The 56,860-nt window shown below is 71.7% G+C and carries 48 protein-coding genes, 1 tRNA gene and 2 pseudogenes (1 of these 51 cut by a window edge); 26 read left to right on the top strand and 25 right to left on the bottom strand.

Features of this window, described 5'->3' with window-relative positions; genetic code table 11:
• A protein-coding gene (locus AC0IW9_RS21910) for a RidA family protein (RefSeq protein ID WP_471650429.1) crosses the window boundary here: on the top strand, window positions 1–393 show its 3' portion. It extends 30 nt beyond the left edge of the window; only the last 393 of its 423 coding nucleotides appear in the window; its start codon lies off the left edge, out of view; the stop codon is at window positions 391–393.
• Here AC0IW9_RS21910 and AC0IW9_RS21905 read toward each other — a convergent pair.
• The 6 genes from AC0IW9_RS21905 to gyrA form a co-directional block, all read right to left on the bottom strand.
• Window positions 390–1,193 (bottom strand): phosphate/phosphite/phosphonate ABC transporter substrate-binding protein, encoded by an 804-nt coding sequence (locus AC0IW9_RS21905; protein WP_471650428.1) that lies wholly within the window; start codon window positions 1,191–1,193, stop codon window positions 390–392. The two genes, AC0IW9_RS21910 and AC0IW9_RS21905, sit on opposite strands and share 4 nt — an antisense overlap.
• A gap of 115 nt (window positions 1,194–1,308) precedes the next feature.
• Window positions 1,309–1,384 (bottom strand) — tRNA-Lys (locus tag AC0IW9_RS21900).
• 83 nt (window positions 1,385–1,467) lie between these two features.
• Window positions 1,468–1,995 (bottom strand): peptidylprolyl isomerase, encoded by a 528-nt coding sequence (locus AC0IW9_RS21895; RefSeq protein WP_471650455.1) that lies wholly within the window; start codon window positions 1,993–1,995, stop codon window positions 1,468–1,470.
• Window positions 1,996–2,092: 97 nt separating this feature from the next.
• On the bottom strand, window positions 2,093–2,641 hold the full coding sequence (locus tag AC0IW9_RS21890; protein ID WP_471650427.1) for a peptidylprolyl isomerase: 549 nt from the start codon (window positions 2,639–2,641) through the stop codon (window positions 2,093–2,095).
• A 25-nt stretch (window positions 2,642–2,666) separates the two neighbouring features.
• Complete coding sequence (coaD, locus tag AC0IW9_RS21885; protein WP_471650426.1) at window positions 2,667–3,179, bottom strand: pantetheine-phosphate adenylyltransferase; 513 nt, start codon at window positions 3,177–3,179, stop codon at window positions 2,667–2,669.
• Window positions 3,176–5,932: a DNA gyrase subunit A gene (gene gyrA / locus AC0IW9_RS21880; protein ID WP_471650425.1), complete on the bottom strand. Its 2,757-nt coding sequence runs from the start codon at window positions 5,930–5,932 to the stop codon at window positions 3,176–3,178. Before gyrA ends, coaD begins: the two co-directional genes overlap by 4 nt.
• 213 nt (window positions 5,933–6,145) lie before the next feature.
• Between gyrA and AC0IW9_RS21875 the strand changes: the two genes are divergently transcribed.
• Window positions 6,146–8,383, top strand: coding sequence for a N,N-dimethylformamidase beta subunit family domain-containing protein (locus AC0IW9_RS21875; RefSeq protein ID WP_471650424.1), 2,238 nt, complete (start codon window positions 6,146–6,148; stop codon window positions 8,381–8,383).
• A gap of 43 nt (window positions 8,384–8,426) precedes the next feature.
• Here the strand turns inward: AC0IW9_RS21875 and AC0IW9_RS21870 are convergent, their stop codons facing one another.
• Both AC0IW9_RS21870 and AC0IW9_RS21865 read right to left on the bottom strand, forming a co-directional pair.
• Window positions 8,427–9,626, bottom strand: a complete 1,200-nt coding sequence (locus AC0IW9_RS21870) for a DUF1501 domain-containing protein (protein ID WP_471650423.1) — start codon at window positions 9,624–9,626, stop codon at window positions 8,427–8,429.
• A 2-nt stretch (window positions 9,627–9,628) separates the two neighbouring features.
• Complete coding sequence (locus tag AC0IW9_RS21865) at window positions 9,629–11,002, bottom strand: DUF1800 domain-containing protein (protein WP_471650422.1); 1,374 nt, start codon at window positions 11,000–11,002, stop codon at window positions 9,629–9,631.
• 125 nt (window positions 11,003–11,127) lie between these two features.
• Between AC0IW9_RS21865 and AC0IW9_RS21860 the strand changes: the two genes are divergently transcribed.
• Window positions 11,128–12,588, top strand: a complete 1,461-nt coding sequence (locus AC0IW9_RS21860) for a hypothetical protein (protein WP_471650421.1) — start codon at window positions 11,128–11,130, stop codon at window positions 12,586–12,588.
• Between the two features lie 81 nt (window positions 12,589–12,669).
• Here the strand turns inward: AC0IW9_RS21860 and ssb are convergent, their stop codons facing one another.
• Window positions 12,670–13,203: a single-stranded DNA-binding protein gene (gene ssb, locus AC0IW9_RS21855; protein ID WP_471650420.1), complete on the bottom strand. Its 534-nt coding sequence runs from the start codon at window positions 13,201–13,203 to the stop codon at window positions 12,670–12,672.
• Window positions 13,204–13,396: 193 nt separating this feature from the next.
• Between ssb and uvrA the strand changes: the two genes are divergently transcribed.
• A complete protein-coding gene (gene uvrA / locus AC0IW9_RS21850; RefSeq protein ID WP_471650454.1) occupies window positions 13,397–16,261 on the top strand; it encodes an excinuclease ABC subunit UvrA in 2,865 nt (954 codons plus the stop codon).
• A gap of 59 nt (window positions 16,262–16,320) precedes the next feature.
• Here the strand turns inward: uvrA and AC0IW9_RS21845 are convergent, their stop codons facing one another.
• The 7 genes from AC0IW9_RS21845 to AC0IW9_RS21815 form a co-directional block, all read right to left on the bottom strand.
• Window positions 16,321–17,280: a dihydrodipicolinate synthase family protein gene (locus tag AC0IW9_RS21845; RefSeq protein WP_471650419.1), complete on the bottom strand. Its 960-nt coding sequence runs from the start codon at window positions 17,278–17,280 to the stop codon at window positions 16,321–16,323.
• 10 nt (window positions 17,281–17,290) lie between these two features.
• Complete coding sequence (locus tag AC0IW9_RS21840; protein ID WP_471650418.1) at window positions 17,291–18,247, bottom strand: Bug family tripartite tricarboxylate transporter substrate binding protein; 957 nt, start codon at window positions 18,245–18,247, stop codon at window positions 17,291–17,293.
• 19 nt (window positions 18,248–18,266) lie between these two features.
• Window positions 18,267–18,887 (bottom strand): thiamine pyrophosphate-dependent enzyme, encoded by a 621-nt coding sequence (locus AC0IW9_RS21835; protein ID WP_471650417.1) that lies wholly within the window; start codon window positions 18,885–18,887, stop codon window positions 18,267–18,269.
• A complete protein-coding gene (locus tag AC0IW9_RS21830) occupies window positions 18,888–19,430 on the bottom strand; it encodes a thiamine pyrophosphate-binding protein (protein WP_471650416.1) in 543 nt (180 codons plus the stop codon). It abuts the gene before it with no gap.
• 10 nt (window positions 19,431–19,440) lie between these two features.
• Window positions 19,441–20,421: a Bug family tripartite tricarboxylate transporter substrate binding protein gene (locus AC0IW9_RS21825; protein ID WP_471650415.1), complete on the bottom strand. Its 981-nt coding sequence runs from the start codon at window positions 20,419–20,421 to the stop codon at window positions 19,441–19,443.
• A 183-nt stretch (window positions 20,422–20,604) separates the two neighbouring features.
• Window positions 20,605–21,006 carry a VOC family protein gene (locus AC0IW9_RS21820; protein ID WP_471650414.1) on the bottom strand — a complete coding sequence of 134 codons (402 nt, stop codon included), beginning with the start codon at window positions 21,004–21,006 and terminating at the stop codon, window positions 20,605–20,607.
• A gap of 26 nt (window positions 21,007–21,032) precedes the next feature.
• Window positions 21,033–22,235 carry an acyl-CoA dehydrogenase family protein gene (locus AC0IW9_RS21815; RefSeq protein WP_471650413.1) on the bottom strand — a complete coding sequence of 401 codons (1,203 nt, stop codon included), beginning with the start codon at window positions 22,233–22,235 and terminating at the stop codon, window positions 21,033–21,035.
• A 174-nt stretch (window positions 22,236–22,409) separates the two neighbouring features.
• Here AC0IW9_RS21815 and AC0IW9_RS21810 point away from each other — a divergent pair, with 174 nt between their 5' ends.
• Window positions 22,410–23,069, top strand: a complete 660-nt coding sequence (locus AC0IW9_RS21810; RefSeq protein ID WP_471650412.1) for a TetR/AcrR family transcriptional regulator — start codon at window positions 22,410–22,412, stop codon at window positions 23,067–23,069.
• A 116-nt stretch (window positions 23,070–23,185) separates the two neighbouring features.
• On the opposite strand, the pseudogene AC0IW9_RS21805 reads toward AC0IW9_RS21810, so the two are convergent.
• The 3 genes and pseudogenes from AC0IW9_RS21805 to AC0IW9_RS21795 all read right to left on the bottom strand — a co-directional run.
• Window positions 23,186–24,238, bottom strand: a pseudogene (locus AC0IW9_RS21805) (acyltransferase family protein); the annotation flags it as partial.
• 40 nt (window positions 24,239–24,278) lie between these two features.
• Window positions 24,279–27,776: a transcription-repair coupling factor gene (gene mfd, locus AC0IW9_RS21800; RefSeq protein WP_471650411.1), complete on the bottom strand. Its 3,498-nt coding sequence runs from the start codon at window positions 27,774–27,776 to the stop codon at window positions 24,279–24,281.
• Window positions 27,773–28,111 carry a succinate dehydrogenase assembly factor 2 gene (locus AC0IW9_RS21795; protein ID WP_471650410.1) on the bottom strand — a complete coding sequence of 113 codons (339 nt, stop codon included), beginning with the start codon at window positions 28,109–28,111 and terminating at the stop codon, window positions 27,773–27,775. The genes mfd and AC0IW9_RS21795 overlap by 4 nt, the downstream gene beginning before the upstream one ends.
• A gap of 84 nt (window positions 28,112–28,195) precedes the next feature.
• On the opposite strand from AC0IW9_RS21795, the gene AC0IW9_RS21790 reads away from it, so the two are divergent.
• The 7 genes from AC0IW9_RS21790 to AC0IW9_RS21760 all read left to right on the top strand — a co-directional run bounded on the left by AC0IW9_RS21790 (window position 28,196) and on the right by AC0IW9_RS21760 (window position 36,196).
• The gene (locus AC0IW9_RS21790; protein WP_471650409.1) at window positions 28,196–30,160 is read left to right on the top strand and encodes an ATP-dependent DNA helicase RecG; all 1,965 of its coding nucleotides are present in this window, start codon (window positions 28,196–28,198) and stop codon (window positions 30,158–30,160) included.
• A 74-nt stretch (window positions 30,161–30,234) separates the two neighbouring features.
• Window positions 30,235–30,972, top strand: a complete 738-nt coding sequence (locus tag AC0IW9_RS21785; RefSeq protein WP_471650408.1) for an ABC transporter ATP-binding protein — start codon at window positions 30,235–30,237, stop codon at window positions 30,970–30,972.
• On the top strand, window positions 30,972–31,703 hold the full coding sequence (locus AC0IW9_RS21780) for an ABC transporter permease (RefSeq protein WP_471650407.1): 732 nt from the start codon (window positions 30,972–30,974) through the stop codon (window positions 31,701–31,703). Before AC0IW9_RS21785 ends, AC0IW9_RS21780 begins: the two co-directional genes overlap by 1 nt.
• A gap of 4 nt (window positions 31,704–31,707) precedes the next feature.
• Window positions 31,708–33,681, top strand: a complete 1,974-nt coding sequence (locus tag AC0IW9_RS21775; RefSeq protein WP_471650406.1) for a GldG family protein — start codon at window positions 31,708–31,710, stop codon at window positions 33,679–33,681.
• A gap of 13 nt (window positions 33,682–33,694) precedes the next feature.
• Window positions 33,695–34,735, top strand: a complete 1,041-nt coding sequence (locus AC0IW9_RS21770; RefSeq protein WP_471650405.1) for a DUF4340 domain-containing protein — start codon at window positions 33,695–33,697, stop codon at window positions 34,733–34,735.
• On the top strand, window positions 34,732–35,169 hold the full coding sequence (locus AC0IW9_RS21765; protein WP_471650404.1) for an NUDIX hydrolase: 438 nt from the start codon (window positions 34,732–34,734) through the stop codon (window positions 35,167–35,169). Before AC0IW9_RS21770 ends, AC0IW9_RS21765 begins: the two co-directional genes overlap by 4 nt.
• A 25-nt stretch (window positions 35,170–35,194) precedes the next feature.
• Window positions 35,195–36,196: a Bug family tripartite tricarboxylate transporter substrate binding protein gene (locus tag AC0IW9_RS21760; protein WP_471650403.1), complete on the top strand. Its 1,002-nt coding sequence runs from the start codon at window positions 35,195–35,197 to the stop codon at window positions 36,194–36,196.
• Window positions 36,197–36,203: 7 nt separating this feature from the next.
• On the opposite strand, the gene AC0IW9_RS21755 is transcribed toward AC0IW9_RS21760, so the two are convergent.
• Window positions 36,204–37,781, bottom strand: a complete 1,578-nt coding sequence (locus tag AC0IW9_RS21755) for an AMP-binding protein (RefSeq protein ID WP_471650402.1) — start codon at window positions 37,779–37,781, stop codon at window positions 36,204–36,206.
• A 65-nt stretch (window positions 37,782–37,846) separates the two neighbouring features.
• Window positions 37,847–38,812, bottom strand: coding sequence for a protein-methionine-sulfoxide reductase catalytic subunit MsrP (gene msrP / locus AC0IW9_RS21750; RefSeq protein ID WP_471650401.1), 966 nt, complete (start codon window positions 38,810–38,812; stop codon window positions 37,847–37,849).
• Between the two features lie 326 nt (window positions 38,813–39,138).
• On the opposite strand from msrP, the gene AC0IW9_RS21745 reads away from it, so the two are divergent.
• A complete protein-coding gene (locus tag AC0IW9_RS21745) occupies window positions 39,139–39,918 on the top strand; it encodes a response regulator transcription factor (protein ID WP_471650400.1) in 780 nt (259 codons plus the stop codon).
• 94 nt (window positions 39,919–40,012) lie between these two features.
• Window positions 40,013–40,756, top strand: a complete 744-nt coding sequence (locus AC0IW9_RS21740; RefSeq protein WP_471650399.1) for a lytic transglycosylase domain-containing protein — start codon at window positions 40,013–40,015, stop codon at window positions 40,754–40,756.
• A 48-nt stretch (window positions 40,757–40,804) separates the two neighbouring features.
• Here the strand turns inward: AC0IW9_RS21740 and AC0IW9_RS21735 are convergent, their stop codons facing one another.
• The gene (locus tag AC0IW9_RS21735) at window positions 40,805–41,290 is read right to left on the bottom strand and encodes a DUF192 domain-containing protein (RefSeq protein ID WP_471650398.1); all 486 of its coding nucleotides are present in this window, start codon (window positions 41,288–41,290) and stop codon (window positions 40,805–40,807) included.
• Window positions 41,291–41,299: 9 nt separating this feature from the next.
• Between AC0IW9_RS21735 and AC0IW9_RS21730 the strand changes: the two genes are divergently transcribed.
• Window positions 41,300–42,223, top strand: coding sequence for an alpha/beta fold hydrolase (locus tag AC0IW9_RS21730; RefSeq protein ID WP_471650397.1), 924 nt, complete (start codon window positions 41,300–41,302; stop codon window positions 42,221–42,223).
• A gap of 65 nt (window positions 42,224–42,288) precedes the next feature.
• Window positions 42,289–43,257: a Bug family tripartite tricarboxylate transporter substrate binding protein gene (locus AC0IW9_RS21725; protein WP_471650396.1), complete on the top strand. Its 969-nt coding sequence runs from the start codon at window positions 42,289–42,291 to the stop codon at window positions 43,255–43,257.
• A gap of 135 nt (window positions 43,258–43,392) precedes the next feature.
• Here the strand turns inward: AC0IW9_RS21725 and AC0IW9_RS21720 are convergent, their stop codons facing one another.
• Both AC0IW9_RS21720 and tpiA read right to left on the bottom strand, forming a co-directional pair.
• Window positions 43,393–44,490 carry an acetoin utilization protein AcuC gene (locus AC0IW9_RS21720; protein ID WP_471650395.1) on the bottom strand — a complete coding sequence of 366 codons (1,098 nt, stop codon included), beginning with the start codon at window positions 44,488–44,490 and terminating at the stop codon, window positions 43,393–43,395.
• Complete coding sequence (gene tpiA, locus AC0IW9_RS21715; RefSeq protein ID WP_471650453.1) at window positions 44,487–45,236, bottom strand: triose-phosphate isomerase; 750 nt, start codon at window positions 45,234–45,236, stop codon at window positions 44,487–44,489. Before tpiA ends, AC0IW9_RS21720 begins: the two co-directional genes overlap by 4 nt.
• Before the next feature lie 115 nt (window positions 45,237–45,351).
• Between tpiA and AC0IW9_RS21710 the strand changes: the two genes are divergently transcribed.
• The 10 genes from AC0IW9_RS21710 (at window position 45,352) to lexA (ending at window position 56,201) form a co-directional block, all read left to right on the top strand.
• Complete coding sequence (locus tag AC0IW9_RS21710) at window positions 45,352–47,244, top strand: SurA N-terminal domain-containing protein (protein ID WP_471650394.1); 1,893 nt, start codon at window positions 45,352–45,354, stop codon at window positions 47,242–47,244.
• Between the two features lie 23 nt (window positions 47,245–47,267).
• Window positions 47,268–48,770, top strand: a complete 1,503-nt coding sequence (trpE, locus tag AC0IW9_RS21705; RefSeq protein WP_471650393.1) for an anthranilate synthase component I — start codon at window positions 47,268–47,270, stop codon at window positions 48,768–48,770.
• 51 nt (window positions 48,771–48,821) lie between these two features.
• Window positions 48,822–49,796 (top strand): DUF6925 family protein, encoded by a 975-nt coding sequence (locus AC0IW9_RS21700; RefSeq protein WP_471650392.1) that lies wholly within the window; start codon window positions 48,822–48,824, stop codon window positions 49,794–49,796.
• Window positions 49,797–49,844: 48 nt separating this feature from the next.
• Window positions 49,845–50,708, top strand: coding sequence for an amidohydrolase family protein (locus AC0IW9_RS21695; RefSeq protein ID WP_471650391.1), 864 nt, complete (start codon window positions 49,845–49,847; stop codon window positions 50,706–50,708).
• Between the two features lie 365 nt (window positions 50,709–51,073).
• The gene (locus tag AC0IW9_RS21690) at window positions 51,074–51,661 is read left to right on the top strand and encodes an anthranilate synthase component II (protein ID WP_471650390.1); all 588 of its coding nucleotides are present in this window, start codon (window positions 51,074–51,076) and stop codon (window positions 51,659–51,661) included.
• Window positions 51,662–51,674: 13 nt separating this feature from the next.
• Window positions 51,675–52,685 (top strand): anthranilate phosphoribosyltransferase, encoded by a 1,011-nt coding sequence (gene trpD / locus AC0IW9_RS21685; protein WP_471650389.1) that lies wholly within the window; start codon window positions 51,675–51,677, stop codon window positions 52,683–52,685.
• A gap of 55 nt (window positions 52,686–52,740) precedes the next feature.
• Window positions 52,741–53,571, top strand: coding sequence for an indole-3-glycerol phosphate synthase TrpC (gene trpC, locus AC0IW9_RS21680; RefSeq protein WP_471650388.1), 831 nt, complete (start codon window positions 52,741–52,743; stop codon window positions 53,569–53,571).
• 40 nt (window positions 53,572–53,611) lie between these two features.
• The gene (gene moaC / locus AC0IW9_RS21675) at window positions 53,612–54,088 is read left to right on the top strand and encodes a cyclic pyranopterin monophosphate synthase MoaC (protein WP_471650387.1); all 477 of its coding nucleotides are present in this window, start codon (window positions 53,612–53,614) and stop codon (window positions 54,086–54,088) included.
• Window positions 54,088–55,308, top strand: coding sequence for a molybdopterin molybdotransferase MoeA (locus tag AC0IW9_RS21670; protein ID WP_471650386.1), 1,221 nt, complete (start codon window positions 54,088–54,090; stop codon window positions 55,306–55,308). The genes moaC and AC0IW9_RS21670 overlap by 1 nt, the downstream gene beginning before the upstream one ends.
• 158 nt (window positions 55,309–55,466) lie before the next feature.
• Window positions 55,467–56,201: a transcriptional repressor LexA gene (lexA, locus tag AC0IW9_RS21665; RefSeq protein ID WP_471650385.1), complete on the top strand. Its 735-nt coding sequence runs from the start codon at window positions 55,467–55,469 to the stop codon at window positions 56,199–56,201.
• Between the two features lie 6 nt (window positions 56,202–56,207).
• On the opposite strand, the pseudogene AC0IW9_RS21660 reads toward lexA, so the two are convergent.
• A pseudogene (locus tag AC0IW9_RS21660) lies at window positions 56,208–56,860 on the bottom strand (ComEC/Rec2 family competence protein); the annotation flags it as partial.

The raw sequence follows: 56,860 nt of genomic DNA, 5'->3' as shown, positions 1-56,860 counted from the left end.
ACCCTCGACCGGGGCCCGGACCGGGTCGCACCCTTCAGCCACGCGGTCTCGGTCGGTCCCTGGGGCTTCATCACCGGCCAGATGCCGACCGACCCGCAGGACAACGCGCGGCCGCTGCCCGAGGGCATCGAGGCGCAGACCCGGGCGGTGATGGAGAACCTGACGCTGGTCCTGGCGGGCATCGGCTGCGACCTCTCGATGGTCGCCATGGCCCGGGTCTACCTGACCGAATTCCAGCGCGACTATGCCGCGATGAATGCCACCTACGCGGCCTATTGGCCGCCCGGCCGGCTGCCGGCCCGCACCTGCATTGGCACCACCGGCCTCGCCCGGGATGCGCTGGTCGAGATCGACCTGCTGGTCTACCGGCCGGAGGGCATCGCCGCGACCTAGGCCAGCACCGGGTAGCCCAGCGCCACCGCCTCGGCGACATAGGCCTGCTGCACCGCATAGCGGGCCGGCTCCGGCGGCAGGATATCCGCCAGCAGCAGCCCGGCCCGCGCCGCGGCCCATTCCGGCGCCCGTGCCACCGCGAACAATGCCTCCTGCAACAGCGCCACCAGCGGCTCCGGCGTCGCCGCGGCGGTGACGAAGGGAATGGCCGGACTTGCGGGCGTCAGCGCCAGCACCCGGGTCAGCGCGCCGAGCCGTGGCCGGTGGCGGCGGAAGAAGGCATAGGTCACGCAATCGACGCAGGTCGCATCCACCTCGCCCCTGGCCACCCGCTCGATATTGCCCGGCTGGCCATGCGTCTCGGCGACCGAGCCGAAGAAGGGCCTCCCGCCCCCCAGCTCCGCCAGGGCACGGCGCGGCAGGTTCATCCCCGAATTCGAATGGAGACTGTTGAAGGCGAAATCGGAGCCCCGCAGATCCTCCAGGCGCCGGAAGCCCGAATCGCGGTGGACGACGAAGACCCCCGCATGGCTTGGCCCGTCGCAACCGGGCACCGCATAGGCCGGCACCCCCAGCAGCCGCGCCTGCCCGGCATAGATCGTCTGCAGGGGCCAGCCGCAGACCTGGGTGAAGAGCGTATCCGGCTCGATCGCCCCGGGCACCGGCGGCCGGGTGAAATCCGGCGTATCCGGCAGGCCGGTGATCCCGCGCCGCGCCAGTTCCTCCCGCAGCGCCCGCCAGAAGACGGCATTCTCCGCCCGCATCTCGGGCAGGTTGTACATCGGCAGGCTGACGCGCATCAGCGCCGCACCTGAAAGGGCTGGGTCATGCTCATCGCCTCCGCACAGGGCTTCGGCCGGATATCATCATGGGATTGCAATGGCGACCAGCGCCTGCGGACCCGTCGGGCCAGGCTGGTGAGCCGGGTGGGACTCGAACCCACGGCCACGAGATTAAAAGTCCCGTGCTCTACCGGCTGAGCTACCGGCTCACTGTGCCCCGGAGGACAAACCGACGCGGGCGCCCCAAAAGCCTGGGACGCCCGCCCGTGTCAAGCCTTGGCGGTCACAAGCCTCAGGCCGCAGCGGCATCCGCCGCGATGGTCGCCTTGATCAGCTTGTCGGGGCCCTGGACCATGCCGTTGCCGCCGCCGCCGCGCTTGATCTTGTCCACGGCTTCCATGCCGGAGGTGACCTTGCCCCAGATGGTGTACTGGCCATCCAGGCTGCTGGCCGGCGCGAACATGATGAAGAACTGGCTATTGCCGCTGTTCGGGTTGCCCGACCGCGCCATGCCGCAGGTCCCGCGCACGAAGCGGGCCTTGTTCGGCGGCGAGAATTCGGCCGGCAGGTCGGCATGGCCGATGTCGCGGGCGCCGCCCATGCCGGTGCCGGTCGGGTCGCCGCCCTGGGCCATGAAGCCCTCGATCACGCGGTGGAAGACCGTGCCGTCGTAGAAGCCGGCGCGGACCAGGGTCTTGATCCGCTCGACATGCAGCGGCGCCAGCTCCGGCTGGAGCTGGATGGTGACCTTGCCGTCCTTCAGCTCCAGGATCAGCGTATTCTCCGCCGCCGGATCGGCTGCCTTGGCCTCATTGGCCATTGCCGCGGGGGCATCGGCCGGGGGAATCTCGGTCGGGATCTCGGTCGGCGGGGTGCCGGCTTCGTCGCTCATGGCGATCTCCTGTTGGTTGGTATGGTCAGGCGTTGACGATGCGGGCGCGGATCAGCTTGTCCGGACCGCTCACGGTGCCGCTGCCGGGCACGCCGCGCTTGATCTTGTCCACGGCATCCATGCCGGCGATGACCTTGCCCCAGATGGTGTACTGGTTGTCGAGGCTCGGCGCCGGCGCGAACATGATGAAGAACTGGCTATTCGCGCTGTTCGGATTCTGGCTGCGGGCCATGCCGCAAGTGCCGCGGATGAAGCGGTACTTGTTGGTGAACTCGGCAGGCAGGTCGGGCAGGTCGCGGGCGCCGCCGGTGCCGGTGCCGGTCGGGTCGCCGCCCTGGGCCATGAAGCCCTCCATCACCCGGTGGAAGGGCGTCCCGTCGTAGAAGCCGCGGCGGACCAGCAGCTTGATCCGCTCGACATGCTTCGGCGCCACGTCGGGCAGGAACTGGATGGTGACGTTGCCGTCCTTCAATTCCAGCACCAGCCGCTCCTCGGCACCCTGGGCCAGGGCGGGCGTGGCAAGGCTGCTGGTCGCCGCCAGGGCGGCAAGCCCGGCAAGGTCGCGTCGGCGCATCAGATCTCTCCCGAGAATTCGTGGCTTAATCCGTTGCCGGGTTGCGCACCCGGGCCAGGGTCCGCTCCAGCGTCAATTTCGGCACGAAGGTGCTCACGTCACCCCCGAGCCGGGCGATTTCCTTCACGAAGCGCGAGGAGATGAACTGGTTCGTCTCGCTCGCCATCAGGAAGACGGTTTCAATCGCCTGGTCCAGCCGGCGGTTCATGCCGGCCATCTGGAATTCGTAGTCGAAGTCGGACACGGCGCGCAGGCCGCGCACGATCATCCCGGCTCCGACCTGCTGGGCGAAGCCGATCAGCAGTCCCTCGAATGGCACCACCTCGATGATCGCCCCGGTCCGTTCCGCGACCGGGCCGCATTCGGCCCGCACCAGCTCGACGCGCTCCTCCAGCGGGAACAGCGGCCCCTTGCCGGTATTGATGGCGACGCCGATCACCAGGCGGTCCAGCAACCGGGCAGCCCGGCCGATGACATCCATATGGCCATTGGTCACCGGGTCGAAGGTGCCGGGGTAGAGGCCCACGCGCTCCGTCATGATGCGTCCCCGGCCTCGGCGGCGCCCTGGTCATCCGGCTGATCATCCACGACCGGGAAGCAACTGGTCACGGTTTCCCCCTCATCCAACCGCAGCAGGGTCACCCCCATGGCCTGCCGCCCGGTGACCCGCACCTGGTCGGCCGGCAGCCGGATCAGGCGCCCGTTGTCGGTGATGAGCATCACACCATCCCCGGGCCGCACGGGGAAGGTGGCGACCACCGCGCGGCCCGTCCGCTTCGTCAGGGTGATGCCGGTGATCCCCTGCCCGCCCCGGCCGGTGACCCGGTATTCATAGGCCGAGGTCCGCTTGCCGAAGCCGCCATCGGTGGCGACCAGCAGGTATTCCTCCGCCTGCTCCATCGCCTCGAATTTCTCGGGCGGCAGGGCGATCTCGGCAACCTCCTCGCCCTCCTCGGCCACCGCTTCGGGCATCGGCGCATCGACATCCTCGCCGGTCGCCCGGCGCTTCTGGGCGGAGGCCTTGAGATAGGCCTGCCGCTCATCCGGCGTCGCATCGACATGCCGCAGCACCGCCAGGCCGATCACCCGGTCGCCCTTGCCGAGCCGGATGCCGCGAACGCCGGAGCTGTCGCGGCTGGCAAACACCCGCAGCGTATCGTCGGTGACCTGGAAGCGGATGGCCCGGCCCAGATGCGTCGCCAGCAGTACGTCGTCGCCATCGCGGCAGGTCTGCACCCCGATCAGGCTGTCGCCGTCATCCAGCTTCATCGCGATCAGCCCGGAGGCGCGGACATTGCGGAAGTCGGAAAGCCGGTTGCGCCGGACATTGCCCTGCAGCGTGCCGAAGACCAGGTGCAGCCCTTCCCACAGGGTCTCGTCCTGCGGCAGCGGCAGCACCGCGGTCACCTGCTCGGCTTCCTGCAGCTGCAGCACCTGGCGCAGGCTGCGGCCCTTGCCGGTGGCGCCGCCCTCGGGCAGCTGCCAGATCTTCTCGCGGAAGGCGATGCCGCGGCTGGTGAAGAACATCACCCACTGATGCGTATGGGCGATGAAGCTGCGCACCACCACGTCGTCCTGCCGGGTGCCGGCGGCGCTGCGGCCACGGCCGCCGCGATGCTGGGCGCGGAAGGTCTCGAGCGGGGTGCGCTTCACGTAGCCGTCGCGCGTCAGGGTGACGACCATCATCCCCGGCTCGATCAAGCTCTCGTCGTCCAGGTCGCCGGCATAGTCGACGATCTGCGTCAGCCGCGGCGCGGCGATCTGCGTGCGCACGGCGCGCAGCTCCTCGGCCATCACCTCCATGCGCCGCGGATAGCTGCCGAGGATCTCGAGCAGCTCGCGGATGCGGCCGCCCACCTCCTCCAGCTCGGCGGTCACCTTGTCCCGCTCGAGCCCGGTCAGCCGGTTCAGCGTCAGCGCCAGGATGCCGCGGGCCTGCGCCTCGGTCAGCCGGACGGTATTCTCCGGCGTCACGATATTGCCGGCATCGTCGATCAGCGACAGCAGCACGCCGACATCGCCCGCCGGCCATTCCCGCGCCATCAGGCCGGCGCGCGCCTCGGCCGGGTCCCGGCTGGCGCGGATCAGCTTGATGATCTCGTCGATATTGGCGACCGCGATAGCGAGGCCGATCAGCAGGTGCCCCCGCTCCCGCGCCTTGGCCAGGCGGAAGCGGCTGCGCCGGAGGATGACCTCCTCGCGGAAGGCGATGAAGGCGCGCAGCGCGTCCAGCAGCCCCATCTGCTGCGGCCGGCCGTTGTTCAGCGCGAGGAAGTTGACCGGGAAGGAGGTCTGCAGCTGCGTCATGCGGTAGAGCTGGTTCAGCACCACCTCCGCCGTCGCATCTCGCTTCAGCTCGATCACCATCCGCATGCCGTCGCGGTCGCTCTCGTCGCGCAGGTCGGAGATGCCCTCGATCTGCTTGGCCCGGACCAGCTCGGCGATCCGCTCCATCAGGGTCGACTTGTTGACCTGATAGGGGATCTCGGTGGCGACGATGGCCTGGCGGCCGCCGCGCATCTCCTCGATCTCGCATTTGGCGCGCAGCGGAATGGAGCCCCGCCCGGTCTCGAAGGCGCTGCGGATGCCGGCCCGCCCTAGGATGATGCCGCCGGTCGGGAAATCCGGCCCGGGCACGATCTCCATGAGCTGCGCCAGCGTCGTCTCCGGGTCGGCGATCAGCGCCAGCGCGGCATCGATCACCTCGGTCGGATTGTGCGGCGGAATATTGGTCGCCATGCCGACGGCGATGCCGTTGGCGCCGTTCACCAGCAGGTTGGGGAAGGCGGCCGGCAGCGCCTTGGGCTCGCTCTCCGACTCGTCGTAGTTCGGCTGGAACTCGACGGTGTCTTCCTCGATGCCTTCCAGCAGCGCGGTCGCGGATTTGGCGAGGCGCACCTCGGTGTAGCGCATCTGCGCCGGCGGATCGCCGTCGACGCTGCCGAAATTGCCCTGGCCGTCGATCAACGGCACCCGCATGGAGAAGGACTGCGCCATCCGCACCATGGCATCGTAGATGCTGGCATCACCATGCGGATGGTACTTGCCCATCACGTCGCCGACCACGCGAGCCGACTTGCGGTGCGGCTTGTCCGCGGTATAGCCGCTTTCCTGCATCGCATAGAGAATCCGGCGATGCACCGGCTTCAGCCCGTCCCGCGCATCGGGCAGTGCCCGGGCCACGATCACGCTCATCGCGTAATCGAGGTAGGACCGGCGCATCTCCTCCTCGAGGCCTACCGGGGCGGTATCACCCGTCCCCCCGCCAGCGCCGTTTTCGGTCTCGCTCACGCCTATCGGCTTCCTTGTCTGGGGCGATGCGCCCCGCGCTTTGGTCGCGCCGGCGGCCGGGCCATGCAGGATGGCCCCGGCGCGCGGGCGACCGTGGATTCAGACCGTATATATAGGCGTTCGGCCCTCATCCGCCAAATCGCCAGGCGTCGATTGACACCCTGCCGACCGGGCGAAACACTTTCCCCTCCGGTCGAGAGGATGCCGCCGTCCATGCTTCCCATCACGGGCTATGCCGACCGCTGGAGCGTGAAGCCCGGCGAGACCATCCGCTTCATGGTCAGCGTCGCCGGCGCCGCCAGCTATGCCGCCCGAATCGCCCGCATCCACTGCGGCGACCCCAACCCGGCCGGCCCCGGCTACCGGGAGGTGCCGATGCCCTCCGCCATCGACGGCAGCCACCCCGGCCAGGAGCAGCCGATCCGCCGCGGCAGCTGGGTCGAGGTGCCGGCGGTCGACCTCGGCCCCAACCACCCCCCTGGCGGCCGTCCCATCGGCCTCGTCGCCACCATCTGGCCAACCCTGGTGGAGACCCCTCGGGTTGTCCTGGCCTGGCAGGGCAACGGCGTCTCGGTCGCCCTAGGCCTCGGCCCGGACGGCGCCTTCTGCCGCGTCAACGGCCAGCTCGTCTCGGCCGGGGTACCGCTGACCGACCGCGCCTGGCACGACATCGCCCTGGTGCTGGACCCGGCCGCCGGCACGCTGACCCTGGCCCAGCGCCCCCGCCGTCCCCGGCTGGACCGCGCCGAGGCCGCCTCCGTCACCGCGCCCTTGCCGGCCATGCCAAGCGGGCTGGGCGCCGCCAGCATTGCCGCCGCCCGGCTGCCCGAGCCCAGCGCCCATTTCAACGGCAAGATCGAATCGCCCCGCATCGCCGCCGGCCTGGATGCCGCCGCGCTGCTGGAGGCCCAGGCCAGCGGCACCGCCCTGCCCGCCGGCTGCACCCTCGCCGCCTGGGACTTCGCCCTCGGCATCACCGGCGACCGCGTCGTCGATACCGGCCCCGGCGGCTGGCACGGCCGCTGCGTCAACCTGCCGACCCGGGCCATGACTGGCTCCCGCTGGACCGGCGCCGTCCAGCGCTGGACCGAGGCGCCGGCGCAATGGGGCGCCATTCATTTCCACGACGACGACATGGGCGATGCGGCCTGGGCACCCTCGCTCAGCCTGACCATCCCGGCGGATTGGCCAAGCGGCGTCTATGCGCTCCACCTCGAGGGCGCCGGCTGGAAGGACAACATCCCCTTCTACATCCGCGCCACCAGGCCCGGCGCCCGCGCCCGCGTCGCCTTCCTGGCACCGACCTTCAGCTACACCATCTACGGCAATTTCGCCCGCCCCGGCCGCCAGGCCGCACTGGCCGAGCGCGCCGAGGCCTGGGGCGCCCTGCGGCAATCGCCGGACGCCCATCCCGAATACGGCCATTCCACCTACAACTGGCACAGCGACGGCAGCGGCATCGCCTATGCTTCCATGCGCCGGCCGATGATCGACAAGCGGACGAACCACATCCAGATGATGGATCCCTCGCCCGAGGGCTCCGGCACCTACTGGATCACCGCCGACAGCTACATCACGGATATGCTGGACCGCTCCGGCATCGACTACGAGGTGGTCACCGACCACGACCTCCACGCCGAGGGTGCCGCGGCCCTGGCGCCCTATGCCGTGGTCCTCACCGGCCAGCACCCCGAATACCACTCGGTGCAGACCCTGGACGCCGTCGCCAACTACATTGAGGGCGGCGGCCGCTTCGTCTACCTCGGCGGCAACGGCTTCTACTGGAAGGTCGTCCCGCATGGGGAAGGCCCCTGGGCGCTCGAGATCCGCCGCGCCGAGGGCGGCATCCGGCTCTGGGCGGCCGAGCCCGGCGAATCCTACCATGCCTTCGACGGCACCTATGGTGGGCTGTGGCGCCGCCTCGGCCGGCCGCCGCAAAGCATCGTCGGGATCGGCTTCAGCACCCAGGGCGACTATACCGGCCATCCCTATACCTTCGCCCCCGGCATCCTCGACCCGCGCGTCGCCTTCCTCCGGGAGGGGATCGACGCCACCCCCGGCCGCGAATTCGGCGAGCGCGGCTTCATGGGCGGCGGCGCCGCGGGGCATGAGCTGGACCGTGCCGATGTCCGCCTCGGCACCCCGCGCCACGCACTGGTGGTCGCCACCGCCATCGTCCATGAGCCGAGCTATGCCCCGGTGAACGAGGAGCGCTACGACCATACCCTCTGGCCCCGCCAGCACGACGACGTCATGCGCGCCGACGTCACCTTCTTCGAGGCGCCGAAGGGCGGGGCGGTGCTGTCCTTCGGTTCCATGAATTACATCGGCGCCCTGCCGGTGGACGGCTACACCAACGCGGCCGCCCGGCTGGTGCTGAACGCCATCCGCCGCTTCGTCGACCCGGCGCCGTTTCCCGGATTCCCCGCGGATGCCGGCTCCCGGAAATAGCTGAGGGGCCTGGGGAGAATACCTTCTCCCCCGCCTTTCCGTCCTACCCGATCAACCCCCGTACCCGCGCCACACCCGCCGACTGCGGGAAGATCCGCTCGCCAAGCACCCGGTCCTCCAGCCCCAGATGCTCGGCCAGCAGGCCTTTCATCACCGCCCGCAGGTCGGTGGTCGGAGCCAGGTCGCGCCCTTCGCGCAGCTGGTGCTCCGCCAGGCCCGGCCAATCCGCCAGCACCCGGCCGCCCTTCACCGCGCCGCCGATAAGGAAAGCGACCGTTGCGGTGCCATGGTCGGTGCCGCGGCTGCCGTTCAGCCGCACCGTGCGGCCGAACTCGGTCACCACCACCACCACCGTGTCCGCCCAGACCGGCCCCAGTCCGGTGCGGAAGGCGGCGATCGCATCGTCCAGCGAAGCCAGCCGCTTCGCCAGCCCGCCCTGGATCGAGCCCTGGCCCGAATGGGTATCCCAGCCGGTGAAGGACATGCTGGCGATCCGCGGCCCATCCGGCCGCGCCATGATCCGCGCCGCGGCGATGGCATCGGTCGAGAAATCCGGCCGCCCCGCCGCCGCCCGCGGCGCCGCGCCATCCGCCATGGTCAGCGTATCGAGCTGCACCCCATCCCGCAGCGAGGCCGCCAGCCTGCCGTCCCGCGCCTCATAGAGGTCGAGCAGCCGCGCCACCGTATCGTCGTCGGCATAGCGGAAGGCCTGGCGCTGCCAAGTCTCCACCGGCGCCGCGCCGAGCATGATGACCGGGATGGTGGGCGCGATCGCAAGGCCCTTCGGCGGCGGCAGCCGCTCGCCGCGCGGCATCGCCTCCAGCGCCCGGTTCAGCCAGCCGCTGCGGCTGCCGGCCAGCAGATCCGGCATGCCGTTCTCCAGCATGTCCTGCGCATCGAAATGCGAGCGCTGCCGATAGGGCGTCGCCACCGCATGGACGATCAGCGCCTCCCGGTCCCGGTAGAGCTGCGCCAGCGCCGGCATGTTGCGGTTCAGCGCGAACAGCCCGTCGAGCGGCACCGTCGCCCCGGCCTCGCGCTGCTCAGGCGCCAGCCGGGCGCTGTCGAAGGCCGGGTCGCCCAGCGCCGGCACCGCCGCCAGCCCATCGAGGCCGCCGCGCAGCAGCACCACCAGCAGCCGCGGGTCGCGCCGCGCCGCACTCGCCAGCATCGGCCGGTAGCTCCAGGCGAACAGCGTGCCGGCGCCCTGCAGCAAGGCCCGGCGGGAGGCGAAACCGGTCATGCCTATCTCCTCTGGTATTCCGGGCTCATCAGCAGCAGCACCAGCGCTTGGCGCGGATCGGCGGCCCGCGCCACCGTCCGCCGGGTCTCGGCCGAGGCCGCGGCGCCGAAGGCCTGGTCCAGCAGCGCCCGGGCATCCAGCCCGGCCGGCTGCCGCGCCGCCAGCTCCAGCGCCCAGTCCAGCCGGGTCTTCACCGCATCCGGGGCGCCCCAGGCTTCATCCGCCTCCGGCCAGCCGGCCGGTGCCGCAGCGCCGCGATAGGGCTGGCCCATGGCCCGCAATGCCGCCATCGGCTGCGGCGGCGCCGGTGCCCGGCCGAGCAGCCGCGCCGTCGCCAGCATCAGCTCGATCGGCGGCCGCAGCTTGGCCAGCGGCAGGTCGCCGGCGGCCGGCGCCTGTACCAGCGCCCGGGTCACCGCCCGCAGGTCGCCGCCGCTGTCCTGGAAAACCTTGGCCAGCCCCGCCGCCACCGCCGGCGGCGCCGCATCGCCGAGGAAATGCCGCACCGTCCGCCGGGTGACGTGCCGCGCCGTGCTCGGGTGATGCGCCAGGTCGCGCAGCACCGCCTTGAGCTGGTCCGGCCCGGTATCCGGATAGCGGCGCCCGAGCACCATCTGCGGCCCCGGCTCGTGCATCGCCGGGTCGAAGCGCAGCCGCTCGGCATCGGGGGTGTCGTTGATCCCGACGTCGATGGTCCAGCCGGTCAGGATGCGGGCCAGGCCGATGACGTCCTCCTGGGCATAGCCGCCATCCACCCCGAGGGTATGCAGCTCCAGGATCTCGCGCCCCAGGTTCTCGTTCAGCCCGACCTTGCGACGCAGCCCGCGTGGCGAATTCGGCCCGGTCGAGACCCGGTTGTCGAGGTAGCAGAGCATCGCCGGATGGGTCGCCGTGGCGAGGAGCATATCCTCGAAGCGCCCGAGCAGATGCGGCCGCACCGCCTCCTGCTCGAAGGAGGCGCCGAAATAGCCGACGTACAGCGGCACGGCCGTCGCCGAGACGGTGAAATGATTCAGCCAATGCAGCGCCAGCCGCTCGATCAGCGGCGCCGGCGTTCCGATGGCAGTCTCGATCCGGTGGCCGAGATCGGCCTGCAGCACCTGGCCGGGCGAGGGGAAATCCGCCTCCGGCATCGCCGGCGGCGCCATGCCGGCGCCCGGCTCGGCCGACTGGACTCGGCGCTGCTGCACCAGACGCCGCTGCCGCATCACCAGGCCGACCGTGGTCGCGGTATCCGGCAGGCCGGCATCCCGGGCCTGGGCCGGGGGCCGATCAAGCTGCGCCAGCAGCGCGGCGCGTGGGTCGCTGCCGAGCCGGGCCAGCTCCCCGCCGGCGGCACCCAGACCGAAACGTTGCACGGCGATGATGGGCTGCATGCCGCATGCTTACACCTGAAGCTGCTTGTCCGGCACGTTTCAAACCGTCTCCGCGAAGGTGCAGGCGCCGTGGGAACCCGAGGCAGCGAGGGCGGCTAACGCCTCGCTGATCCGGGAGCCCTTGTTTGTCCTCGTCCCTCCATGCCCATCCCACCCCGACCCGGGCGGGCCTTCCGCCGCTCGTCTGGTTCCTCCTCATGGCCCTGCTGACCGCGGCCTGCCTGACGCCGGCGCTGCTGAACGGCACGCCGCCGGTCTTCACCGATACCCAGAGCTACCTCGACAACATGAACCGCTTCCGGCCGAGCCATATGCGCGCCTTCGGCTATGGCGCCTTCCTGCGGCTGTCCGGCGGCCTGGTCAGCCTGTGGCTGCCGGTCTTCGCGCAGGCGGTGCTCTCCGCCTGGCTGGTGCTGCGGTTCCTGGCGCTGGAGCAGGCGCGCTGGCCACGGCGCTGGCAGGGGCCCCTGGTCCTGGCCGCGGTGGCGCTGCTGCTGGTGGGGCCGCTGCCCTGGCTGACCAGCTGGCTGATGCCCGATCTCTTCGCCGGCCTGATCGTGCTGGCGCTGGCCTTGCTCGGGCTGCACTGGCGCCGGCTCGGCTGGCTGGAACGGGTGGCGCTGATCGTCTTCCTCTGCGGTGCGGCCAGCATCCACCTGACGCATCCGCCCCTGCTGCTCGGCCTGGCGCTGGTGCTGGGGGTGCTGGCGCTGGCGTCGCGCCCGGTCCGGGCGGCGGCCGGGCGGCTGGCGGCGGTGGCGCTGCTGGCCGCGGCCATCGGGGCGGGGTCGCTTGTGGCCTCCAACCTCCTCGCCTACAGGACGCCGACGATCTCGCTGGGCTCGCCGGTCTTCCTCTTCGCCCGGCTGCTGGAGGACAGCGACGTGCCGGCGGCGCTGGCGCCCTATTGCGCCAAGGGCGCGCCCTGGGTGAGCTGCCACTACCTCGACCGGCTGCATGTCGGCGCCGATGAATTCCTCTGGCTCGCCAGCTCGCCGCTGCGCCAGATGGGCGAGGTGAAGGATTTCTACCCGGAGGCGGCGCAGCTCAACCCGCTGATCCTGCGGCAGGTCTGGCCGCAATGGCTGCTGGCGACCGCGAAGCGCACGCTGGCGCAGATGGTCACCTTCAACCTGGGCGACGGATTCGACGCCGAGGGGCCGACCATGCTGGCCGAGGATATGCCGCGCTTCGGGCTGCCCTGGGTCGTGCCACTGATGACGGGCAGCAAGCAGTTCGACAACCGGCTGTTGCCCTATGCCCCGGTCGCCCTGGCCGATGCGCTGGGGGCCGCGGGACTGCTCGGCGTGCTGGGGTTCGGGATCTGGGGCGTCGCAAGGCGGCGGCCGGCGGTATGGTGGCCGGCGGCCCTGTTCCTGTTCCTGTGGCTCGGCAATGCCGCCGTGATCTCCCTGGCCGCGCCGGTGCATGACCGCTACGGCACCCGCATGGTCTGGGTGGCGCCGCTGCTGGCGCTCAGCATCGCCTTGCGGGCGGGCCGGGGAAGGCCGGCCGGGGATACGGGGGATACGGTGGGACCCGACGCGCGGGACACGGCGGTCCTTGCAGGACATGCCGCCGACTGAACCGGCAGCTCCGCAGGACGCAGCCGCAAGGCCTGCCCCCGGTCTTCCGGAGGCAGGCCGGTTGTATGCGGAAACGAGGCTTCAGAACGGGATATCGTCGTCCAGGTCGCTGCCGCCGCCGCCGCCCTTCGGCTTGTCCCAGCCGCCGCCACCACCGCTGCCGCCGCTCCGGCTCGGGGCCCGGTCGCCGCCGCCGCCGCCGCCGTAGCCACCGGAGGCCCGGCCGCCGCCGCCATAGCCGCCACCCTCACCGCCCTCGCCGCCACCGCGGCTATCCAGCAGGGTAAGCTCGCCTTTGAAGCGGCCGAGCACGATCTCCGTCGTCTCGCGCTCCTGGCCGTCCTTGTCGGTGTACTTCCGGGTCTCGATCGCCCCCTCGAGGTACACCTTGCTGCCCTTCTTCAGGTACTTCTCGGCGATCTCGCCGAGCTTCTCGTTGAAGATGGCGATGCGGTGCCACTGGGTCTTCTCCTTCCGCTCGCCGGACGCCTTGTCATTCCAAGTGTCCGAGGTCGCGATGGAGAACGACACCACCTTGCCGCCGTTCTGCATGTTGCGGGCTTCCGGGTCGCGACCCAGATTGCCTACGAGGATCACCTTATTTACGCCGGCCATGCCGCCAAAACCCCTGGAACCGAGTTGGATGACCTAGCGCGGCCCGGTCCCGAGGACCAGGGCCGCGTCCTATTAAGACCCTTTCCGTGGCCCTGTTATAGTGGCATCACCCCAAGAACACAAGGCGAACGCGGGCCCAGCGCCCCGTGGAGCATGATCTCTTATGGCCAGCCCGACCCCTCCCCCCGTCCCCATGTCCGGTGCCGGCTTCCTCCGCATCCGCGGCGCCCGTACGCATAACCTGAAGAATCTCGACCTCGACATCCCCCGCGGCACGCTGACCGTCATCACCGGCCTCTCGGGCTCCGGCAAATCCTCGCTCGCCTTCGATACGATCTATGCCGAGGGCCAGCGCCGCTATGTCGAATCGCTGAGCGCCTATGCCCGGCAGTTCCTCCAGCTCATGCAGAAGCCGGACGTCGACAGCATCGAGGGGCTGAGCCCGGCCATCTCGATCGAGCAGAAGACCACCAGCCACAACCCCCGCTCCACCGTCGGCACCGTCACCGAGATCCACGATTACATGCGGCTGCTCTGGGCCCGGGTCGGCGTGCCCTATAGCCCGGCGACCGGCCTGCCGATCGAGGCGCAGACCGTCTCCCAGATGGTCGACCGGGTCATGGCCCTGCCGGAGGGCACCCGCCTGCTGCTGCTCGCCCCCGCCGTCCGCGGCAAGAAGGGCGAGTACAAGAAGGAGCTGGCCGAATACCAGCGCCGCGGCTTCGAGCGGGTGAAGGTCAACGGCACCCTGTATCAGATCGCCGAGGTCCCGGCGCTCAGCAAGAAGCTGAAGCACGACATCGAGGTGGTGGTGGACCGCATCGTGGTCCGCGACGGCATCGCCCCCCGCCTGGCCGACAGCTTCGAGACCGCGCTGGGTCTCGCCGACGGCATCGCCTATGCCGAGAATGCCGACACCGGCGAGCGCACCGTCTTCAGCGCCAAATTCGCCTGCCCGGTCAGCGGCTTCACCATCGAGGAGATCGAGCCGCGGCTCTTCTCCTTCAATAGCCCGCAGGGCGCCTGCCCGAGTTGCGACGGCCTCGGCACCCAGACCTTCTTCGACCCGATGCTGGTGGTCCCCGACGACCTCCGCACCCTGGCCGAGGGTGCCGTCGCCCCCTGGTCCGGCGCGCAGTCGCCCTACTACGACCAGACGCTGGAAAGCCTGGCGCGCCACTACAAGGTCGCCACCACCAGCCAGTGGGGCGACCTGCCGGCCAAGGTCCGCCACGCCATCCTCCACGGCAGCGGGGAGGAGATCGTCACCCTCCGCTACAAGGATGGCCTCCGCAGCTACGACGTGAAGAAGCCCTTCGAGGGCGTGCTGCCCAACCTCGAGCGCCGCTACCGCGAGACCGACAACCCTTGGGTGCGGGAGGACCTCTCGCGCTATCAGGCGGCCAAGCCCTGCCCGGCCTGCGACGGCCACCGGCTGAAGCCCGAGGCACTCTCGGTCAAGATCGCCGGCCGCCACATCGGCGACGCCGCCCGCCTGTCCATCCGCGACTGCGAACGCTGGTTCGGCACCGTCTTCGAGACGCTGACGCCGCAGCGCCAGGAGATCGCGCGGCGCATCCTGAAGGAGATCGCCGAGCGGCTGAAATTCCTGGTCGACGTCGGGCTCGACTACCTCTCGCTCGGCCGCTCCTCGGCCACGCTCTCGGGCGGCGAATCCCAGCGCATCCGGCTGGCCTCGCAGATCGGCAGCGGCCTCACCGGCGTGCTCTACGTGCTGGACGAGCCCAGCATCGGCCTGCACCAGCGGGACAACGAGCGGCTGCTTGGCACGCTGCGGCGGCTGCGCGACATCGGCAATACCGTGCTGGTGGTGGAGCACGACGAGGATGCGATCCGCGCCGCCGACTACTTGGTCGATATCGGCCCGGCGGCCGGCGCTGGCGGCGGCCGCGTGGTGGCCCAGGGCACGCCCGCCGAGGTCACCGCCAATCCGGCCAGCCTGACGGGCGACTACCTTTCCGGCCGCAAGCGCATCCCGGTGCCGGAGGTCCGGCGCAAGGCGGACCGCAAGCGCGTGGTGAAGGTCATCGGCGCCAGCGGCAACAACCTGAAGGACGTCAGCGCCGAATTCCCGCTCGGCACCTTCACCTGCATCACCGGCGTCTCCGGCGGCGGCAAGTCCACGCTGGTGATCGAGACGCTGTACAAGGCCGCCGCCCGCCGGCTGATGGGCGCCGGCACCGTCCCCGGCCCGCACGAGAAGATCGAGGGCCTCGACCAGCTCGACAAGATCATCGACATCGACCAGTCGCCGATCGGCCGTACCCCGCGCTCCAACCCGGCCACCTATACCGGCCTCTTCGCGCCGATCCGCGACTGGTTCAGCGAGCTGCCGGAAAGCCGCGCCCGCGGCTACAAGCCCGGCCGCTTTTCGTTCAACGTCAAGGGCGGCCGCTGCGAGGCCTGCCAGGGCGATGGTCTCGTCAAGATCGAGATGCACTTCCTGCCCGACGTCTACGTCACCTGCGATTCGTGCAAGGGCAAGCGCTACAACCGCGAGACACTGGAGGTGAAGTTCCGCTCCAAGTCCATCGCCGACGTGCTGGAGATGACGGTGGACGAGGGCGTCGAGTTCTTCTCCGCCGTCCCCTCCATCGCCGAGAAGCTGCGGGTGCTGCGGGAAGTCGGCCTCGGCTATATCCACCTCGGCCAGCAGGCGACGACGCTGTCGGGCGGCGAGGCGCAGCGCATCAAGCTCTCGAAGGAGCTGGCCCGCCGCGCCACCGGCCGCACCCTGTACATCCTCGACGAGCCGACCACCGGCCTGCATTTCGAGGATGTGCGGAAGCTGCTGGAGCTCCTCCACCAGCTCGTCGATACCGGCAATACGGTGGTGGTGATCGAGCACAACCTCGAGGTCATCAAGACCGCCGACTGGATCCTCGACCTCGGCCCCGAGGGTGGCGACGGCGGCGGGATCATCGTCGCCCAGGGCACGCCGGAAGACGTGGCGGCCACCCCCGGCAGCCACACCGGCCGCTTCCTGGCGCCGTTGCTGGATACGCCGCTACCGGCAAAGAAGCGCAAACGCGCTTAACTTACAAAAATAGAAGGGCGGGGTCCGGGGAGGGAATACCTTCCCTCCCTGGCCTTACCTTACTCCGCCGCCAACCGCTGCGCCGGCAGCAACCCCGCCGCCGCCAAAGCCTCTCCGATCCGCCCAATCTCGGCGGCGCTGATCTTCTTCAACGGCGGCCGCACCACCGCCCGCGGCAGCTTGCCCAGCAGCACCAGCGCCTCCTTCATGCGGTTGTGCATGTCGAAGAAGGGCTCGGCGTAGAAGACCTCCGCCGTCGGCCGGATGCGGGCATTGATCGCCTGCGCCGCCGCCATGTCGCCGCGCTGCACCGCCTCGAACAGCGCCACCTGCAGCTCGGCGATCACGCTGCCGGAGCCCGAGAGCAGCCCCTGGCAGCCCGTCACAAGCGAGGGAAACAGCCAGGCACTATGGGTGCTCAGCACGTTGACCGGCCGGCGCAGCGCGGAGAGCGCCACCACATGCCGCTCGGCCACGGTCGGGTCCCCGCTCCAGTCCTTGATGGCGCGGATCGTCGGCACCTCCGCCGCCAGCTCCTGCAGGGTTGCCAGCGGATAGGTCAGGCCGGAGGCCAGCGGATACTGGAACAGGATCAGCGGCAGGTCGGTCGCCGCAGCGATGGCCCGCACATGGTCGGCCAGGCACTCCGGCCGCGCCTGGGTGCCGCGCGCCAGCACCGTCGGCGGAAAGACCAGCAGGGCCGAGGCGCCACCCGCCGCCGCCGCCCTGGCCAGCCGCACCGCCTGCAGGGTCCCGTCCGAATAGACCCCGGCCACCACCGGGATCCGGTCGCCCACCTCCTCCATGGTCAGGGCCAGCACCGCCTCCTGCTCGGCCGGATCGCAGGAGGCGACCTCGGAGGCATGGGCATTGGTGGTGATGGCGCTGATGCCGCGCACGCCGCCGAGGTCGCGCAGATGCGCCCGGTAGCTGGCGGCATCGATCGAGAGGTCCTCGTGGAAGGGCAGCAACGCGGCCGGGATGACGCCGGCGCAGTCGAAGGCGGGGAAGCGGGGCATCCTGGGCTCCTCAATCCATGAACAGGTTGAACTCGGTGGCGATCTGCCGGTAGCGGGCATATTCCCCGGCGATGAAGGCACCGAAGCGCCCGGCGCCGCCGCCCTGCGGCTCCAGCCCCGCCTGGGCCAGCCGCGCCCGCACCTCGGCATCATGGATGGCCAGGTTGGCCGCGACGTTCAGCGCGCCGATGATCCCGGCCGGCGTCCCGCGCGGCGCCACCAAGCCGTTCCAGCCGACCAGGTCCATGCCGCGGAAACCCAGCTCGACCAGGGTCGGCGCCTCGGGGAAGACCGGCCAGCGGGTCGCGCCAGTCGTCGCCACCGGAAACAGCGCCCCGGCCTCCACCTGCGGCCGGGCCGCGGCGGCGTAATGCAGGTCCAGCCGCCCGGCGAGGACTTCCTGGATGGCCGGAGCGTCGCCGGCGAAGTGGATCGGCTCGAAGGTCACGCCGGTCTGCTGCGTCAGCATCAGCGCCAGGATATGCCCGGTGCCGCCCGGCCCGGTGGTGCCGAAGGTGACGCGGCCCTCGCGCCTGGCCAGCCCAATCAGGTCGTCCATGCTGCGAAGCGGCCGGTCCGCCCGCACCACCAGCGCGAAGGGGGAGATCACGCCGAGCATGACCGGGGCGAAATCCTCCACCGGATTGTAGCCGACGTTGCGCCGCAGCGCCGGCGCCTGGGCATTGCTCGCGGCATTGGCGGCCAGCAGGGTATAGCCATCGGCCGGCGCCGCCCGCACCAGCGCCGCCCCGATGGTGCCGGCCGCGCCCGGCCGGTTCTCCACCACCACGCCTTGTCCCAGGGTCCGGGTCATATGCGCGGCGACCAGCCGGGCCGGAATATCGGTCAGCCCGCCCGGGGCGAAGGGCACCACCAGCCGGATCGGCCGGTTCGGAAACTCCAGCGCCAGTGCGGGCGCGGCAGCCACGGTGAATGGGGCCAGCAGCAAGCCACGGCGTCGCAGCATGGCCCCATCCTCCCTCGCGCTATCCCGGCAGCTTGCTCTTCTTCGCACCCATGCCGCGCATGAAGCGGTCGCGGATCTGCACCGGGTCGCGCTCGGTCTGGGTCACCGGCCCCTGGTCATCCAGCTTCAGCCCGATGAAATGCGGCCCGTCGGTCTCGAGGCAGTGCTGCACCAGCCGCTCGAAATCCGCCTCATCCGCCGCCCAGCCGGCGTTCGGCAGGCCGCAGCCGCGGGCGATGGCGGCATAGTCGGCGCCCCCCGCGGCCGGCGTCCCCTGCCCGCCGGTGATCTGATAGACGCCGTTGTCCATCACCAGGATCGTCAGGTTCTTCGGCGCCAGCGAGGCCACAGTGGCGAGGCAGCCGAGCTGCATCAGCAGGGAGCCATCGCCCTCCAGCGCAAACACCCGGCGGTCCGGCTGCGCCAGCGCGACGCCCAGGGCGATCGGGATGGCGAGGCCCATGCTGCCCAGCATGTAGAAGTTCTGCGCCCGGTGCCCGGCCGACCAGAGGTCGAAATTGGTATGGCCGATGCCGCCTACCACCGCCTCGTTCTTGGTCAACCTGGCGACAAGACGCTGGGTCAGGTCGAAGCGGTACATGCGCTTGGCGTTGTGCGCCGCGGTCAGGATCTCAACCATCTACTGGGCCACCACTTTCGGGGTCACGGCCTTGCCGCCGGTCAGCAGCGGCGAGAGGATCAGCGCCGCCGGCTGCTGCGTCAGATGCGCCTGGCGGATGGTCCGATCCACGACGAACTCGCATTCGTCGAGCCGGGTGACGACATGATAGGGCATCGCCAGCGACTCCAAGGTCGGCCGCATGGTCCGCCAGACCGCCGCCTGCCCGATGTTGAACTCGCCCAGCGTCCCGCGCTCGCTCACCAGCATCAGCACCGGGATCTGGTATGCGCAGGGCAGGCTGGCCAGCACATTCGCCAGGGTGGCGAAGCCGCTGGTCTGCATCAGCACCATGCCCTTGCGCCCGGCCATGACGGCACCGGCGACGATGCCCACCGCCTCCTCCTCCCGCGCCACGGTGAAGGCCTCGAAGAAGGGATCGGCATGGATGCCGGCGATCAGCGGCTTCAGCACATTGTCCGGCACATAGGGGATGAGGCGAACGTCGTTCGCCTTGAGCACGTCGATGACGATCTGGTGCCAGGCGCGGCCTGCGGATTCCATGCGGTCCCTCCTATTCGGCCGCGATCCTGGCCTGCCGGATGACGTCGCGCCAGAGGGGCACCTCCCGCGCCACCCGCGCCTTCAGCCCATCCGCCCCCTCCGGCAGGGCGATCACCCCGCCGGCACGGTAGCGCTGCTGCACCTCCGGCCGGCGCAGCACAACCAGCACCGCCTCGCTCAGCGTCCGGATCACCGCCGGCGGGGTCGCCGCCGGGGCATAGAGGGCATTGAAGGTCTCGGAGACCGCATCCTTCAGCCCCAGTTCCGTCAGGGTCGGCACATCGGGGATGTCGGGGGACCGTTCCGCCCCGGTCTGCGCCAGTGCCTTGATCTGGCCGTTGCGGACCGCGATCTCCACCTGGCCACCCTGGCTGGCGATCAGCACCTCCGTCGTGCCGGCGAGGATCGCCTGCACCGCCGGCCCGGCGCCGAGGAAGGGCACATGCGTCAGGCTCGCCCCGGTCCGCAGCTTCAGCACCTCCCCCGCCAGATGCGGCGTCGTGCCGATCCCCGGGCTGGCATAGTTGAAGCGGTCGGGATTCGCCTTGGCCGCGGCGATCAGCTCCGCGAAACTCGAGATCCCGCTATCCGACCGCACGCAGATCAGGTTGGGCGAGGCGCCCAGCGTGCCGACCGGGGCGAAGTCGCGGAAGGGATCATAGGGCGCGTTCCGGTAGAGGCTGGCATTCACCACGAAGACCGACGACGCGACCAGCAAGGTATAGCCATCGGGCTGGGCCCGGGCGACCACGCCGATGCCGATATTGCCCCCCGCCCCTGCCCGGTTCTCGATCACCACCGGCTTGCCCAGCAGTTCCGACAGGCCAGGGGCCACCATGCGGGCGGAGAAATCGGTGGAGCCCCCGGGCGGGAAGCAGACCACGATCGTCACCGGCCGCTCCGGCCAGCCGCCCTGGGCCGAGGCCCGCCCCGCCGCGAGCCCCGCTGCTGTCGCCAGCGCGACGCGCCGGCCCGTCCGGAATCCTGACACCCGTTCCTCCCCGCCCGGCCGTTGCCCGGCCTGGGTACTGAAACAAAGAAAGGCTGGGAGAAGGTATTCTCCCAGACCCTCATCTATTTTTGGGAGTCGGCATCCGCCGCATGGCGCGTACCGGACTCACAGAGATTAAAGGTGGGGCTTGGGGAGGACATGCTTGCCGCCCCAAGCTTCCCCTCAGGCCGCGGCCGTTTCGTCCGATGGGTAGTTCAGCTCCACCGCTACCCCATCCGGATCATACAGGAACAGCTGCGTCTGGCGGTCGCGCGGGATCACCCGCTCCTCGTGCTCGATCTTGCGCTCGGCCAGGTTCGCCTTCATCGCCGCCAGGCCGGTGCAGGAAAAGGCGATATGGTCGAGCAGCCCGGTCGGCCCGACGTTGCGCGGGATATGCGCATCCCGCTCCCGCGGCCCGATCAGATGCACCGTCGGCTGCCCGCCGCAATAGAGCCAATACCCATCGAAACCGAGCGGCGGCCGGTAGCCGATCTCGAGCCCCAGCACCTCGGTATAGAAATCCTTGGTGCGTTCCAGATCCGCCGGGCGGATCGTGTAGTGGTTCAGCCCATTGAGAGCCATGTCTCGTTTCCCCCGCCTGCCCTGGTCTAGATGAATCGCGCCTGCGGCCGCAGCCCCAGGAAATGCTGGCCGCAGACCTCCAGATGCGCGCTCCGCCCCTGCACCTGCTGGCCGGAGGCATGGATGTCGCGCATCCGCCGCTCGAAGGGCTCGGATTGGAAGATCGCCGTCGCCCCGGCCTCGTGATAGGCCCATTCCACCACCTCCTTGGCCCGGTGGATCGCCGAGGTGGCGGCGAGGCGGATCAGCACCTTCTCGTCCATGGTGATATGTCCGCGCGCCGAGACGGCCTCCCAGGCCTCCTCCAGCGTCTCCAGCAGGAAGGCCCGGGCGGAGCGGAGCTTGGCCTCGTTCTGCGCCAGCCCGTTCTGGATCACCTCGCTGTCGCGCATCGCCCGGCTCGTCGCCGCCGGCGTCTTCAGCATGGCCATGGCGGTGAATTCGTCCAGCATCCCCCGGGCGATGCCCATGGACACGCCGGCGAAGCCGGAGGCGTAGAGATGCGTGGTCGAGAACTGGTACAGCGCCCCGTGCAGCCGGCGCTCGGCCTCGGTATCGCGGCAGACGCTGTACTCGTCCGGCACGAACATCCCGGCGACGCCGTAGGTATCGCTGCCGGTGCCGCGCAGCCCGACCACGTTCCAGGCATCCTGGAAGGCGATCCGGTCCTTCCGGATCATCATGGTCCGCTCGATCGGCTGGCCCTCGGCGTTGCAGCGCAGGGTCCCGTCGCGGTCCTGCACCCGGCAATGCCCGCCGACCCAGGTGGCATGCTTGGACCCGGAGGCGAAGCGCCAGGTACCGGTGACGCGGTAGCCGCCATCCACCACCTCCGCCAGGCCATTGCCCATGCCCCAGGCGACCGCGGCGCGCGGATCCTTGCCCCAGATCTCCCAGGCCACCTCCGGCTCCATATAGGCCGCCGCCATCGAACAGCCTGAGGCCTGGCCGAGGCACCAGCCGGTGCTGGCATCGGCGGCGGCGATCACCTCCTGCAGCCGGACGAAGGTGGCGGGCCGCACCTCCTCCCCGTTGCAGGCGCGTGGCAGCAGGGTGCGGAACAGCGCGGCGCCATGCATCGCATCCAGCACCTCCGGCGTCAGCGCCCGCTCCCCCTCGATCCGGGGTGCCGCGGCGGCGATGATCGGGGCCAGGGCACGGGCCCGCGCAACCGGATCGGTTCCCGCACCGGGGGCAGGCGCGCCGGACAGGTCGAGTGCCGCACTCATGCCGCGCCAAGCTCCTTCAAGAAGTTGGTCGAGTGACCATATCTCGGCGCCGCTGCCGTTCCGTGTCAAGCGCCGCCTTGCCGAAGCGCCCGTCACGGTCGCTGGCCAAGCGGCCCGTGCCAAAGCGCCGGCGGCGCGGTATAGGGCGCCGGCACGATGGGATGATGGCAAGGCATGGCGTTGGGCGAGAAGACGAAACCGGTGGCCGAGGCAGGCCCCAGCGTCCGCGACCGGATCCTGGACATGGCCCAGGCGCTTTTCGCCGAGCACGGCTATTCCGCCGCCTCGACCCGGGCCATCGCCCAGGGCGCCGGGGTGAACCTCGCCCAGCTGCATTACCATTTCGGTGCCAAGCGGGACCTGTTCAAGGCCGCCTACATGCGCGGCGCGGTGCAGGTGACGGAGGCCCGCAGCCAGGCCCTCGCCGCCGCCCGCGCCCAGCACGGCGATGGCCCCATCCCGCTCGAGGCCCTGGTCCGCAGCTTCGTCACCCCCTTCATGCTGAACGGCCAGACGCCGGAGGGCCGCGCCACCATGCGCATGCATGCCCGCCTGCATACCGAGCCGGACGACATCTCGAAGGATGTCCTCAGCACCGTCTACGACGACACCACCCTGGCCTATACCGCCGAATTCCAGCGGGTGCTGCCGCATCTGGCGCATGAGACCATCTGCTGGCGGCTCTATTTCATGATGGGCGCCTATCGCTACACCCTGCTGCGCACCGGCCGGCTGGAAGCCATGTCCGGCGGCGCCTGCGACAGCGGCGACTTCGAACGCGCGGTGGCGGAGATCGTGCCCTTCCTCTGCGCCGGCCTCGCCGCGCCCGGCTGACCAGCTCGAGGCTGGCCAATCCCGGGCTGGCCCATGGCCGCGGCCCGCGGCCGCGCCTCCATCCCGACCAGGAGCCGCGGCACGGCCCAGGGAAGCACCAGCAGCCGATAGGCCAGCAGCGAGACCACCGTGGCCCCGGCCGTGATGGCCAACACGGTCAGCCAGGCCGGCCCGCCGAGCGGCAGCAGCAGCATCCCCAGCACCAGCACCGGGACATGGTGCAGCACATAGACCGGCATGGTCGCCTCCCCCAGCCAGCCCAGCAGCGGGCTGGCCGCCGGCGGATGCCGGCCGGCGAAACCCAGCCCCGCGCCGATGCAGCCCCAGGCGCAGCAGCCGACCCCGATCCGCCCCAGTGCCGAAGGCCCGGCCAGCACCACCACCGCCAAGCCGGCCAGGGCCAGCAGCCCCAGCCAGGGCGCCTCCGCCCGCAGCCGCATCTCGAAGCCCGGCCAGGCCGCCAGCACCCCGCCGCCCAGGAAGCACAGCGCGAAATAGCCGAGGTTCGCCCAGTCCTGCACCAGGTTCGGCAGGAAGGGCCAGTAGCCCCCGCTGGCCGCGAGATAGAGCCCGAGCACCGCCGCCGGCAGGAAGGCCATCGCCCGCCCCGGCACCCGCGCGGAGGGCAGCCGCCGCGCCAGCCGCTGCAGCAGCGGCAGCAGCACCACGGAGATGACCAGCAGATAGGCCAGGAACCAGAGATGCGACCAGGTCAGCAGCTGCAACCGGCCGAGGTAGCGCGGCAGAAATTCGAGGAAGCCGAAGTCCGGCGGCGCCACCAGCCGGAAGCCGTTGACCCGCAGGTCCCGCCCCTGCCCCAGCTCGATCCATTTGATCACCGGCCCCAGCAGCAGCACGCCCGCCACCAGCGGCAGCAGCACCCGCCAGAACCGGTCCCGCAGAAAGCGCCCGGCGGTCCGCCGCCGCAGCGAACCGACCGAGGACCAGCCCGCCAGCACGAAGAAGATCGCCAGGGTGGCGATGCGCATGGCCTCGTAGCCGAGGGTGGCCACCGCCCAGGGCACCGCGCTCTTCACGTGGTAGCGCGGCTCCTCGGCATAGATCAGCAACGCATGCGCCAGGATGACGACGCCGCAGACGACGACCCGCAGCAGATCCAGGTCGGTGCGGCGACCGGTGCCCGTGGTTATTGTTTCGGTTTGCGACATGCCGCGGTCATGCGGCAGCCGCCCGCCAAGCGCAAGCGGCTTAAGCCGCCTTCGCCTGCGCCACCACCTTCACCAGGGCCCCGAGCAATTCCTTCGCCACCCGGATCCGCTGCGGCAGTTCCATCTCCCGCAGCAAGGCCAGCTTGTGGTCCGGCCGCAGCTTCACCAGCCCCTTCTGCGCCGTCACCCAGCTGATCAGCCCGCCGGGGTTGCGGAACTGGTTGCGGTGGAAGCCGAGCACCACGCCCTTCGGCCCGGCATCCAGCTTCTCCACCCCCGCCGCCCGGCAGAGCGCCTTGATGGCGACCACCTGCAGCAGGTTCTCCACCTCGGCAGGCAGGGTGCCGAAGCGGTCGGCCAGCTCGGCCGCCATCGCCTCCACCTCCGCCTCGCTGCCCAGGCTGCCGATCCGCCGATACAGCCCGAGCCGCACCGGCAGGTCGCGCACGTACTCCTCGGGGATCAGCACCGGCAGGCCGAGGTTGATGTTGGGCGTCCAGTCGCGGGCATAGTCGGCCTCGGACTTCTTCTTCCCCTGGCCCGATTTGATGTCGGCGACCGCGTCTTCCAGCATCTGCTGGTACAGCTCGATGCCGACCTCGCGGATATGGCCGGACTGCTCGTCGCCCAGCAGGTTGCCGGCGCCGCGCAGGTCGAGGTCGTGGCTCGCCAGGGTGAAGCCGGCGCCGAGGTTATCCAGCGTCTGCATCACCTCCAGCCGCTTCTGCGCCGCGGCCGAGAGCCGGTGGCTCTGCGGCCAGGTGAGGTAGGCATAGCCGCGCTGCTTGCCGCGCCCGACCCGGCCGCGCAGCTGATAGAGCTGCCCCAGGCCGAACATGTCGGCGCGGTGGATGATCAGCGTATTCACCGCCGGCATGTCGAGGCCCGATTCGACGATATTGGTCGAGAGCAGGATGTCGTGCTTGCCGTCGCCGAACTCGGTCATCACCTGCTCGAGCCGGGTCGGCGCCAGCTGGCCATGCGCCTCGATGATCCGCGCCTCCGGCACGATCTCCCGCATCCGGTCGGCGACCTTGGCCATGTCCTCCAGGCGGGGGACCACGCAGAAGATCTGCCCGCCGCGGAAGCGCTCGCGCTGGATCGCCTCCCGCAGCACCACCCCGTCCCAGGGCATGATGAAGGTCCGCACCGCCAGCCGATCGACCGGCGGCGTGGCGATGATGCTCATCTCCCGCACGCCGGTCAGCGCCAGCTGCAGGGTGCGCGGAATCGGCGTCGCGGTCAGCGTCAGCACATGGACGTCGGTCTTGAGGGACTTCAGCTTCTCCTTGTGGGCGACGCCGAAATGCTGCTCCTCGTCGACGATCACCAGCCCCAGCTCGGCGAATTCGATCGACTTCGCCAGCAGCGCATGGGTGCCGACGACGATATTGACGGAGCCGTCCTTCACCCCTTCCCGCACCACCGCCGCATCCTTGGCCGTCACCATGCGGGAGAGCTGCGCGACCTTGATCGGCAACCCCTCGAAGCGGGCGGTGAAGGTGCGGTGATGCTGGCGGGCCAGCAGGGTGGTCGGCACCACCACCGCCACCTGCACGCCGGCCATGGCGACGACGAAGGCGGCGCGCAGCGCCACCTCGGTCTTGCCGAAGCCGACGTCGCCGCAAATCAGCCGGTCCATCGGCCGGCCCGAGGCCAGGTCCTCGATGACATCGGCGATGGCGCGCTGCTGATCCTCGGTCTCGGCGAAGGGGAAGCGGGCGCAGAACTCGTCCCAGGCCCCCTCCGGCGGCGTCGCCAGCATCCCCTCCTTCACCTGCCGCTCGGCGGCGATGCGGATGAGCTGGCCGGCCATGTCCTGGATGCGCTGCTTGGCCTTCGCCTTGCGCGACTGCCAGGAGGTGCCGCCGAGCTTGTCGAGGGCGATGCCCGCCGTCTCGGTGCCGAAGCGCGACAGCACCTCGATATTCTCGACCGGCAGGAACAGCTTGTCGCCGCCGTCGTACAGCAGCCGCAGGCAGTCGTGCGGCGCGCCATTCACCTCGATGGTGGAAAGCCCGTCGTAGCGCCCGATGCCATGGTCCTGGTGCACCACCAGGTCACCCTGCTCGATGCCCGTCGCATCGGCGATGAACTGGTCGGCGCGCTTGCGCCGCCGCGGCGGCCGGGCGATCCGCTCGCCCAATAGGTCCTGCTCGCCGACAACCGAAAGCCCGAATTTCGCCCCGGTGGCGGTGGCCGGCGCGACGAAGCCGCGCTCGAGCCCGAGCACCGCCAGCGCGACCACCCCCTGGCCCAGCCCGCCGATCTGGCCGATGTCGTCGACCGGCTCGGCCGCGACCCCATTCTCCCGCAGCAGGTTGCCCAGCCGCTCGCGCGAGCCGCGGGTCCAGGCGGCCACCACCGGCCGGCGCCCGGCCTGCGCCATGGCCATGGCATGCTCGGCATAGGCCGCGAAGACGTTCTGCCCCGCGGTCCGCGCCTCGGTGAACAGCCGACCGGGACGGCCGCCGGCCTCGACGCCCTCGGCCTCTTCCACCCGGGCGAAGGGCGAAAGCCGGAACAGCGGCCCATCGGCCAGCATCGCATCCCAGCCGCGCCGGGTCAGGTACAGCGTCCCCGGCGGCGCCGGGCGGTAGGGCACCTCGCCCTCCTGGGTGCGGACCGGGGCGCGCCGGGCCTCGTAGTGGTCGGCCACCATCTCCAGCCGTGCCGCCAGCACGTCCTCCGCCTGGTGGTCCAGGCTGACGGAAGCTTCGGGCAGGTAGTCCAGCAGGGTCTCCATGGCTTCATGGAAGAGCCCGGCCCAATGCTCCATCCCCGGGTGCTTCCGCCCGGCGCTGATCGAGGCATAGAGCGGATCGGAGGCTGCCGCCGCGCCGAACAGGTCGCGGTAGCCGGCCCGGAAGCGGGCGATCGACGGCTCGTCGAGGAAGACCTCCCCCACCGGCCGCAGCCAGAGCTGGGTGAGCGCCGCGCCGCTGCGCTGGCTGCCGGTGTCGATGCGGCGGATACTCTCGATCTCGTCGCCGAACATGTCGAGCCGGATCGGATCCGGCTCGCCCGAGGGGTAGAGGTCGATGATCCCGCCGCGGACCGCGTATTCCCCCGGCTCCATGACGGTGCCGGAGCGGCCGTAGCCATTGGCCTCGAGGAAGGCGATCAGCGCCTCCGGCTTCACCCGCCCGCCTTTCTTCAGCAGCAGGGTGGCATCCCGGAACACCGCCCGCGGCGGCACCTTCTGCACCAGGGCATTCACCGTGGTGACGACGATGCGCGGCCGCCGCCCCGGCTCCAGCAAACGGGTCAGGGTCGAGACCCGCTCGGCCACGATCTCCGGATTGGGCGAGACCCGGTCGTAGGGCAGGCAGTCCCAGGCCGGGAAGCGCAGCACCTCCACGTCGGGCGCGAAGAAGCCCAGCGCCTCGATCATCCGGGCGGTGCGGGCATCGTCGCGGCAGACATGGATGATGGGCGCATCCGTCTCGGCCCGGCGGCGGGCCAGCAGCAGGGCATCGAAGCCCTCCGGCGCGCCATGGATGGTCAGGCCGCGGCTTGGTGCCTGCGCCTCGCTCATGCGCGACGCAACTCCGGCGGCAGGCCGGCGCCGGACCCGGCGCATTCCACCACCATCCGGTCCAGCATCGGGCTGCGGCAGTCCTCCGGCACCGGTCGCCGCCCGGTCAGCCAGTCCGAGAGGTCCACGTCCGGGAATTCCAGCGTGGCCTCCAGGTCGTCCAGCTCCGCGGCGGAGAAGCCCGCGACCAGCCGCTGCACGAAGGCGCCGATCATCAGGTCGGCCTCCTTGGTGCCCCGGTGATGGGCGCGGAACAGCAGCCGCCGCCGTCGCGGGTCGAGCTCCGGTGCTGGGTCGGGGATCGGTTCTGATGTCGTATCGGGTGTGTGGGGCATGTCGTCGATGCGTCTGGGGGCTGGCATATAGAGGCGCATGGGAATCCTGTCAGCCCGACGCAGCAGCCGCATCACCGGTTCCGCGTGACGAATGTGGAAGAAATCGCCGGGGGGCTCGATCTGAGGCCCCTGCTGGCCCCACTTGCCAGCCTGCCCGGCGTCGGCCCGCTCATCGCCAAGCGGTTGGCGGAGGCGGTCGGCGGCGACCGGGTGCTGGACCTGCTGTTCCACCTGCCGGAACGCTATGCCCATCGCCTGCCGGTGCAAAGCCCGGAGGATGCCCCGCCCGAGACCGAGGTGATCCTGCCCGCCCTGGTCCTCGGCATGCGCCCGGCCCGCTCGCGCACCGGCCGGCCCTTCGTCGAGCTGCGGGCCGAATCGGCCGGCCGCCGCCTGGTCGTCCGCTTCATCAACGGCCGCATGGACTGGCTGGGCAGGCTGCTGCCGGAAGGCAGCGAGCGCCTCTTCGCCGGCAAGGTGAAGCCCGAGGGCGAGGCCTTCTCCATGATCAACCCGCTGACCGCCACCGGCCCGGAAGGCATGCCGGAGCTGGAGCCGGTCTGGCCGCTGGTCCAGGGCCTCCGCCTCGCCCAGGTCGCCCGCGCCCGGCTCGCCTATGACGAGGCCCTGGCCGGGCAGCTCGCCCTGGGCCTGGTCCGCCGCCGGGTCCGGCTCCGCCCCGGCAGGGCGCTGGGCGGCGACGGCCGCCTGCGGGCCGCGGCACTGGCCGCCTTCGGCCATCCCCTCACCGGCTCCCAGGCGCATGCCCTGGCCGAGATCGATGCCGACCTCGCCGCGCCGCACCAGATGCTGCGGCTGCTGCAGGGCGACGTCGGCTCCGGCAAGACGCTGGTGGCGGTGCTGGCCATGCTCCGCGCCGTGGAATCGGGCGCCCAGGCCGCGCTCATGGCGCCCACCGAGCTGCTGGCCCGCCAGCATATCCGGACGCTCGACCGGCTCTGCACCCCGGCCGGCATCCGGGTCGAGCTGCTGGCCGGCAGCGTCAAGGGCGCCCAGCGGAAGCGGGTCCTGGCCGGCCTCGCCAGCGGCGCGGTGCAGATCATCGTCGGCACCCATGCGCTGTTCCAGGAGGGCGTGATCTTCCGCGACCTGGCGCTGGCGGTGGTCGACGAGCAGCACCGCTTCGGCGTCGCCCAGCGGCTTCTGCTCGCCGGGAAGGGCGCCCAGGGCCAGGCCCCGGCCGACATGCTGGTGATGACCGCGACGCCCATCCCCCGCACCCTGCTGCTGACCCAATGGGGGGAGATGGCGGTCTCCCGCCTGCTGGAGAAGCCCGCCGGGCGGAAGCCGATCGATACCCGCCTCTATCCCTCCGGCCGGCTGCCCGAGGTGGTCCAGGCCATCGGCCGCGCCATGGACCGCGGCGCCCGGGTCTATTGGGTCTGCCCGCATGTCGCCGAATCGGAGCTGCTGGACGTCGCCGCCGCCGAGACCCGCTTCGCCGAGCTGACCCAATGCTTCCCCGGCAAGGTCGGCCTGGCGCATGGCCGGCTGGACCCGGAGGTCCGCGAGGCCGCGATCCGCGACTTCGCCGCCGGCCGGACGACCTTGCTGGTGGCGACCACCGTCATCGAGGTCGGCGTCGACGTGCCGGAGGCGACGGTCATGGTGATCGAGCACGCCGAGCGCTTCGGCCTCGCCCAGCTCCACCAGCTCCGCGGCCGGGTCGGCCGCGGCTCGGCGGCCAGCTACTGCATGCTGCTCTACGACGAGGCGCTCGGCCTCGCCTCCCGCGAGCGGCTGCTGACGCTGCGCGACACCGAGGATGGCTTCGTCATCGCCGATGCCGATTTCCGCCTGCGCGGCGGCGGCGAGGCGCTCGGCACCCGCCAGTCCGGCGCCCCGGTCTTCCGCCTCGGCCTGCCCGAGGCCGATCTGCAGGACGGGCTCATCACCATGGCCAACCGCGACGCGGCGCTGCTGCTGGAGAAGGACCCGAGCCTCGCCGGCCCCCGTGGCGCGGCGGCCCGGCTGCTGCTGCGGCTGTTCGGGCGGGAGGCGGCGATGGAGACCTTGCGGGCGGGTTAAACGCCGGGGGGGTTTTGCAACCGGTCACTTCCGAGTAAGCCCGAGCGCATTGGGGCTTTCTCAGGGGGTACGCCTTGGCCGCGCTGATCGAGATCGAGCGCCTCACCAAACGCTTCGGCGGCTTCACCGCCGTCGACGACGTCTCCTTCACCGTGGACCGGGGCGAGGTCCTCGGCTTCCTCGGGCCCAATGGCGCCGGGAAGTCCACCACCATGCGCATGCTGGCCGGCTTCATGCCGCCGAGTGCCGGCACCGCCCGCATCTGCGGCGCCGATGTGGTGGACCAGCCGGTCGCCGCCAAGCGCAGCCTCGGCTTCCTGCCGGAAGGCGCGCCGACCTATCCGGAGATGAGCGTCACCGGCTTCCTCGCCTTCACCGGCCGCATCCGCGGCTTCAAGGGCAGCGAGCTCACCGACCGGGTCGACCATGCGATGCACCTGACCCAGCTCGAGGGTGTCCGGCTGCAGCCGATCGAGACCCTCTCCAAGGGCTTCAAGCGCCGCGTCGGCCTCGCCCAGGCGCTGCTGCACGACCCGCCCGTGCTGGTGCTGGACGAGCCGACCGACGGCCTCGACCCCAACCAAAAGCATGAGGTGCGCGAGCTGATCCGCCGCATGGCCCCCGAGAAGGCCATCGTCATCAGCACCCACATCCTCGAGGAAGTCGCCGCCGTCTGCACCCGCGCCATCATCATCGCCCGAGGCCGGGTCGTGGTGGATGCCGCGCCGACGGTCTTCGAGGACAGCGGCCGCAGCCTGGAGGAGGTCTTCCGCAGCCTCACCCTCGGCAGGCCACATGAGGAGGCCGCCTGATGGCGCCCGCGCTGATCGTCGCCCGGCGGGAGCTGGCCGGCTACTTCGCCACCCCCGTCGCCTATGTCTTCATCGTCATCTTCCTGGTGCTGGCCGGCGCCCTGACCTTCACGCTGGGGAACTTCTTCGGCCGCGGCCAGGCCGACCTGATCCCCTTCTTCTCCTTCGTCCCCTGGCTGTTTCTCTTCCTCGTCCCGGCGCTGACCATGCGGCTCTGGGCGGAGGAGCGCCGGCTCGGCACGATCGAGCTGCTGCTGACCCTGCCGCTGCCGCAATGGCAGGCGGTCGTCGGCAAGTTCCTCGCTGCCTGGGCCTTCTGCGGCATCGCGCTCGCGCTGACCTTCCCGCTCTGGATCACCGTCAACATCCTCGGCAGCCCGGACAACGGCGTCATTCTCTCGGGCTATGTCGGCTGCCTGCTGGTCGCCGGCGCCTATCTCGCCCTCGGCGCCGCCATCTCGGCCGGCACCAAGAACCAGGTGGTCGCCTTCGTCCTCGCGGTCGCGCTCTGCTTCGTCTTCGCCGCCGCCGGCAGCCCGGTGGTGACCGAATTCCTCGACAGCCGCATCCCGCAGCTCGCCGAGGTCGCCCGCGCCCTGTCCGTCGCGGACCGCTTCGGCGGCTTCACCCGCGGCGTGATCGCGGCCCGCGACATCCTGTTCTTCGCCAGCTTCATCGGCTTCTTCCTGTTCGTGAATGCCGTCGTGCTCGACCATCGGAAGGCGGACTAGGCGCATGAGCGACACCGCACCCCTGTTCCAGCCGGCCCCGCCGCCGCCGCGCCCCCGCAGCCGCCGCCTCGGCACCTCCGTGCTCGGCCTGCTGGCCGCCGCCGTGCTCGCCATCGGCGTCAACATGCTGGCCGACCGGCTGCTGACCCGCGCCCGGATCGACCTCACCAGCCAGCGCCTCTACACCCTCTCGGAGGGCACCCGTCAGGTGCTCGGCGGCCTCGCCGACCCCGTCACCCTCCGCCTCTTCTACTCGAAGCGCCTCGGCGCCGAGATCCCGATGTACGGCGCCTATGCCGACCGGGTGCGGGAGATGCTGGCCGAATACGCCTCGCTCTCCACCGGCAAGGTGAAGCTCGAGGTCTTCGATCCCGAGCCCTTCTCGGAGACCGAGGACCGCGCCATGGCCTATGGCCTGCAGGGCGTCCCGGTCGACCAGTCCGGCGAGCAGGTCTACTTCGGCCTCGCCGGCACCAACCTGGTGGACGACGAGAAGACCGTCGCCTTCTTCCAGCCGGACCGCGAGCGCTTCCTCGAATACGATCTCACCCGGCTGGTCTACGACCTGTCCAACCCGCGCCGCCCGACCATCGGGGTGATGAGCGCCCTGCCGCTGAATGGCGACCCGCGGGCGATGATGATGCGCCAGCCGCAGCTCGGCCAGCCGGCGGTGGTGATGACCCAGCTCCGCCAGTTCTTCACCGTGAAGGACATCCCGCTCGATGCCCAGGTGATCGAGCCCGACGTCCAGGTCCTGGTCGTTGCCCATCCGCAGGGCATCGGCGAGGCCGCGCAATACGCCATCGACCAATTCGTCATGCGCGGCGGCAAGCTCTTCGTCCTCACCGACCCGCATTCCGAAAGCCAGGCGAGCCGCCCCGGCCCGAATGGCCAGCCGCCGGCCGAGACCGCGTCGTCCCTGGAGCGCCTGCTGAATGCCTGGGGCGTCGAGGCGCCCTCGGACAAGGTGGTGCTCGACCTGCGCGGCGCCTGGCGGGTCCGCGCCGGGCCGCAGGACCGGGTGCAGGCGGTGGATTACGTCGCCTGGTACAACCTGCAGTCCGATAGCCTGAACCGCGCCGACGTGGCGCTGGCCCAGCTCGAGCAGATCACCGTCGCCTCCGCCGGCGAGCTGCGCAAGAAGGAGGGCAGCACGGTCGAATTCACCCCGCTGCTGACCACCTCGCCGCAGGCCATGGTGGTGGATGCCGCCCGGGTCCGCCAGGACCCGAGCCCGACCCGGCTGCTGGCCGATTTCCGCGCCGACAATACCCGCCACGTCCTCGCCGCCCGGCTGCGCGGCCAGCTCCCCACCGCCTTCCCCGATGGCCCACCCGCCGTCGCCGAGGGCCAGGAACGCCCGGCCGATTTCCCCGCCCACCTGGCGCGGACCGAGGGCGCGGCCAATATCGTCGTCTTCAACGACAGCGACGTGCTGGAGGACCGCTTCTGGGTCCGGGTGCAGGATTTCTTCGGCCAGCAGGTGGCGACGCCGATCAGCGGCAACGGCGCCCTGGTCACCAACCTGGTCGATACGCTCGGCGGCTCCGATGCCCTCATCTCGCTCCGCTCGCGCGGCGAGAGCCTCAGGCCCTTCGAGCTGGTCGAGGACATCCGCCGCAATGCCGATGCCCAGTACCGCCAGACCGAGCGCACGCTGACCCAGACGCTGGAGACGACCGAACGCAAGCTCCGCGACCTCCGCCAGGGTACGCCGGCGGGGCCACCCGGCGAGCGCAACCAGAACCAGTCCGTCATCACCCCCGAGCAGCGCGCCGAGATCGACGCGGCGCGGGAGGAGATCATCCGCACCCGCCGCCAGCTCCGCGCCGTGCAGCTGGAATTGCGCCGCGACATCGAGGGGCTGGAGACCACGCTGCGTATCGTCAACATCGCCCTGGTCCCGGCCCTGCTGACCGCCTTCGCGGTCGGCCTCGCCGTGGTCCGCACCCGCCGCCGCGCCGCGGCGCGGGCCTGAGGAGGGCCACCGCATGGAACGCCGGACCCTCCTCATCCTCGGCGGCGCCGCCGTCGTCTCGGTCGGCGCCGCCCTGGTGCTGACGCCCGACACCCTGCGCGAGCGCGAGGCCACCGCCGGGACGCTGGCCTTCGAAGGCCTCGCCGCGAAGCTGCGCGAGGCCCAGAAGATCGAGGTCCGCAAGCCCGACGCCACCCTGGTGCTGGTCCGCCAGGGGGATGCCTGGGTGCTGCCCGACCGCGGCAACTATCCCGTCCGCGCCGAGAAGGTGCGCGAGCTGCTGGTCGGCCTGACCGAGCTGCGGCTGATCGAGGCCCGCACCGCCGACGCCGGCCAGCTCGACCGCCTCGGCGTCGACGACCCGACGCGGGCCGGCAGCACCGCCGTCCTGCTCCGCATCCTCGGCCCGCGCGACCTGCCGATCGCCGAGCTGGTCATCGGCCGCCGCCGGGTCCGCACCCAGGGCAACGTGCCGGAGACGATCTATGTCCGCCGCCCCGCCGAGGCCCAGGCCTGGCTGGCCGAGGGGCGGCTGGCGGTCGATGCCGACCCGCAGCTCTGGGTCGACCGCGACATCGCCAACATCGCCCAGGACCGCGTCCGCCGCGTGGTGGTCCGCCGGGTGAACGAGGCCGAGGTGGTGCTCGGCCGCGGCGAGGAGCCGGAGGCCAGGCTCCGCATCCTGATCCCCGCGGACCCGCCCTCCTTCGACGAGGTGGCGCTGGACGAGGTCGCCCGCTGCTTCGAATACCTCACCTTCCTCGACGTGAAGCCGGAGGCGACCGTCCAAGGCACCGCCCTCGGCGAGACCCGCTTCACGCTGGCCGACGGAATGACGGTGACGGTCTGGCCGAGCCGCGAGGGCGAGAACCTCTGGATCAAGCTGCGTGCCGAGGGCGGGGCGGAAGGCGCCACGCTCAATGCCCGCTGGACCGGCTGGGCCTATCAGACCGGCGTCTGGAAGGAGAAGGCCTTCATTCCCCGGCTTGAGGAATTGCTGGAACGCGAAGCGCCGCCCGCGGCCCCCGCAACGCCGCCCGCCCCCGTCCGGTGACCGGCCGCGAATACCCCGACCGGCCCTGGGTCGGCATCGGCATCATCGTCTTCGACGGCCCGCCGGAGGCCGAGCGGGTGCTGCTCGCCCGCCGCGGCAAGGCGCCCCGCATCGGCAGCTGGTCATTGCCCGGCGGCGCCCAGCACCTGGGCGAACGCGCCGAGGCCGCCGCCCGCCGCGAGCTGATGGAGGAGACCGGCCTCGAGGTCGGCCCCCTGACCCTCGCCGCCGTGATCGATGCCATCACCACCGACGACCAGGGCGTCCGCTACCACTACACCATCATCGACTACTGCGCCCGCCGGTCCGGCGGCGAGGCCCGGCCCGGCGACGACGTCGCCGCCGTCGCCTGGGCGCTGGTCGAGGAATTGCCCAGCTACGACCTCACCCCCGAAGTGCTGCGGGTCATCGCCGAGGCCCGCGGCCGCGTATAGGCTGCCGGCACAAGGAGACCGATCCATGCCAGGACGCCGCCCATTCCTGTTTGCCGCCGCCCTGCTCGGCGCCCCCGCCGTCGCCCCGGCCCTGGCCCAGCCCATCGCCGGCGGCCGTCCCATCCGGCTGATCGTGCCCTTCCCGCCCGGCGGCGCGGTCGACATCCTCGGCCGGCTGCTGGCCGAGAGGCTCGGCCCGGCGCTCGGGCAGAATGTCGTGGTTGAGAATCGCGGCGGCGCCGGCGGCAACATCGGCGCCGATGCCCTGGCCAAGGCCATCCCCGACGGCACCAGCCTCGGGCTCATCAGCGCCACCACCCTCTGCGCCGCGCCCAGCCTCTACAAGGCCATGGCCTTCGACCCGCAGAAGGACCTCGCCCCGGTTTCCATGATCACCACCGGCGCGGTGCTCTGCGTGGTGAATGCCGAGACCGCCGCGAAGCGCGGCTGGACCGACTTCGCCAGCCTCGTCGCCTGGGGCCGGGCGCATCCGGAGGAGATCCGCATGGGTTCCTCCGGCACCGGCACCACCAGCCACCTGACCATCGCCGCGGTGAACCAGGCGACCGGCGCCCGCATCACCCACGTGCCCTATCGCGGCGGCGGCCCCGCCATCAACGACCTGCTGGCCGGCACCATCGACATGATGTTCGACGTCATGCCGGCGCTGATGCCGCATGTGGAAGCCGGCAAGTTCAAGCCGCTCGCGGTCAGCAGCGCCCGGCGCGTGCCAATCCTGCCGGAAGTCCCCGGCATGGCCGACCTCGCCGCGCTCGGCCTTGGCGACCTCGATATCCAGAGCTGGAACGCGGTGATGACCACCACCGGCACCCCGGCGCCGGTGATCGCCCGGCTCGCTGAGGCGGTCCGCGCCCTGGCCGCCGAACCGGCCTTCATCGAGCGGCTCCGCCCGCTCGGCTATCAGGTCATCACCAGCGAGGCACCGGAGGCCCTGGCCGAGCGCATCCGGACCGAGACGCCGCGCTGGGCACGGCTGGTCGAGATCTCCGGCGCGCGGCTCGACTGACGCCGCTTCAGGCGGCGGGCAGCGCCGCCTCGTCCAGCTTGCCGCCGGGCAGCCGCGGCAGCGCCGCCAGCGGCACCAGCCGGGCCGGCTGCATCGGGCCCGGCAGCGCCTGCCGCAGCCGCGCCCGCAGCCGCTCGGCCAGCCCCTCCGCCGCGCCGGGCGCCGGCACGACATAGGCCAGCAGCAGCACCCGCCCGGCGTCCGTCCGCGCCACCACGGCCGCCTCCGCCACCTCCGGGCTCTGCCGCAGCACCGTCTCCACCTCGGCCAGCTCCACCCGCTGGCCGTTGACCTTCACCATCCGGTCGAGCCGCCCGAGCACCAGGAAGCTGCCATCCGCCGCCAGCCGCGCCAGGTCGCCGGTGCGGTAGATGCGCCGGGCCGGGTCGGCGGGATCGGGTTGCAGCCGCCCCGGCACCAGCCCGCCGTCCTGCCATTCGCCGAGCGCGGTGAAGCGGCTGCGGATGACCAGCTCCCCCGCCTCGCCCGGCGGGCAGGGCGCGCCCCGCTCGTCCTGGATCATCGCCTCGGTCTCGGGGTCGAGCACCCCGGCGGCGATGCGGTGCGGGTCCTGGGCATCCTCCGGCCGGGCGAACCAAGTGGTGCCCGGCGCCTCGGTCGCGCCATAGCCGCCGAGGATCAGGCAGTCCCGCGGCAGGCAGCCGGCCAGCAGCGCCACGTCGCCCGGCAGCAGCGGCTCCCCGCTGGTGCGGATCGCCCGCAGCCCGGCCAGCATCGCCGGCGCCTCCGGCAGCCGCGCGATGCTCCGCAACAGCGAGGGCGCGGCCCGCAGCACCGTCACCGGCCGGCCGAGCAGCGCTTCCCGCAACTGCCGATGCCCCGCGGGGCCCAGCGCCAGCGCCTGGAAGGCGCAGCCCGCCAGCGGGACGAACAGGCTGAACAGCCCGGCGATCGCCGCGCCCGAGGTCACCGCCAGGAAGCGATCCGCCTCCCCCAGGTGCAGCCCGTCGATCAGCGCCGCCACCTGGTGCAGCACCGTCCGCTGGCTATGGACGATCGCCTTGGGCCGGCCGGTGCTGCCGGAGGTGCAGAGGATGAAGGCCGGCGCGTCCTGGCCGAGCGGCCCGTCGCCGAGGCTCCTCGCCGGCCCGGGCTCGAAGGCCCGTTCCACCGGCAGGACGGCGGCGCCGGGTGCCGCGACGCCTGCCTGCGCCACCACCTGCCGCGTCCCGGTCAGCCGCAGCAGCGCCGTGGTCCGCTCCGGCGGATGGCCGGCATCCAGCAGCACCGCCGGCCGGCCGGCGGCGAGGCAGGCGAAGACCGCCACCGGATAGGCGGCGCCATTGGGCAGCAGCAGGCCGACCGGCCCCGTTCCCTCCGCCAGCAGCCCGCCCAACCGTGCCACCGCCGCCGCCAATCCGGCGAAGCTCAGGCTGCGCCCGGCATCCTCGACCGCGATCCGTCCGGGATGCCGCGCCGCCGCCGCCCGCAGGCTCGCCAGCACCGGCCGGTCGCGCCCCGCGGCCCCGAAGATCCGCGCCGGCGGGCCGGCCGGGCCGCGGTAGTCCACCGGGATCTCGGGGGTGGCGATCCAGCCATCGGCCGCCGCCAGGGCCCGGGCCATCGCCCGCCCACGCAGGCTGGGCCCGAAGCGGAGCGCGCGGTCCGGCGCCGCCGCTTCCCCGTTCGTCAGGCCCAGAGCCGTTCCCGCTGCAGCCCGGTGTAGAGGTCGGCGACGAATTCGCCGTAGCCGTTGAACAGCCGGGTCGGCACCCGCTCCCCGGTGCCGAGCACCCGCTCGCTCGCCTGGCTCCAGCGCGGATGCGAGACCTCCGGGTTGATATTCGCCCAGAAGCCGTATTCCTGCGCCTGGATCGCCTCCCAGAAGGTCTTCGGCCGCTCCGCCACCAGGCTGATCTTCACCAGTGACTTGCCGGCCTTGAAGCCGTATTTCCAGGGCTGGTGGATGCGCAGCGGCGCGCCGTTCTGCGGCAGCAGCGGCTTGCCATAGGCGCCCACCACCATGAAGGAGAGGTCGTTGCCCGCCTCGGCCACCGTGCAGCCCTCGATATAGGGCCAGGGATACCAGGACTGCCGCAGCCCCGGCATCACCGCCGGGATCGCCGCCGTCTCGAAGCGGACATACTTCGCCTCGGACTTCACCCCGACCTGGGCCAGCAGCGCCGAGAGCGGGAAGCCGGTCCAGGGCACCACCATGGACCAGGCCTCGACGCAGCGCAGCCGATAGGCCCGCTCCTCCATCGGCATGGTGCGGATCAGGTCGTCGACGGAGAATTCGCGCGGGCTATCGACCAGCCCATCCACCTTCACCGTCCAGGGCCGCAGCGGCAGCCGCTGCGCCGGGCGGGAGATGGCCTTGTCGGTGCCGAACTCATAGTAGTTGTTGTAGGTCGTCGCCTCGCGCTCGGAGGTGATCTCGCGCCCCGGCGGGAAGCGCGGGTTGCGCGCCGGCGTCGGGAAATCGGCCGCACCCGGGCTCCCACCCTGGCCCGCACCCTGGGCCGAAGCCAGGCCCGGCAGCGCTACCCCGGCGGCGATCGCCCCCTTCATGGCCGCCCGGCGGCCGAAGACCAGCGACTCGGGAGTCACCTGGCTTTCCGGAATCTCCCAACCACGGCGCGTACGGATCAGCATCTCTGGCCTCCTCAACCCTGGGGCCGGGCGCCGCGCGGGATGGATTCCCGCCCGAGCGATCCGACCGCAACTACAACGAACCGGAGCACAACCCGCGCGCGAGCCCGGCGGATGCTCTCCAGAAGGGCCCTGCCCGGCCGGCGTCAAGCGCATGGCCGGCCTTGGCCCGAAGCAAGCCTTCGTCAGGGTGTTTCGCCAGAGCCACACCTCGGGTTACGCATACACGTAGGAGGCGAATTGAATTGTATTCTATATCCTGAACACTATCCTGTGATCACCCGGGGCTCCCGGCCTCTTGATCACACGTCTCACCGGCGGAGCAGCGCATGCATATCCTCATCGCCTCCCTTTCGACCAGCCCCGCGATCCTCGTGGCCGGCCTCGCCACCCTCGGGGTGCGCTGCGACGAAGCCGATGGGCTCGACGATCTGGCCTCCGTTCTCGCCCTCAGCGGTCCCTACGACGCGCTGGTGGTGCGGATGGATGGCCCGGCCGGCGACGTGCAGTCGGCCATCTGCGACCTGCGCCGCCGCGGCATCAGCGTGCCGGTCGCCATCCTCTGCGGCCGCACCCCGCAACCGGCGGAGGAGGAGGCGCTGCTGCATGCCGGCGCCGACGACGTGCTGCACAACCCGATCCACCTCCGCGTGCTGATGGCCCGGCTCCAGGCCCTCGCCCGCCGCGCCAGCGGCCATGCCTGCGCCCGGCTGGTCTGCGGCAACGTGGTGCTCGACCAGGCCCAGCATGCCGCGACGGTCGATGGCCGCCGGGTCAACCTCACCGCCCGGGAATTCGACTTCCTCGAGACCCTGATGCTGCACAAGGGCGTGCTCCTGACAAAGGAGCGCTTCATGACCAACCTCTACGCCGACGGCACCGCGCCGGATTCCAAGATCGTCGACGTCTTCGTCTGCAAGCTGCGGCGCAAGCTCGCCGAATGCGGCGCGGCCGAGATGATCCGCACCGTCTGGGGCCGCGGCTACGTCGCCTTCGAGCCGAGCCAGGCGACGGTCGACACCGCCCGCCGCGACCGCCGGCCGGAAGCGGCGGTCGATCCGGTGCCGCGCGGCTGGGTCCGCCGCAGCGGCATGCTCGCCACCGCCTGAGGGCCACCACCTGAGGGCCGGGCTTGCCGCCCCTGGCATGCCGCTTGCCCTCGAACCCCGTGTCCCGCATGCAGCGGGGCACGGGAGGACCGCGATGCCTGCACGCCCTGCCTTGCTTGCCTGCCTCCTCCTCGCCATCCCGGCGGCGGCCACGCCCCTCGCCGCGCCGGACGACGGCCGGCGCTGCCGCGCCGCCGTCGCCACCGCGGAACGCGAGGCCAATCTCCCGCCCCGCCTGATGGCCGCCATCGCCCGCGTCGAATCCGGTCGCCGCGACCCGGCCAGCGGCGAGACCCGGCCCTGGCCCTGGACCATCAATGCCGAGGGCCGCGGCAGCTTCTACCCGGACAAGGCGGCAGCTCTTGCCGCCGTGCGCGCCCTCCAGGCCCAGGGCGTGCGCTCCATCGACATCGGCTGCATGCAGGTGAACCTGCGCCACCACCCCAATGCCTTCGCCAGCCTCGAGGACGCCTTCGACCCCCTGGCCAATGCCCGCTACGCCGCTCGATTCCTGACCGAGCTGCAGGGCAGTCGCAACGACTGGATGGCCGCCGCCAGCGCCTACCATTCGCAGACCCCGGAATTCGCCGCGCCCTACCGCGCCCGGGTCGCCAGCGCCTGGGCGGTGGAACAGGGGCTGCCCGCCACGCCGCCGGTGCCCTCCCTCCCCGTCACCCGCCCGGGTCCGGCCGGCGGCGGCTTCATGCTCTCGAACGGTGCCGACCGCGCGCCCATCCTGGCCAATGCCAATCCCGGCAGCGGCCGCGGGCTCGAGGCCTATCGTGCCACGCCCATCCCGCTGGCCGGCCGCAGCCTGCCGCCGCCGCGGCGGCTCTAGCCGGCAAGACAGGCATTCCAGGAGTCGGCAGCGGCCGCGTGGGACAGTCTAGGGCGCGTTCCCGAAGATCCGCTGGATCACCCGGTCGCCGACCCGCAGCCCCAGACGCTCCGCCGTCCCCGCCGCCAGCTCCAGCGTCGCCCGCACCGGCCCGCCGCTGTTGATGGCCGCCAGCGAGTAGGGCACCGTCCGCTCGGCGATCCGGTGGATATGCCCGTCCGCGGTAATGAAGATCATGTCCAGCGAGGTGATGGTATTGCGCATCCACATGCTGGATTCGCGCGGCACGCCCCAGTCGAACAGCATTCCCTCGGCGGCGCCGACGCTCGGGCGGAACATCAGCCCGACCATCTGATGCTCCATCGCCAGGGCCATCTCGACCTTGAACTCGTGCCGGCGGCCGTCGCGGGTGATGAAGGCCAGCGGCTCCTCCGGCAGGCGCGGCTGGGGATCGGTCTGCGCCAGGGCCCTATGGGCCAGGGGAGGCGCGGCGAGGAGCAGCCCGGCAAGGCCGAGCAGGGAGCGACGGAGCATCGCCGCAGCATGGCACCGCCCGCCACGCCCGGCCATACTCGGCGGATGATCCACACCGTCCAGACCCCCGTCCTCGACATCGCCTATGCCGAGCACGGCCCGCCCGATGGCCCCCCCGTCGTGCTGCTGCACGGCTTCCCCTATGCGCCGCAGGGCTACGACGCGGTGGTGCCACCGCTGGTCGCGGCGGGCCGGCGCTGCATCATCCCCTGGCTGCGCGGCTATGGCCCGACCCGCTACCGCGACGCTGGCACCCTCCGCTCCGGCCAGCAGGCCGCGCTCGGCAAGGACCTGCTGGACCTGCTGGATGCGCTGGCCATCCCCCGCGCCGTGGTCGCCGGCTACGACTGGGGCGGCCGCGCCGCCTGCATCCTCGCCGCCCTCTGGCCGGAGCGCGCCGCCGGGCTGGTCACCTGCACCGGCTACAACATCCAGGACATCGCCGGCTCCGCCCGCCCCGGCCCGCCGGAGCAGGAGCACCGCTGGTGGTACCAGTACTACTTCCACACCGAGCGCGGCCGCGCCGGGCTGGAAGCCGATCGCCAGGGCATCGCCCGGCTGCTCTGGCGCCTCTGGTCACCCCACTGGGACTTCGACGAGGCCACCTTCCAGGCCAGCGCCGCCGCCTTCGACAACCCGGACTACGTGGCGACCGTCATCCAGTCCTACCGCCACCGCTTCGGCTATGCCGCGGGCGACCCCGCGCTCGAACCCATCGAGGCGGCCCTGGCCGCCAGGCCCGCCATCCCGGTCCCGACCATCTGCCTGCACGGCGGCGGCGACGGCATCGGCCCGGTGGAGTCCTCCGCCGGCCATGCCCGCCACTTCACCGGCCCCTACGAGCGCCGGGTGATCCCCCGCGTCGGCCACAACGTCCCGCAGGAGGCCCCGGCCGAATTCGCCCGGGCGATCATCGACCTGCCGCCGCTTTGAGCTTTCGTTGCGGCATGCCAGGCTAGGCCCGCGGGAAACGCCGGTCCCATCAACAGGGACACCGCATGATCAGGACAACCCGCCGCGCCCTCCTCGGCGCGGCCGCCGCCACCGCCCTGGCGCGCCCGGCGCTCGCCTTCCCCGACCGCACGCTCCGCATCATCTCCGGCTATGCCCCCGGCGGGCTGAACGACATCGTCAGCCGCGCCATGGCCCAGGCGCTGATCCCGGTGCTCGGCCAGACCGTGGTGGTCGAGAACCGCGCCGGGGCCGGCGGCAGCGTCGGCGCCACCGCTGCGGCACGGTCCATGCCCGATGGCCATACCCTCTGGATGGGCATCGTCGATACCCAGGCGATCAACCCCTTCGCCTACAAGCAGCTCCAGTACAATCCGGCGACCGACTTCGCCCCCATCAGCCTGGTGGCGAAATTCCCCTTCGCCCTGGTCGTCGGCCCCTCCCAGCCGAAGCTCACCAGCTTCGAGGCGCTGGTCGCCGCCGCCAAGGCGGATCCCGGCAAGCTGACCTATGCCACCTGGGGCATCGCCAGCACGCCGCACCTGGCGATGGAGCGCATCCTCCGCGCCAAGGGGATCGAGATGCTGCACGTCCCCTTCACCAGCCAGGCGCCGGGGATGCAGGCCATCATGGCGAGCCAGGTGGATTGTATGCCGCTCCCGGCCGGCGGCGCCGAGAGCATGATGCGCGACGGCCGCACCCGCGCCCTCGCCGTCCTCGCCCCGCGCCCGCTTCCGCTCATCCCCGGCGCGCCGCTGATGACGGAGTTCGGCGTCGACCTCACCTCCGGGCTGTGGAAGGCGATCTATGCCCCGGCGAAGACGCCGCCCGCGGTGGTCGAACGGCTGAACCAGGCGGTGCACGAAGCCATGCAGGCCCCGGCCTTCATCGAGGTCGTCCGCCAGCAGGGCGCCGTGCCGGAGCCGACCACGCCGGAGGAACTGGCGGCCTTCGAGAGCAGCGAGCGGCAGGTCTGGGGGGATGTGGTGCGGGCGACGGGGGCGAGGCTGGATTGAAGGCAAGGTTGGGGAGGAAAGCATTTCCTCCCCAAACCCCTCCATTGTTTTTTGTGAGTTGGGACCCGCCGCGCGGCCGGTGCGAACTTATAAAAATAGATGAGGGGTCCGGGGAGAATACCTTCTCCCCGGTTCTTACTTCACGACAGCCGCCACCACCCGCTGCACCGCCGCCCTTACCACTCCCGGCCTTGGCGCATCCCGCAACGTGGTGAACCAATGCTCCGGCGGCGCCCGCCCCGCAGCACGGTCCAAGCTCAGCCCCCGCAGCACCGCCTCCGCCGCCGGTGTCGCCCGCTCAGGCACCTCGATGCCGTTGAGCGCCGCCCAGACCCCGGCCCAGCAGCGCCCGACCGACCAGGGATTGTACCCGCCGCCACCCAGCACGACGAAGCGCGGCGCCAGCCCCATCAATGCCCTGACCACCCCCCAATGCGCATTGTTCGACAGCGCGAGGCGGGAGAGCGGATCCTCCTCCAGCGCATCGGCGCCGCATTGCAGCATGATCGCCTGCGGCCGCAGCGCCCGGGCAATCGGCAGGATCGCCTGGTGCAGCACCCAGAGCATCTCGCTGTCGTTGAAGCCGGCCGGCACCGGCAGGTTGCGCGCCTGCCCCCCGGCGCGGTCCGCCACCCCGCCGGTGAAGGGCCAGCGCGCCTCCTCATGGACGGAGAGGGTGAAGACCCGCGGGTCGTCGTGGAAGGCATCCTGCACGCCGTCGCCGTGATGCGCGTCGATGTCGACGTAGAGGATGTTGTCCAGCCCCTGGTCCAGCCAGCCCAGCAGGCCAAGCACCGGGTCGTTCAGGTAGCAGAAGCCGCTGGCCCGGTCGGGCCGGCCGTGATGCGTGCCGCCGCCGGGGCAGAAGACCACCCCGCCCTCCGCCGTGAGCCGCGCCGCCAGCATGCAGCCGCCGGCGCTGGTCGCGGGGCGGGAGAAGACCTCCCGGTACACCGGGTTGCCATGCGCGCCGATGTGGAAGCGCGCCCGGTCCTCGGGGTCCGCCTGCTGCGCCGCCTCCGCCCGCAGCAAGGCGGCGACGTATTCCGGCGAGTGGAACCGGGTTAGCGCCTCGGGTGTCGCCCGCGGCGCCTCGATCCAGCCGCCCGCCGGCATCCAGCCCATGGCCCCGATCAGGTCGAGCGCGGTCGAGACCCGGGGAATCGCCAGCGGATGCTTCGGCCCATAGGTGGACCGCCGGTAGATCTCGGAACCGATGAGCCGCGGCGTCACGCGGAAGCGGCAGCCCCCGCGGCGATGGCCAGGAAATCCGCCGCGACCAGGCTGGCGCCGCCGACCAGCGCGCCATCCACATCCGGCAGCGCCAGGATCGCCTTGGCATTCCCCGGCTTCACCGACCCGCCATAGAGGATCCGCAGCCCCCCGCCGGCCACGCCGAAACGTGCCACCAGATTGGCCCGGATCGCCTTGTGGATGGCGGCGATCTCCGCCTCGGTCGGCGTCCGCCCGGTGCCGATCGCCCAGACCGGCTCATAGGCGACCACGCCCGCCGCGGCCGCGAAGCCATCCGGCAGGCTGCCGTCGAGCTGCCCGGTCACCACCGGCTCGGCCTCGCCGGCCAGCCGCTGCGCCTCGCTCTCGCCGACGCAGACCACCGGCACCAGCCCGGCCGCCAGCGCCGCCTCCGCCTTGGCCCGCACCGCGGCATCATCCTCGCCATGGTTCGCCCGGCGCTCGGAATGACCGAGGATCACGTGGCTCGCCCCCACGTCGCGCAGCATCGCCGCCGCCACGTCGCCGGTATGGGCGCCCTTGGCCGCCGCATGGCAATCCTGCCCGCCGGTCGCCACGACGGACCCATCCAGCGCCTCCACCACCGGCTGGAGATGGGGGAAGGGCGGGCAGACCAGCAGCTCTGCCGTGACCGGCGCGGCGCCGTCGCGCACCGCCCGGGCCAGCGCCAGGGCCTCGCCCAGGCTTCCATGCATCTTCCAATTGCCGGCGATCAGCGGGCGCACTCCGGGGGTCATGGCATCATCCTTCCTGGCTGCCGATCCGGTATCCGGCCCCGCCTCGTTTGGCAACGGGGCGCGGCTCCGCTATGGACCGCGCACAAACGCCGCACGGATCACGATGCTCACCGCATTCCGCCGCCTCGCCTCCACCTGGGTCGCCAAGCTGCTCTTCATCGTGCTGATCGCCTCCTTCGCCTTCTGGGGCATCGGCGATACCGTGCGCAACTTCGGCCGGGACAATGCCGTCGCCCGCGTCAGCGGCGACCCGATCGAGCTGGAGGAGGCCCAGGCGGCCATCCGGCGCGAGATGCAGCGCCTCGCCCGACAGGTCGGCGCCGCCTTCGAGAACGACCCGCGCATCCGCCGCGCCGTGGCCGACCAGGCCATGGAACAGCTCGTGCTCGACCGGGTGCTGCGCGCGGAGGCGACCCGCCTCGGCATCGCCGTGCCGGATGCCTCGGTGCGCGACTTCATCTTCGGGATCCAGGGCTTCCGCGGCATGGACGGGCAGTTCTCCCGACCCGTCTTCGAGAATTTCCTCCGCACCAACGACCTGACCGAGGCCAGCTTCCTCGCCCTGGTCCGCGCCGACCTCGCCCGCCAGCAGTTGGCGCTGGCCGTCCGCTCCGGCGCCGCGGCGCCCGAGGCCCTGGCTCGGCCGCTGCTGCAGTGGCAGCAGGAACAGCGCAGCGCCACCCTCGTCGGCCTGCCCCTGGCCGCCGCAGCCGAGCCGCCCGGCCCGGAGGAGGCCCAGCTCCGCCGCTACCACGAGAACAACCCGGAACGCTTCTCCACCCCCGAATACCGGGACGCCAATATCGCCGTGCTGACCGCCGCGCTGATCGCCCAGGAGGTCGAGGTCTCCGACGCCGAGGTGACCGCCGCCTACGAGGCCCGGCACGCCCAATTCGAGACGCCGGAGAAGCGCAGCCTCGCCCAGGTTCTGGTGCAGGACGAGGCCAAGGCGCAGGCGATCTCCGCCGCCTGGACCGCCGGCGCCGATTTCGCCGCCATCACCGCCCAGGCCGAGGCCGCCGGCGGCCAGGCGCTCGAGCTCGGCAGCCTCGACCGCGGCGGCCTGCCGGTCCCGGAACTCGCCGAGGCCGCCTTCGCCGCGCCGGCCGGCAGCGTGACGCCCCCGGTCCGCAGCCCCTTCGGCTGGCATGTCCTCAAGGTCGAGACGATCGAGCCCGGCGCCACCCGCCCGCTCGAGGAGGTCCGCGACCAGCTCCGCAACGACATCCGCCAGGAGAAGGCCGCCGACCTCGCCTTCGAGCGGGCCAACAAGGTGGAGGATGCGCTCGCCGGCGGCGCCACCCTGGCCGAGGTCGCCCAGCGCTTCAACCTCGGCTATGCCAGCTTCAAGTCCGATGCCGCCGGGCTCGGCCCGGATGGCAAGCCGGTCACCCTGCCGGTGATCGAGGCCGCCCGCGCCCCGCTGCTGCAGGCGGTCTTCCGCACCGAGCGCGGCGCCGCCCCCCGGCTGGCCGAGACCGAGGCCGGCTTCCTCGCAGTCGAGCTCAAGGAGATCAGCCCGCCGGCGTTGCGTCCCTATGAGAGCGTCGCGGCCGAGGTCCTTGCCGCCTTCCAGGCCGAGGCCAAGCGCCGGGCGCAGGAGGAGAAGGCCGCCGGCCTGCTCGCCGCGGTCAAGGGCGGCAAGCCGCTGGCCGAGGCGGCGCGCGAGGCCGGGCTCGGCTTCCGCGAGATCGGCGCCATCACCCGCGACCAGCAGCAGAACCCGACCGTCCCGCCCGAGCTGCTGGCGCCCCTGTTCGAGTTGAAGCCGAACGAGCCCACCATGGCGCAGACCCGCGACGGCTATGCGGTCGCGCAATTGCTGGAGGTCACCCCCGGCAACCCGGATGCCGACCCGGCCGCCCTCGCCCGCATCAGCGGCGAAGCCAGCCAGGCCATGGCCCAGGATCTCGAGATCCAGTTCATGTCCGCCTTGCGCGCCCGGGCCGATGTCCGGATCAATGCCCGCCTGGTCGACAGCCTCGCCCAGCCCTGACCCCCGGAATAGGAACCCCTCCGATGCCGCTTCCCGACTTCGCCGCCTTCAGCGCTGGTCTTGCCGCCGGGCAGGGCCAGGTGCTGTGGCGGGAGCGGGTGGCGGACCTGGATACGCCGGTCGGCGTCTTCCTCAAGCTGGCCGCCGGCAAGCCCAACAGCTTCCTGCTGGAAAGCGTCGAAGGCGGCGCCGCCCGCGGCCGCTACTCCGCCGTGGGCATGGAGCCCGACCTGATCTGGCGCTGCCGCGACGGCCGCGCCGAGCTCAACCGCCACGCCCAGGCCGCGCCGCATGCCTTCGAGCCGGCCGATGGCGATGCCCTCGACAGCCTCCGCGCCGCCCTGGCCGCGACGCGGATGACCCTGCCGGCCGGGCTGCCGCCGATCGCCGTGGGCCTCTTCGGCTACCTCGGCTACGACATGGTCCGGCTGATGGAGAAGCTGCCGGCGCTGAAGCCGGATGTGCTCGGCATGCCGGATGCGGTGCTGATGCGCCCGACGCTGATCGCCGTCTTCGACCATGTGCGGGATGCGCTCAGCCTCTTCACCACCGTCTGGCCCGCCCCCGGTCTAGACCCTCAGGCCGCCTGGGACGGCGCCCAGGCCCGGCTGGACGAGGCCGAGGCGGCGCTCGACCGCCCGCTGCCCCGCCCGGCCGCCCCGGTCAGCCTGCCGAAGCCGCCGGAGCCCTCCAGCAACTTCACGCGGGAGGGCTTCATCGCCGCGGTGGAGACGGCCAAGGAATACATCCGCGCCGGCGACTGCTTCCAGATCGTCCCCAGCCAGCGCTTCTCCGCCCCCTTCGCCCTGCCGCCTTTCGCCCTGTATCGCGCGCTGCGCCGCATCAACCCGGCGCCCTTCCTCTTCTTCTTCGATTTTTCCGGGTTTGCCGCGGTCGGCGCCTCGCCGGAAATCCTCGTGCGCCTGCGCGACGGCGAGGTCACCATCCGCCCGCTCGCCGGCACCCGCCGCCGCGGCGCGACGCCCGAGGAGGACAAGGCGCTGGAGGCTGAGCTGCTGGCCGATCCGAAGGAGCGCGCCGAGCACCTCATGCTGCTCGACCTCGGCCGCAACGACGTCGGCCGCGTCTCGGCCATCGGCAGCGTCCAGGTCACCAGCCAGTTCCAGGTCGAGCGCTATTCCCAGGTGATGCATATCGGCTCCGAGGTCCGCGGCCGCCTCCGCCCCGGCCTTTCGGCGCTGGAGGCCCTGGCCGGCGGCTTTCCCGCCGGGACCCTGACCGGCGCCCCCAAGGTCCGCGCCATGGCCATCATCGAGGAGCTGGAGCCTTCCCGCCGCGGCCCCTATGCCGGCGGCTTCGGCTATTTCGGCGCCGATGGCGGCATGGATACCTGCATCGGCCTGCGCACCGCCCTGGTGAAGGATGGCGTCATGTACGTCCAGGCCGGCGCCGGCGTGGTGGCCGACAGCGACCCGGTGGCGGAATACGAGGAGACCCACCAGAAGGCCCGCGCCCTGTTCCGCGCGGCGGAGGAAGCGGTCCGCTTCGCCGCCGGGCGGCGCTGAACGCTCCGCCTGCGGATTGACGGCCGCGCCCGTCCACCGCAGGCTCGGCGCATGAGCCCCATCGCCGCCCTCCGCGCTGCCCTTGCCGACCCCGAGACCGGCTGGGGAGTCGGCGTCCTGGGCGCGCTCGGCGAGTTCTGCCGCGACGCGGATGAGGCGATGGAAGCCGCGGATGCCGACGACGGCTTCCGTCGCGTCACCGCCCGCGGCGGCATCGCCATCCGCTTCGACCACCCGGCGCTCCGCCTCATCGCCTGGGAGGAACCCTCCCCCGCCGCCGGCCTCTGGCGCCAGGGCGCCGGGCTCTGCCTGCCGGAAGCCGCCGCGGCGATCGGCGGCGCCGAGACCGTCACCGAGCTCGGCCCCGATGCCGCGGCGCTGCGCCCTGCCGACCGCGCGGCCATCCTCTTCGACATGGGCGTCGGCTTCGCCCATTGCCGCGCCTGCGTCCGCACCGCCGATCCCACCCTGCTCGCCGCCCTGCGCCGGGGCCAGGGCCAGCCGCTGTTCAGCGCGGGCAACCCGGCCGGCCCGGCGATCCTCGCCGCCTCGCCGCACCGGGTCTTCCTCTCCCGCCTCGCCCGGATCGAGGTCTATCAGCCGATTCCGCCGCCGGACGGCAAATCGCCCATCGGCCCGCATACCCATCTGCTGCCCGGCCTGCTGCGCGCCCGCCGCTCCCATGGGGCGACCCGGCCGCTGCCGGAAGGCTGGGTCTCCTGCCTGGACCTCTTTCCCGCCCATCCGCTGCGGGATGCGCTGGAGGCGCCGCGTCCCTTCGATCCCGCCCGCCACGCCGCCTTCCAGTCCCTGCTCACCGCCTTCGGCCTGCCCGAGCTGCAGGCCGAGAAGGCCCGGCTGGCCGAGGCCGTCCGCGCCGGCCTGCCGCCCGCCGAGTTCACCCCCGCCGCCGATCGCCACGGCCGCGCCGCCGCCCGCATCACCCTGCGCCAGCTCGGCTGGACCGAGCCCTCGCTGCCTGCCCTGCCCGCCTGGCAGGCGGCGCTGGAGCCGGCCGCCGGTTGACTCCGCCGCCGTGGCATTGCCCGATGCCGCGAAACGGAGGACCGATCCATGACCCGCCCCTGCCCCGGCGCCCGCGCCGTGACCAGCAAGCCGCAATGGCAGCCGCCCGCCGGCAGCACCGACTGCCACATGCATATCTTCGGCCCCTATGACCGCTACCCGCTCTCGCCCGGCCGCGGCTATACGCCGCCCGAGGCCTCCATCGCCGCCTACCGGGCAATGTGCGCCGCCATCGGCGTGAGCCGCACCGTCATCGTCCAGCCCAGCGTCTACGGCACCGACAATGCAGTGACGCTCGATGCCGTCGCCGCCCTCGGCCGCGACCGCGCCCGCGCCGTGGTGGTGGTGGACGACAGCTTCGACCTCGCCGCGCTCGAAGCGATGGGCGCGCAGGGCGCCTGCGGCGTCCGCTTCAACGCGGTCAGCGGCAACGGCACCCCGCTCGAGCAGCTCGAGGCGCTCGGCGAGCGCCTTGCCAGCCTCGGCTGGCACCTGCAGCTCTATGCCCATTCGGCCGAGATGGTGGCGCTGGAATCCATCCTCGCCCGGCTGCCCTGCCCGGTGGTCATCGATCACATGGGCGGTGTGAAGACCGCCGAGGGAGGCGTTGATAATGCGGGATTCAAGGCGCTGCTCCGCCTGCTGGAGGGCGGTGCCTGGGCCAAGCTCTGCGGCTACCGCTCCTCCACCGGCCACCCCTATGCCGATGTCGCCGGCATGGCCCGCGCCATGATCGCCGCCGCGCCCGATCGCTGCGTCTGGGGCACCGACTGGCCGCATCCCTCCCTGATGACGCCGGAGGAAGTGCCGGACGACGGCCATCTGATGGACCTGCTCGCCGAATGGGCCCCGGCCGAGGCCCAGCGCCAGGCCATCCTGGTCGACAATCCGGCGCGCCTCTACGGCTTCTAGGGGACTTGTCTTGCGGGGATGGTCATGCCTAGTCTCCATCCATGGTCAGGAACACCATCCCCGCCGCTCGATTTTGGTATAGCTGGTACATACCGGCGGCCTAGGATCAGCGTACCCATCGCAGACCCCCGAAGCCGCCACCCGCTGGCGGCTTTCGTGTTCCTGGACCTCTCCCACGACCCCTGCCAGCCCGGTGACGGCCCCCAAGCCCAGGAGGCCCTCATGCAACGCAGCGATTTCGACTTCGACGTGATCAGCGGACCCTCAGCCCCGCCGCCCCGGCCTGTCGCCGCCGCGCCCGCCGCCCCCCCACCGGCGCCGGGCTCGCTTGACCCGGCAATGGTCCAGGATGAGAGTCGCAAACCATGATCCTGCTGATCGACAACTACGACAGCTTTACCTTCAATCTCTATCACTTCCTGGGCGACCTTGGAGTGGAGATCGAGGTCCGGCGCAACGACGAGCTGACCAGCCAGGAGGCCCTGGCGATGCAGCCGGAGGCGATCCTGCTCTCGCCCGGCCCCTGCACCCCGAACGAGGCCGGCATCTGCCTGCCGCTGATCGGCGCCGCCGCCTCGGCCGGCGTCCCGCTGCTCGGCGTCTGCCTCGGCCACCAAGCCATCGGCCAAGCCTTCGGCGGCACCGTCGTCCGCGCGCCCGTCCCGGTGCATGGCAAGGTCTGGGACGTCCATCACCGCGACAGCGATGTCTTCGCCGGCCTGCCGAACCCCTTCCGCGCCACCCGCTACCATTCGCTGGTGGTGCGGCGGGAGGATCTGCCGCCCGAGCTGGAAGCCACCGCCTGGACCGAGGACGGGCTGATCATGGGCCTCGCCCACCGCGACCTGCCGATCTGGGGCGTGCAGTTCCACCCGGAAAGCATCGCCAGCCAGCATGGCCATGATCTGCTGCGGAACTTCCTGACCCTGGCGAAGGCCAAGGTGCCAGCGTGAAGAAGATCCGGGCGTGAACACGCTGAAGCCGGTCCTCGCCCGCCTCGCCACCGGCGAGACCCTGGGGGAGAGCGAGGCCGAAGCCGCCTTCGGCATCATCATGGCCGGCGAGGCGACGCCGGCCCAGATTGCCGGCCTTCTCATGGCCATGCGGGTGCGCGGTGAGACGGTGCCCGAGCTGACCGGCGCCGTCCGCGCCATGCGGTCCCGCATGCAGGCGATCGAGGCGCCGCCCGGCGCCATCGACATCGTCGGCACCGGCGGCGATTCCTCCGGCAGCCTGAACATCTCCACCACCACCGCCCTGGTCGTCGCCGGCTGCGGCGTGCCGGTCGCCAAGCACGGCAACCGCGCGCTCTCCTCGAAATCCGGCGCCGCCGATGCGCTGGCCGCCCTCGGCATCAACCTCGACGTGCCGCTGGACCGGCTGGAGGCGGTGCTGGCCCAGGCCGGCATGGTCTTCCTCATGGCGCCCCGCCACCATGCCGCGCTGCGCCATGCCGCCGGCCCGCGGGTCGAGCTCGGCACCCGCACCATCTTCAACCTGCTCGGCCCCCTGGCCAATCCGGCCCGGGTCAGGCGCCAGCTCACCGGCGCCTATGCCGCCGCCTGGCTCCGTCCCATGGCGGAGACGCTGCTGCGCCTCGGCACCGAGGCCGCCTGGGTGGTGCATGGCCAGGGGCTCGACGAGATCGCCCTCTCGGGCGAGACCCAGGTCGTGGCGCTGGAGGCCGGCAGCCTCCGCGAATTCACCATCGCGCCCGAGGATGCCGGGCTGGAACGCGCCCCGCCCGAGGCCATCCGCGGCGGCGAGCCGGCGGAGAACGCCCAGGCCCTCACGGCGTTACTCGCCGGTGCCCCCGGCCCCTACCGCGACATCGTCCTGCTCAATGCCGCCGCCGCCCTTGTCGTCGCCGGGCGCACGCGGGACCTGCGGGAGGGTGCGGCGCAAGCCGCGCGCGCCATCGACAGCGGGGCCGCTTCTGCCGTACTGGGCCGCCTGAAGGACGCAACAGCCGCATGATCGCCCCCCTTTCGATGGCACCCCTTTCGATGGCCCCTCTTTCGATGGCAAAGCCATGAACGCCCCCACCCTCATCATCCCCGAGCATGCCGTGCCGGATACCCTCGCCCGGATCCTGGCCGACAAGTACGAGGAAGTCCGCGCCCGCGCCGCCGCCACCCCGCTGGCCGAGGTCGAGCGCCAGGCCCATGCCGCCGCCAAGCCCCGCGACTTCGTCACCGCGCTCTGCGAGGTCGTGGCCGATGGCCGCGTCGGCCTCATCGCCGAGATCAAGCGCGCCTCCCCCTCGGGCGGGCTGATCCGCGACCCCTTCGAGCCGGCGACCCTGGCCCAGGACTATGCCAGGGGCGGCGCCACCTGCCTCTCGGTGCTGACCGACGCGCCCTATTTCCAGGGCAATACGGAGCATCTGAAGGCCGCCCGCGCCGCCTGCACCCTGCCGGTGCTGCGCAAGGACTTCATGGTCCATCCCTGGCAGGTCTTCGAGGCCCGGGCGATGGGCGCCGACTGCATCCTGCTGATCATGGCCGCCCTGGCCGACCGCCAGGCCGAGGAGCTGGAGGATCTCGCCCGCAGCCTCGACATGGCGGTGCTGGCCGAGGTGCACGACCGCACCGAGCTCGACCGGGCGCTCGGCCTGCAGACCCGGCTGATCGGCATCAACAACCGCAATCTCAGGACCTTGCAGACCGACATCGCCACCTCGGAGGAGCTCTGCCCGCTGGTCCCCGCCGACCGCATCCCGGTCGCCGAGAGCGGCATCCGCACCCCCGACGACGTCCGTCGCATGGCCGCCGTCGGCGCCCGCTGCATCCTGGTCGGCGAAAGCCTGATGCGGCAGCCGGACGTGGCCGCCGCCGCCGCCGAGCTGGTCAACGCGCTCTGATGGCCGCGAGCAACTTACCCCTTCCGGGGTTTGCTCTGGCATGACCGGCGAGCTCACCCATTTCGACGCCGCCGGGCAGGCCGCCATGGTGGATGTCGCCGGCAAGGCCGAGACCTCGCGCATCGCCGTGGCGCGCGGCCGCATCGCCATGGCCCCGGCGACGCTCGAGCGCATCCTGCAAGGCCGCATCGGCAAGGGCGATGTCCTCGGCATCGCCCGCATCGCCGGCATCATGGCGGCCAAGCGCACCAGCGACCTGATCCCGCTCTGCCACCCGCTGATGCTCTCGAAGGTCGCGGTCGAGCTCACCCCCGCCCCACCCGGCGCAGTCGAGATCGAGGCGACGGTCAGCCTGACCGGCCGCACCGGCGTCGAGATGGAGGCGCTGACCGCCGTCACCGTCGCGGCGCTGACCATCTACGACATGTGCAAGGCGATCGACCGCGGCATGCGGATCAAGGACGTCCGTCTCTCCCATAAATCCGGCGGCAAATCCGGGACTTACGAGGCAGCCTGATGCTATCGGTCGAGGAAGCCCGGGCCCGCATCCTCGGCGCCCTCACCGCCACCCCGGCCGAGACCGTCCCGCTGCCGGCCGGCTGGGGCCGCGTCCTCGCCCGCCCGGTCATGGCCCGCCTCACCCAGCCGCCGGCCGATGTCTCCGCCATGGATGGCTACGCGGTCCGCGCCGCCGATGCGATGCTCGGCGCCAGCCTCGCCGTCACCGGCACCGCCCCGGCCGGGCACCCCTTCGCCGGCCGGGTCGGCCCGGGCGAGGCGGTCCGCATCTTCACCGGCGGCTTCATCCCCGCCGGGGCGGACGCCATCCTGCTGCAGGAAGATGCCAGGGTGGAGGATGGTGGGACCTCCCCCGGCCGCGTCCGGGTGAACGAAGCCGTCCGTCCCGGCCGCTGGGTCCGCCGCCAGGGCCTCGACTTCGCCGCCGGGGAGGAACTGCTGCCCGCCGGCCGCCGCCTGACCGCCCGCGACATCGGCCTCGCTGCTGCGGCCAATACCCCCTGGCTGGCGGTGCATCGCGCCCCGCGGATCGGCATCCTGGCGACCGGCGACGAGATCGCCCTGCCCGGCGATCCCATTCCGGCCGGCGGCATCGTCAGCAGCAACGCCCATGCCCTGGCCGCCCTGGTCCGCGCCGGCGGCGGCGAGCCGCTGGTCCTGCCCATCGCCCCGGATGACAGCCAGGCGATCGCCGAGGCCGCCGTCGCCGCCCGCGCCTGCGACCTGCTGGTCACCACCGGTGGCGCCAGCGTCGGCGACCACGACCTGGTGCAGAGCGCCCTCGGCCCGCAAGGCTTCGCGCTCGACTTCTGGAAGATCGCCATGCGGCCCGGCAAGCCGCTGATCTGGGGACGGCTCGGCCCGACCCCGGTGCTCGGCCTGCCCGGCAATCCCGTCTCCGCCATGGTCTGCAGCGTGCTGTTCCTGCTGCCGGCGCTGGACCGCCTCTCCGGCCTGCCCGGCGATCCGCCGCGGACGCTCCGCGCCCTGGCCGGCGCCGCGCTGCCGGAGAACGACGGCCGCTTCGACCATCTCCGCGCCACCCTGCGGCCGGGCCCCGACGGCGTCCCCGTCGCCACGCCCTTCGCGGTGCAGGACAGTTCCATGATGAAGACCCTGGCGCGGGCGGAGGCGCTGATCCTCCGCGCGCCCCACGCCCCGGCGCTGCCGGAAGGTGCCGTCGTCTCGGTGATTTCCCTCCTCGATCTCGGCATCTGAGGCGAGTCCCGCGGGATCCGAGGTTTTCCTGTGGACAAGCTTGACCCGATTCTGGAACTTCCGTAGAACATCTGTACGATTCGTGGTTTGTTCGCCGAAACAGGCGTTGGCATCACGCAAGGTATAGCCGCGGCCGGGGGCCGCCGACGGAGGGATGGATGCTCACCCGCAAGCAGCATGAGCTGCTGATCTTCATCGACAAGCATTTGCGCGCGACCGGCTTCTCCCCCTCCTTCGAGGAGATGAAGGACGCCCTGAAGCTCAAGTCGAAGTCCGGCATTCACCGGCTCATCACCGCGCTCGAGGAACGCGGCTTCCTCCGCCGCCGGGCGCATCGCGCGCGGGCGCTGGAAGTCATCCGCCTGCCGGAGAACATCACCCCCCGCCGGACGATCGATCCCGCGCCCGCCACGGCCGCCACCACGCGGGAGGCGGCCTTCGCGCCCAATGTCATCCATGGCCGCTTCGCCCCCAACCTGCCGGGTCCCCCCCGCCCGGCGAACGAGGGTGCGGCGGTCCAGCTGCCGCTCTATGGCCGCATCGCCGCCGGCCTGGCGATCGAGGCCCTGCGCGACAGCGGCAGCAGCGTCGAGGTCCCGGCCGCCCTGCTCGCCAGCGGGGAACATTACGCGCTGGAAGTCGCCGGTGATTCGATGATCGAGGCCGGCATCATGGATGGCGACACCGTCATCATCCGCCGCGGCGAAACCGCGGACAACGGCGCCATCGTCGTCGCCCTGGTCGATGAGAACGAGGTGACGTTGAAGCGGCTGCGCCGGCGCGGCAATTCCATCGCGCTGGAAGCGGCCAACCCGCGCTACGAGACCCGCATCTTCGGCCCCGACCGGGTCAAGGTGCAGGGCCGGCTGGTCGGGCTGCTGCGGAAGTACTGAGGCCGGCTATTCCACCGCCGCCAGCGGGGCGGCGGAAGCCAGGCCGCGCGGCAGCGGCACCGGCGGCACCCAGGGCCGGTCGCCGCGGAATGCCCGGTCGCTGAGCACCCGCGCCCCGGCCGGGTCCAGCCAGATGGCATGCGGCCCGTTCCGCCAGACGGCGAAGCGGTCCACCACCTGGGCGGTGCAGGCCCCCCGCACCGGCTCGGCCGAGACCACCACGGCGGCGCTGGAATAGGCCTCGCGCGGCACGTCGCCCCGCAACAGCACCGCCAGCGGCGCACCCCCACCCAGGCTCACCCGGCAGGCGCCCGCGGTGCAGTGGATCGCCCCCTCTGCCGCCTCGCCCTGGCGCGGCAGGGCCTCGCTGCCCGGCGCCGCGTAGATCCGCGCCCAGTTGTCCCGTGTCATCGTCGAGGCCCCGGATAGCCGCTGGGTGAAGAGCGCGTCCCCGGCCCTGATCCCGATCAGCCGGCCATCGCCCGAGACCAGCATGTCCGGCGGCCGGTCCAGCGCCGCGCTGCCCAGCCCCAGCACCAGCAGCGGCACCCCCGCCAGCCGCCAGCCGGTCCGCCAGAGGCAGAGCCAGGCCAGCCCGAAGGCGCAGAGCCCGAGCCCCCCGGCCGGGATCGGCGGGGCCGAGAGCGCCGCCCCCGGCC

It is taken from the genome of Belnapia sp. AC561 (assembly GCF_979252845.1).
The sequence above is the reverse complement of the archived record's forward strand: the minus strand, read 5'-3'. Positions and strand labels throughout refer to the sequence as shown.

Coding starts and splice junctions, on each gene's coding strand:
- AC0IW9_RS21905 (WP_471650428.1), bottom strand. CDS start 1,193: ATGCGCGTCAGCCTGCCGATGTACAACCTGCCCGAGATGCGGGCGGAG.
- AC0IW9_RS21895 (WP_471650455.1), bottom strand. CDS start 1,995: ATGGCCAATGAGGCCAAGGCAGCCGATCCGGCGGCGGAGAATACGCTG.
- AC0IW9_RS21890 (WP_471650427.1), bottom strand. CDS start 2,641: ATGCGCCGACGCGACCTTGCCGGGCTTGCCGCCCTGGCGGCGACCAGC.
- coaD (WP_471650426.1), bottom strand. CDS start 3,179: ATGACGGAGCGCGTGGGCCTCTACCCCGGCACCTTCGACCCGGTGACC.
- AC0IW9_RS21875 (WP_471650424.1), top strand. CDS start 6,146: ATGCTTCCCATCACGGGCTATGCCGACCGCTGGAGCGTGAAGCCCGGC.
- AC0IW9_RS21870 (WP_471650423.1), bottom strand. CDS start 9,626: ATGACCGGTTTCGCCTCCCGCCGGGCCTTGCTGCAGGGCGCCGGCACG.
- AC0IW9_RS21865 (WP_471650422.1), bottom strand. CDS start 11,002: ATGCAGCCCATCATCGCCGTGCAACGTTTCGGTCTGGGTGCCGCCGGC.
- ssb (WP_471650420.1), bottom strand. CDS start 13,203: ATGGCCGGCGTAAATAAGGTGATCCTCGTAGGCAATCTGGGTCGCGAC.
- uvrA (WP_471650454.1), top strand. CDS start 13,397: ATGTCCGGTGCCGGCTTCCTCCGCATCCGCGGCGCCCGTACGCATAAC.
- AC0IW9_RS21845 (WP_471650419.1), bottom strand. CDS start 17,280: ATGCCCCGCTTCCCCGCCTTCGACTGCGCCGGCGTCATCCCGGCCGCG.
- AC0IW9_RS21840 (WP_471650418.1), bottom strand. CDS start 18,247: ATGCTGCGACGCCGTGGCTTGCTGCTGGCCCCATTCACCGTGGCTGCC.
- AC0IW9_RS21835 (WP_471650417.1), bottom strand. CDS start 18,887: ATGGTTGAGATCCTGACCGCGGCGCACAACGCCAAGCGCATGTACCGC.
- AC0IW9_RS21830 (WP_471650416.1), bottom strand. CDS start 19,430: ATGGAATCCGCAGGCCGCGCCTGGCACCAGATCGTCATCGACGTGCTC.
- AC0IW9_RS21820 (WP_471650414.1), bottom strand. CDS start 21,006: ATGGCTCTCAATGGGCTGAACCACTACACGATCCGCCCGGCGGATCTG.
- AC0IW9_RS21815 (WP_471650413.1), bottom strand. CDS start 22,235: ATGAGTGCGGCACTCGACCTGTCCGGCGCGCCTGCCCCCGGTGCGGGA.
- AC0IW9_RS21810 (WP_471650412.1), top strand. CDS start 22,410: ATGGCGTTGGGCGAGAAGACGAAACCGGTGGCCGAGGCAGGCCCCAGC.
- mfd (WP_471650411.1), bottom strand. CDS start 27,776: ATGAGCGAGGCGCAGGCACCAAGCCGCGGCCTGACCATCCATGGCGCG.
- AC0IW9_RS21795 (WP_471650410.1), bottom strand. CDS start 28,111: ATGCCCCACACACCCGATACGACATCAGAACCGATCCCCGACCCAGCA.
- AC0IW9_RS21780 (WP_471650407.1), top strand. CDS start 30,972: ATGGCGCCCGCGCTGATCGTCGCCCGGCGGGAGCTGGCCGGCTACTTC.
- AC0IW9_RS21775 (WP_471650406.1), top strand. CDS start 31,708: ATGAGCGACACCGCACCCCTGTTCCAGCCGGCCCCGCCGCCGCCGCGC.
- AC0IW9_RS21770 (WP_471650405.1), top strand. CDS start 33,695: ATGGAACGCCGGACCCTCCTCATCCTCGGCGGCGCCGCCGTCGTCTCG.
- AC0IW9_RS21760 (WP_471650403.1), top strand. CDS start 35,195: ATGCCAGGACGCCGCCCATTCCTGTTTGCCGCCGCCCTGCTCGGCGCC.
- AC0IW9_RS21755 (WP_471650402.1), bottom strand. CDS start 37,781: ATGGCCCGGGCCCTGGCGGCGGCCGATGGCTGGATCGCCACCCCCGAG.
- msrP (WP_471650401.1), bottom strand. CDS start 38,812: ATGCTGATCCGTACGCGCCGTGGTTGGGAGATTCCGGAAAGCCAGGTG.
- AC0IW9_RS21745 (WP_471650400.1), top strand. CDS start 39,139: ATGCATATCCTCATCGCCTCCCTTTCGACCAGCCCCGCGATCCTCGTG.
- AC0IW9_RS21740 (WP_471650399.1), top strand. CDS start 40,013: ATGCCTGCACGCCCTGCCTTGCTTGCCTGCCTCCTCCTCGCCATCCCG.
- AC0IW9_RS21735 (WP_471650398.1), bottom strand. CDS start 41,290: ATGCTCCGTCGCTCCCTGCTCGGCCTTGCCGGGCTGCTCCTCGCCGCG.
- AC0IW9_RS21730 (WP_471650397.1), top strand. CDS start 41,300: ATGGCACCGCCCGCCACGCCCGGCCATACTCGGCGGATGATCCACACC.
- AC0IW9_RS21725 (WP_471650396.1), top strand. CDS start 42,289: ATGATCAGGACAACCCGCCGCGCCCTCCTCGGCGCGGCCGCCGCCACC.
- AC0IW9_RS21710 (WP_471650394.1), top strand. CDS start 45,352: ATGCTCACCGCATTCCGCCGCCTCGCCTCCACCTGGGTCGCCAAGCTG.
- trpE (WP_471650393.1), top strand. CDS start 47,268: ATGCCGCTTCCCGACTTCGCCGCCTTCAGCGCTGGTCTTGCCGCCGGG.
- AC0IW9_RS21700 (WP_471650392.1), top strand. CDS start 48,822: ATGAGCCCCATCGCCGCCCTCCGCGCTGCCCTTGCCGACCCCGAGACC.
- AC0IW9_RS21695 (WP_471650391.1), top strand. CDS start 49,845: ATGACCCGCCCCTGCCCCGGCGCCCGCGCCGTGACCAGCAAGCCGCAA.
- AC0IW9_RS21690 (WP_471650390.1), top strand. CDS start 51,074: ATGATCCTGCTGATCGACAACTACGACAGCTTTACCTTCAATCTCTAT.
- trpC (WP_471650388.1), top strand. CDS start 52,741: ATGAACGCCCCCACCCTCATCATCCCCGAGCATGCCGTGCCGGATACC.
- moaC (WP_471650387.1), top strand. CDS start 53,612: ATGACCGGCGAGCTCACCCATTTCGACGCCGCCGGGCAGGCCGCCATG.
- AC0IW9_RS21670 (WP_471650386.1), top strand. CDS start 54,088: ATGCTATCGGTCGAGGAAGCCCGGGCCCGCATCCTCGGCGCCCTCACC.
- lexA (WP_471650385.1), top strand. CDS start 55,467: ATGCTCACCCGCAAGCAGCATGAGCTGCTGATCTTCATCGACAAGCAT.